A 56,860-nucleotide genomic window follows, 5' to 3' on the forward strand; every position below is an offset into this window, starting at 1 on the left:
GAGTTGCTCTCAGGCAACAGCCCACCCAGACATAGCCATTTTCAAGGTTCTTCACGGATTACCGGGATGGCGATTAACAGCGGATAGGCAAGATGGGGCGCAAGAGCCCTGCCGTTTGTTGGCCTTGAAGCTGTGCCCGAGCCTGTTATCGCGTGGGCGGATGCTTCTGGTTGCGCCCCCTCGGGCGCCTCACTTTTCTTTGAATTGCGCAAAGAAAAGTAAGCAAAAGAAAGCGCACCCCGGCATCCGGGTCTTCGCTGCGCTCAGACGTCCCTCCTTCCGGCGTGCCCCCGGAGCGACGATGGCGCGCGGGAACCCGCCGCAGGCGGGCCGGATGCAGGGGCAAGCGCTTTTGGTTACTTTTCGCGCGACTGCGAAAAGTGACTCGCCCAGTAGGGCGAAACCGGGCTGTCAGCCAGCACGGCAAGCGACCAATGACACCAAACGACAAGACAACACAATCTTGCCTATCCGCTGTTAACCTTCATGTCCCCCCGGTAATCCGTGAAGAACCTTTTTTAACGCAGCATCACCGATGCGCAGACAACTTCAAAACAGCCTCTCAGCGCCGAACCGGGCGCTTCTGCAACTTGCGCTGCAAGGTACGCCGGTGCATGCCCAGTGCGCGAGCCGTGGCGGAGATGTTGCCATCATGTTCGGCAAGCACGCGCTGAATATGTTCCCACTGCAGGCGATCGACCGACATCGGGTTTTCCGGCACCAGGCTGTCGAGGTCGGCATGCTCGGAGACCAAGGCGGTCAACACATCGTCGGCATCCGCCGGCTTGCACAGGTAGTTGGCCGCGCCGCGCTTGATCGCTTCCACCGCGGTGGCGATGCTCGAGTAGCCGGTGAGGATCACCACGCGCATTTCCGGGTCCAGCGCCAGCAGCTTCGGCAACAGCACCAACCCCGAGTCGCCTTCCATCTTCAGATCCAGCACCGCGTAGTCCGGCAGGTCCTGCTCGGCCAGGGCGAAGCCCTCTTCGGCGGAACCGGCGATCGACACGCGCAGGCCGCGGCGGCTCATCGCGCGGGCCATCACCCGGGTGAAGGTGGGGTCATCGTCGACCAGCAGCAGATGCGGCTGTTCTTCGCCTTCGATCAGGTTCTCTTCGCTCATAACATTCTCCATTACGCGGGCAGACGCGGCAGGCGCAACTCAGTGAGCGTGCCGCCGTCCTCATGGTTATAGAGTTTCACCGAACCGCCGGCCCGCGTCACGCTGGCCTGACTGAGGAACAGGCCGAGGCCGAAGCCTTTGCCCTTGGTGGTAAAGAAGGGTTTGCCGAGCTGCTCGGCAATCGCCAGCGGCACGCCGGCGCCATGGTCACGAATGCTGATGCACAACTCGGCGGCATTCCAATTCAGGCGGATCTCGAGCTGCTCGGGGCAGGCATCCGCCGCATTGTTCAGCAGATTGAGCAGCGCCTGGGTCAGCTCCGGTGGCGGCGACAAGCGCGGCACAGCGCCCGTGCCCAGCAGTTGGTAGCGATAACTGGCTTCCGGACGCATCAGGTGCCAACGATTCAGCGCGGTCTCCAGCCAGACACCCACCGCTTGTTCCTCGACCGTCAGACGGCGGTCGGCTTCGGCGGCGCGCACCAACTGTTGCAGGGTTTCCTTACAGAGTTTGACCTGTTCCTGCAGCACCGCCAGATCCTCCTGCAGCAGCGGGTCCGGGTGTTCGCGCCGAATCTCCTTGATCAGCACGCTCATGGTCGCCAGCGGCGTCCCCAGTTCATGGGCGGCGCCCGCGGCCTGGGTCGCCACGGCGAGCAATTGCTGGTCACGCATGCCTTCCTCGCGACGTTGTGCGCGCGACTGTTCCTGGCGGCGCAACTCCTCGGCCATCTTCGCCGCAAAGAAGGTGATCAGCGCCGCCGCCAGCGCAAAGCTCAGCCACATGCCATAGATCAGCAGCTTCTCGCGCTCCACCAGCTGCATATCCAGCGGGTGGTACCAGACCAGCAGCAGCGTGTAACTGGCCAGCGCCAGGCCGCTGAGGATCACCGAATAGAGCCACGGCAAAGTGGCCGCGGCGATGGTCAGCGGCACCAGGTAATAGGAGACGAAGGGGTTGGTCGAGCCGCCGGAAAAATACAGCAGCACGCTGTGGATGATCAGGTCACAGGCCAGCTGCCCGGCGTATTCCAGCTCGGTCACCGGCCACGGCCCGCGCAGGCGCAGGGCCGTCAGCACGCAGAGCAGGGCGGAAAGCCCGAGGGTGATGCCCAGCGCCAACCAGGGCAGCGGCAGGAAGTCCGACAGGTAGGCGAAGCCCACCGAGCCGGCCTGAGCGGCCAGCACCAGGATGCGGATCAGCGTCAGGCGCCAGAGATTCTGGTGGCTGGCCGATAACAATTGAACGGGCGCGAGCATGAGCTCTCCTGATGAGTGCTCCAGATGACCGGGGCGAGTATAACCATGCGGCGGGCCAGCCTGCCCAGCTGCGGCAACTCGCCGCAGTCAGCGCTTAAGGAACCCGGCCACGCGAGCCAGAGTCTGATACTCGTCGCCCACCCAAGGAAGCGCTATCGCGGTATCCGTCTAAATTGCCACGCAGTGCCGAAAAACCCTCACAAGGAGTTGTCATGCAGTCTCTTACCCGCCTTGCCGCCACCCTCGCCCTCACTTCTGCCGCCCTCATCAGCTTGCCGACCCTGGCCGACGAGGTGCGCTACAACCAAATCGCCCTGCGCGCCGAGGTCAGCCAGGACGTGGCCCACGACCTGATGCACGTCACCCTCTACAGCGAGGCGCAAAACAGCGACCCGGCCAAGCTCGCCGCCGAGACCACTCAGACCCTGAACAGCGCCGTGGAGCAGGCCCGCCAGGCGAAAAACGTCACCCTCAAACTCGGCAGCCGCAACAGCTACCCGGTCTACGACGACAAAGGTCAGCAGATCGCCGGCTGGCGCGAGCGTGCCGAACTACGCCTGGAAAGCGCCGACTTCGCCGCGCTCGCCAAGCTGACCGGCGAGCTGCTGAAGGACTTGAAGATGGGCAGCATGGACTTCGCCATCTCCACTCCTTCCCGCAAAAAGACCGAAGACCAGCTGCTGAAGGAAGCGGTCGCCGCCTTCAAGGCCCGCGCGCAGCTGGCCACCGAAGCCCTCGGCGGCAAGAGCTACAAGTTGGTCAACCTGAGCCTCAACAGCGCGGGCTTCCAGCCGATCCGGCCGATGCGCATGGATGCCCTGGCGAGCGGCATGTCGCTGTCCAAAGCCGCGCCGGTGCCGGAAATCGAGGCAGGCACCAGCGAGGTCACGGTCAACGCCGATGGCGTCATCGAAGTGCAGATGCCTTGAGCCACCCCATAGGCGCACCAAGGCGGTTCTGATCGACTCGCCACGAGTCGATCAGTGACCGTACAGTCACCAATTGAATTTCAATAAATATATATAAATCAATACATTACATTCTATCTCGGCAAGACCCGCAATTTTCCCGACTCGGCCCCTCTAGCCGGATCAAGAGCCCACAAACCCCTCTGCCCAACCCCATCTTTTTACAGAAATGCGACATCCACGGACGAACTCGCCACAGCTTCTACACTGTTTGGACCGCGTGACTTGCGCTGGGCATACGCCCTGCATAGTTTCACGCGGGTCGGCTCACGAGGCCGCACCTCAAACAATGACAACAAACCTGAGGCCATCATGCGTAAACACGTCGTCATTCCGTTCATGCTTACCGCTGGGCTGATCGCCAGCGCCCCCTTCGCCCATGCCGCCACTAGCCTGGTGTACTGCTCCGAAGGCAGTCCCGCCGGCTTCGACCCGGGCCAATACACCACCGGCACCGACTTCGACGCCTCGGCGGAAACCGTGTTCAACCGTCTGACCCAATTCGAGCGCGGCGGCACCGCGGTGATCCCCGGCCTGGCGACCAACTGGGAAGTCTCCGCCGATGGCCTGAGCTACAGCTTCCATCTGCGTGACGGCGTGAAGTTCCACACCACCGAGTACTTCAAGCCGAGCCGCGAATTCAACGCCGACGATGTGCTGTTCACCTTCCAGCGCATGCTCGACAAGAACCACCCGTTCCGCGTGGCCTACCCGACCGAGTTCCCCTACTTCACCGACATGGGCATGGACACCAATATCACCAAGCTGGAAAAGCTCGACGACAAGACCGTCAAGTTCACCCTGGCCAGTGTCGACGCGGCCTTTATCCAGAACCTGGCGATGAGCTTCGCCTCGATCCAGTCCGCCGAATACGCCGACCAGCTGTTGAAACAAGGCAAGGCCGCCGACATCAACCAGAAGCCGATCGGCACCGGCCCCTTCGTGTTCAAGCGTTACCAGAAGGACGCGCAGATTCGCTTCACCGGCAACAAGGACTACTGGGTGCCGGGCGATGTGAAGGTCGATAATCTGATCTTCTCCATCAGCACCGATGCCTCGGTGCGCATGCAGAAGCTCAAGGCCAACGAGTGCCAGATCACCCTCAATCCGCGCCCGGCCGACCTGGAGTCGCTGCAGAAAGACCCGAACATCCAGATGCCGTCGCAGCCGGGCTTCAACGATGGCTATATCGCCTACAACGTCCTGCACCAACCGCTGGACAAGCTGGAAGTGCGTCAGGCGCTGGACATGGCGGTGAACAAGCAAGCGATCATCGACGCGGTGTACCAGAGCGCCGGCCAGCTGGCCGTGAACGGCATGCCGCCGACCCAGTGGTCCTACGACGACACCATCAAGGACGCCGGCTACAACCCGGAGAAGGCCAAGGCGCTGCTGAAGGCCGCCGGCGTCAAGGAAGGCACCGAGATCACCCTCTGGGCCATGCCGGTGCAGCGCCCGTACAATCCCAACGCCAAGCTGATGGCCGAGATGCTGCAGAACGACTGGGGCAAAGTCGGGATCAAGGCGAAGATCGTCACCTACGAGTGGGGCGAGTACCTCAAGCGTTCCAAGGCCGGCGAGCACGACGCCATGCTGATCGGCTGGAGCGGCGACAACGGCGACCCGGACAACTGGCTGGGCACCCTGTACGGCTGCGACGCGGTGGAAGGCAACAACTTCTCCAAGTGGTGCCATGCCGACTACGACAAGCTGATCAAGGAGGCCAAACGCACCACCGACCAAGCCAAGCGCACCGAGCTGTACAAGCAGGCGCAGCACATCCTCAAGCGTGAAGTGCCGATCACCCCGATCGCCCACTCCACCGTGTACCAACCGATGCGCAAGAGCGTGCAGGACTTCAAGATCAGCCCGTTCGCCCTGAACTCCTTCTATGGTGTCAGCGTCGGTAAGTAACCCCAAAGAGCCTGTTCAAGAGCATCGCCAAAGCAGCAGATATTGAACAGGTTCTAAGCCTATTGCCGAGCCGGTTACCCACCGGCCCGGCAACCGTGCAGCGGCGGCCCACCCGGCCGCCATCTGCATGAACCGTCGTACCCTGGGGGAATATCCGATGCCCAGCCGCAATTTTCTGTTTTCCAGCCTGCTGTTGGCCGCGCTACTGGCCGGCACTGCGCAGGCCGCTTCCGACACCCTGGTGGTCTGCACCGAGGCCAGCCCCGAAGGCTTCGACATCGTTCAATACACCGCGGCAACTACCGCCGATGCTTCGGCGGAAACGGTGTTCGACCGGCTGGTGAGTTTCGTACCCGGCAGCACCGAGCTGCGCCCCGGCCTGGCCGAGCGCTGGGACATCTCCGCAGACGGCTTGAGCTACACCTTTCACCTGCGCCAAGGGGTGAAGTTTCATCACAGCAAAGCCTTCAACCCAAGCCGCAACTTGAATGCCGACGATGTGCTGTGGAGCTTCCAGCGCCAGCTCGACCCGCAGCACCCCTGGCACCAACTGGCCGGCCGGGGCTTTCCCTATGCCGAGTCGATGGGCATGGCGGCGCTGATCGAGCGCATCGACAAGCTCGACGACAGCACCCTGCGCTTCACCCTGAAGCATCCGGAGGCGCCGTTCCTGGCCGATCTGGCCATGGGTTTCGCCTCCATCTATTCCGCGGAATATGCCGAGCAGTTGCTCAGCCAGGGGCAGCCGGACCAGCTCAACAAGCAGCCGATCGGCACCGGGCCGTTTGTCTTCGAGCGCTACAGCAAAGATGCGCAAGTGCGCTTTACCGGCAACCCCGATTACTGGGACGGTGCGCCCAAACTGGCGCGGCTGATCTTCGCCATCAGCCCCGACCCCAACGTGCGCCAGCAACAACTCAAGGCCGGCGACTGCCAAGTCGCGCTCTACCCGCGGCCGACCGATATTCCGGCCCTGCGCGGCGATCCCGAGCTCAAGGTGTTGGAACTGGACTCGCTGCTGGTTGCCTATGTCGCCCTGAACACTCGGCATCCGCCCCTGGACGATGTGCGCGTGCGCCAGGCGCTCAATCTGGCCTTCGATAAAACCGTCTACCTGCGCGCCCAATTCGGCGCAGGCGGCGCCAGCCCCGCAGTGGCGCCCTACCCGCCGACGCTGTGGGGCCACGATGCGAGCCTCAAAGGCTGGCCACACGACCTGGAGCGCGCCCGCCAGTTGCTCAAGGCGGCCGGCCAGCAAGACGGCTTCCACCTGTCGATCTGGACCCGCCCCGGCGGCGGGCCGACCAACCCCAATCCCGGTATCGGTGCGCAAATGCTGCAGGCCGACCTGGCGAAAATCGGCATCCAAGCGGATATCCGCGTGTACGAATGGGGCGAACTGATCAAGCGGGCGAAGCACGGTGAACATGATCTGGTGTTTATGGGCTGGGCCGGCGACAACGGCGACCCGGACAACTTCCTCACGCCGAACCTGTCCTGCGCCGCCGCGGAAAGTGGCGAGAACCAGGCCGGCTGGTGCGATCCGCAGTTCGACGCGCTGATCACCAAGGCCCGCCAGGTGCCTGAGCAAGCGCAGCGCGCCGAACTGTACCGCCAGGCACTGGCGATTTTCCATAAGCAAGCGCCGTGGATTCCCCTGGCCCATCCCAAGCAATTCAGCGCACTGCGCCGCGACGTGGAGGGTTTCGTCCTGAGCCCGCTGGGCTCGAATAACTTTTCCAAGGTAGAACTTAAATGAACCTGTAAGAGCGGATTTATCCGCGATGCGCTTGGGCTACCGAGGCGCCCTCTTCGCGGATAAATCCGCTCCTACACAAGCATAACGAACCGACCGGCCTATGCAGCCAGTCGAGCAGATGAACCTGATGTGGAGTGCCGAAACACCATGCTGTCCTTTATCGCCCGCCGCCTGGGGCTGTTGATCCCCACCTTCTTCGGCATCACCTTGCTGACCTTCGCGCTGATCCGCCTGATCCCCGGCGACCCGGTGGAGGTGATGATGGGTGAACGCCGCGTCGACCCGGAAATGCACGCCCAGGCCCTGGAGCGCCTGGGCCTGAACAAGCCCCTGTATGAACAGTACCTGAACTACATCGGCGACCTCGCCCAGGGTAATTTGGGCGAATCGCTGCGCACCCGCGAGAGCGTCTGGCACGAGTTCCTCACCCTGTTTCCGGCGACCCTGGAGCTGTCCCTCGCCGCCCTGCTGTTCGCCGGCACGCTCGGCCTGCTGGCCGGGGTGATCGCGGCGTTGAAGCGCGGCTCATTGTTCGACCATGGGGTGATGGGCATCTCCCTGGCCGGCTACTCCATGCCGATTTTCTGGTGGGGCCTGCTGCTGATCATGTTCTTCTCCGTCGGCCTCGGCTGGACGCCGGTCTCCGGCCGCATCGACCTGCTCTACGACATCGAGCCGGTCACCGGCTTCATGCTCATCGACACCCTGCTCGGCGATGAGGAAGGGGCCTTTATCGACGCCCTCCGGCATCTGATCCTGCCGGCCATAGTGCTGGGCACCATCCCCTTGGCGGTGATAGCACGGATGACCCGCTCGGCGATGCTCGAAGTGCTGCGCGAAGACTACGTGCGCACCGCGCGCGCCAAGGGCCTGTCGCCGGCCCGCGTGATCTTCGTGCATGGCCTGCGCAATGCGCTGATCCCGGTGCTGACAGTGTTCGGCCTGCAGGTCGGCACGCTGCTGTCCGGCGCGGTGCTGACCGAGACCATCTTCTCCTGGCCGGGCATCGGTAAATGGCTGATCGAGTCGATCGGCGCCCGCGATTACCCGGTGGTGCAGAACGGCATCCTGTTGATCGCCTGCCTGGTGATCCTGGTCAATTTCAGCGTGGACATCCTCTATGGCCTGGTCAATCCACGCATCCGTCATCAACGCTAAGGAGGCTTGAGCATGCATACCACTACCACGCTGGCCGACCCGAGCGCCCTCTATCCCTCGCCGCTGAAAGAATTCTGGCAAGCCTTCGCGCGCAACAAGGGGGCGGTCGCCGGCCTGCTGTTCATGCTGCTGATCCTATTCTGCGCGCTGTTTGCGCCCTGGGTGGCGCCGCACGATCCCAGCGAGCAGTTTCGCGACTTCCTGCTGACCCCGCCGGTCTGGCTGGAGGGCGGCAATGCGCAGTTCCTGCTGGGCACCGACGAGCTCGGCCGGGACCTGCTGTCGCGCTTGATCCATGGTTCGCGCCTGTCGCTGCTGATCGGTTTGAGCTCGGTGCTGATGTCGCTGATTCCGGGGATTTTCCTCGGCCTGCTCGGCGGCTTCTTCCCGCGTGTCCTCGGCCCCGCGATCATGCGCGTGATGGACGTGATGCTGGCCCTGCCCTCGCTGCTGCTGGCGGTGGCGATTGTCGCCATCCTCGGCCCAGGACTGATCAATACGGTAATCGCGATCGCCGTCGTGTCGCTGCCGTCTTATGTGCGCCTGACCCGCGCCGCGGTGATGGGTGAACTGAACCGCGACTACGTCACCGCCGCGCGTCTGGCCGGCGCCGGCTTGCCGCGCCTGATGTTTATCACCGTGCTGCCCAACTGCATGGCCCCGCTGATCGTGCAGGCCAGCCTGAGCTTTTCCTCGGCGATTCTGGATGCCGCCGCGCTGGGCTTTCTCGGCCTCGGCGTCCAGCCGCCCACCCCGGAGTGGGGCACCATGCTGGCCTCGGCGCGCGACTACATCGAACGCGCCTGGTGGGTGGTCAGCCTGCCCGGCCTGACCATCCTGCTCAGCGTGTTGGCGATCAACCTGATGGGCGATGGATTGCGCGATGCACTGGACCCGAAACTCAAGAATGCAGTCTGAGGAGCCCGTCATGTCGCTTCTAGAAATCCGTAATCTCAGCGTGCGCTTCGGCGACGCGAATGCCGTGCCGGTGGTCGACGGCCTCGATCTGTCCGTCGAGAAGGGCGAAGTGCTGGCCATAGTCGGCGAGTCCGGCTCCGGCAAATCGGTGACCATGCTGGCGCTGATGGGGCTGATCGACGCCCCCGGCATAGTCCAGGCCGACGCACTCAGCTTCGATGGCACCGACATGCTCAAGCTGAAAGGCCGGCAACGCCGGCACATCATCGGTAAAGACCTGGCCATGGTCTTTCAGGACCCGATGACCGCCCTCAACCCCAGCTACACCGTGGGCTTCCAGATCGAGGAAGTGCTCCGCCAACACCTCGGCCTGTCCGCCAAGGCCGCCCGCCAACGGGCGCTGGAACTGCTGGAGCGGGTCGAGATTCCCGGCGCCGCCAGCCGCTTGAACGCTTATCCGCACCAGCTTTCCGGCGGCATGAGCCAGCGCGTGGCGATCGCCATGGCCATTGCCGGCGAGCCGAAACTGCTGATCGCCGACGAGCCGACCACCGCGCTGGACGTCACCATCCAGGCGCAAATCATGGACCTGCTGCTCGATCTGCAACGCGACCGGAATATGGCCCTGGTGCTGATCACCCACGACCTCGCGGTAGTGGCGGAAACCGCCGACCGCGTCTGCGTGATGTATGCCGGCCAGGCGGTGGAAGTCGGCAAGGTGCCGGAGCTGTTCGATGCGCCGGCGCACCCCTACACCGAAGCCCTGCTGGCGGCGATCCCCGAGCATTGCCAGGGTGCCGCGCGCCTGTCCACGCTGCCGGGCATAGTCCCCGGCCGTTACGACCGCCCGCACGGTTGCCTGCTTGCGCCGCGCTGCCCCTATGTCCAAGAGCGCTGCCGTGCCCAACGCCCGAGCCTCGACCCGAGCGCTCTGGGGGCCGTGCGTTGCTTCTTCCCACTGAACCAGCTGCCATCGAATCAGGAGGTGACGCGATGAGTGTCGTACTGACCGCCCGCGATCTCACCCGCCATTACGAGGTGTCCCGTGGTCTATTCAAGGGCCATGCCACCGTGCGCGCCTTGAACGGGGTGTCCTTCGAACTGGAGGCGGGCCAGACCCTGGCCGTGGTTGGCGAGTCCGGCTGCGGCAAGTCCACCCTGGCCCGTGCCCTGACCTTGATCGAGGAACCCTCGTCCGGCTCACTGCAGATTGGCGGCCAGGAAGTCACCGGTGCCAGCAAGGCCGAACGCAAGCAACTGCGCCGCGATGTGCAGATGGTCTTCCAAAGCCCCTACGCCTCGCTCAACCCGCGGCAGAAGATCGGCGATCAACTGGCCGAACCGCTGCTGATCAACACCTCGCTGTCGCGCAGCGAACGACGCGAGAAGGTTCAGGCGATGATGCAGCAGGTCGGCCTGCGCCCCGAGCATTACCAGCGCTACCCGCATATGTTCTCCGGCGGTCAGCGCCAGCGGATCGCCCTGGCGCGGGCGATGATGCTCCACCCCAAGGTGCTGGTGGCGGACGAACCGACTTCGGCACTCGACGTGTCGATCCAGGCCCAGGTGCTCAACCTGTTTATGGACCTGCAGGAAGAGTTCAACACCGCCTACGTGTTCATCTCGCACAACCTCTCGGTGGTGCGGCATGTCGCCGATCAGGTGCTGGTGATGTACCTCGGCCGCCCGGTGGAGATGGGCCCGAAGGCGCTGATCTACAGCCGCCCGCTGCACCCCTACACCCAGGCGCTGCTCTCGGCCACGCCGACCATCCACCCGGACCCGCTGAAACCGAAGATCAAGATAGTCGGCGAACTGCCCAACCCGCTCGACCCGCCTTCGGGCTGCGCGTTCCACAAGCGCTGTCCCTATGCCACCGAGCTGTGCAGCGTGGAGGAGCCGGCGCTACGTCTGCTGGATGCGCGGCAGGTGGCTTGCCACCATGCCGAGCGGATCAACGCGCTAGTCCTTCCGTAGAGTCGTAGGGCGGACTCAGGAGCGCAGCGAACAGTCCGCCGCTTATGCTGGCATACTGCTTCGCGAGTACGCCCTACCTGTTCACGATTTTGCGCAGCGCCTGGCGATGCGCAATCTAGCGCCCAAAGAAGCGGTAGAACGCGCGCAACTCGGCCTGCGCATCGCTCAAGCTGATCACGGTGAAGCGCAGGTTCTGCTGCGCCGGGCATTGCGCCAGTCGCCCCAGATCCAGCGGATGTAGCCAACCGAGCAGCGGATAACCGCCCATGGTCTGCCGGTCGGCCAGCAGCACGATCGGCTGACCATCCGGCGGCACCTGAATGGCGCCCGTCGCCACCCCCAACGACCATTGCCGCGCCGGCACGCTCAACGCCTGCCCCTGCAAGCGTGCGCCCATGCGGTCGGACTGCGGGCTGAGCTGCCAGTGTTGGGCGAAGAAGGCTTGCACCTGGTCTTCGCCGAAGCTGGCCGCATCGCCGCCCGTGATCACCCGCAGCAAGGGCAGCTGCCGATAGTCCGGGACATAGGGCCAGGGCACGCTGGCCGGACAGGGCAACTGCGCCGGCGCACAACCCAGGCAGTCGCCGGCCAGCAGCGCGCGCCCATCGGCGTGCACACCGCCCAACCCCTCGCGCACCTGACAGGCGACACTGCCCAGCACCGGCGGTGCGCTAAAGCCACCGACCGCCGCCAGATAACCGCGCTGGCCGCTGCGGGCAAACCCCAGGCTCAAGCGCTGGCCGGCCCGTAGCGGAAAACGCGACCAACCCGGCCGCACCTGCCCCGCCACCTGGATCGGCAGATCCGCGCCGCAGACGGCGACCCAGGTATCCACCTGGCTTTCCAGCTCCAGCCCGCCGAGCGCGACCTCCAACAGCGGCGTGCCCCACGCATTGCCCAGCAGCCGATTGGCCCAGGCCGCCGCCTGCTGATCCACTACCCCGGCTGGGGAGACGCCGAGATGCTGCCAGCCGAAACGCCCGGCATCCTGCAACAGGCTCAAGGGGCCCGGCTTGATGACCTTGAGCCCCCTCACAGCTCACCCCTCTCGGCGAGGTAGGTGTGCCGATCGATCGGTACGAAGCGCACTCGGTCGCCCAGCGCCAGCGGGCACACTGGCGTCGCCTGGGCATCGAACAGGCGCCACGGGCAACGGCCAATCAGGTGCCAGCCGCCTGGCGCGGCTTGTGGGTAGATCGCGGTTTGCCGTTCGGCAATCGCCAAGCTACCGGCCGGCACCCGCGTGCGCGGAGTGGCACGGCGCGGCAGCGCCAGACGGGCGTCCAGCTCGCCGAGGTAGGCGAAGCCCGGCGCGAAACCTATGGCGCCGACCCGGTATTCGCCCGCGCTGTGCAACTCGATCACCTCGGCCACGCTCAAACCGCAGGCGGCGGCCACGGCGGCGAGGTCTTCGGCGGCGTACCAGATAGGGATTTGCTGTAAGCGCCCGGCATTGCTTGGCGGCGGCTCGGCCTGCCAGGCTTCCAGCAGGGGCGCCAGCTGCGCCGCCAAGTGCAGGTGATCGGTGCGCATCAGGTCGTAGTGCAGCAGCAGGCTGGTCCAGCCGGGCACCAGGTCGATCAGCAGCGGGCCTAGACACTGACGGATACGCTCGGCCAGCCGCGCGATGCGCAGCGGCAGATCCGCGTCCGGGGCTTCGGCCAGCACCAGCAACAGCGCTTGCGCACCGGCCGGCTCGATTCGCATCATCGCCGGCTCATGCCGCGTCCAACAGCGCCCGCAGACGCCGCAGCACGGCCAGCGACTCGGCATTATCGCCATGCACGCAGAGGCTGTCGGCGCGCAGTTGCAGCGGCGCGCCATCCAGATCGGGGAAGGGGTCGGCGCGGGCAATCGCCAGGGCCTGCTGCAAGATCCGCTCGGGATCATGGTGCACCGCACCGGCCAGGCGGCGTGGCGCCAGTTGGCCATCGGCCAGATAAGCGCGGTCGGCGAAGGCCTCGAACAACAGCGGCACCCCGGCGGCCGCGGCCAGGCGCTGTTCGCGACGGTTGTCGGCCAGGGCCAGCACCATCAGCGGCAAGCCCGGGCGAAAGGCGGCACAGGCTTGCAGCACCGCGGTCAGTAAGCCGTCGTCGCGGACCAGGTCGTTGTACAGCGCGCCATGCGGTTTGACATAGGCCAGCTGGCTACCCGCGGCGCGGCAGAAGGCCTCCAGCGCGCCCAACTGATACAGCACCAAGGCCTGCACCTCCTCCGCCGAACAGGCCAGATGACGGCGGCCGAAGCCCAGCAGATCCGGATAAGCCGGATGGGCGCCAATCGCCACGCCGTGCTGCACCGCCAGGGCCACGGTGCGCTGCATGGTCAGCGGATCGGCGGCGTGGAAGCCACAGGCCAGGTTGGCCTGATCCACCAGCGGCATGGCGTGAGCATCGTCGCCCAGGCTCCAGACGCCGAAGCTTTCACCCATATCGCAGTTCAAGAGGATTCTATTCATGCCCTCAAGCTTAGAGCCGCGGCGGCGTGGCGGGAAGCGTGCAACAACAAAGCAGAGCAAAGCGCGGCTGTGTAGGGCGGTCTCGCCGCGCAGCGGCAGCCCGCCAACCCATGGCTCTTCGGCGTACTGCGCAGGGTGGCTCGTGCTCCTGGCGTACTGCCTGCGGCGAGTACACCCTACCTATGCGCTCGGCCGGCCACCACGTCAGTAAACGTCGCGGCGATAGCGGCCCTCTTCCGTCAGCGCCTGCACGGCCTCCGTGCCGAGCAGCTCGTGCAGCACCCGGTCAACGCCCTCGGCCATCCCCTGCAGGCTGCCGCAGACATAAATCGCCGCGCCCGCGGCCAGCCAGTTGCGCAGTTCATCCGCGGCCTCGCGCAGGCGATCCTGCACATAGATCCTCTGCGCCTGGTCGCGGGAGAAGGCCAGGTCCAGTCGCGCCAGCGCGCCCTCGGCCAACCAGCCGTGCAGTTCCGCGCGGCAGAAGAAGTCGTGGGCGGCGTTACGCTCGCCGAACAGCAGCCAGTTGCGCGTGCAGCCCTCGGCGATACGCGCCTTGAGCAGGCTGCGCAGACCCGCCAGACCGGTGCCGTTACCGAGCAGGATCAGCGGGCGCGGCTGTTGCGGCAGGTGGAAGCCGCTGTTGCGGCGCAGGCGCAGGCTGACCGCGGCGCCGACCGGCGCGTGCTCGGTCAGCCAGCCAGAACCCAGGCCCAAACTGCCGTCCGCGTGGCATTCCTGACGCACGATCAGCTCCAGCGCGCCATCACTCGGCAGCGAGGCTATCGAATACTCGCGCGCCGCCAGCGGAATCAGCGCATCGACCAAGGCTTGCGCATGCAGACCGACCAGATGCTCACGACTCTGTGGCAGTTGCCGGCTCGCCAGCGCCTGGGCCAGGGTTTCGCTCAGGCCGGCCCGTTGCACCGGTGTCTGCGCCGCCACGCCCAGGCCGGCGAGAAAGGCCTCGACCGCCGCGCTACTGTTACGCGGCAGCACCTCCACCAGATCGCCGGCGAGCCAGGCGGCCGCCGCGCTGTTGGGCGCAGCCAGGCGCAGCAGGAAGGTCGGCGCACCAGCGCTGCCAGCATTCAGCAACTCACGCCCGCTCAAGGTCCAGTTGGCGAAGTCTGCTGCCTGCCAGGACGCCAGCGCTTGGCTGCCGGTCCAGTGGCCGAGCTGCTGTTGCCAGTGTCGCAGTGCGCTGCCGTCGCCGTTATCCACCTCCACCGGCGCGAACAGACTCTGCGCGCCCTGCTGGCCGAGCCAGGCGTGCAAGCGCCGGGCAAAGCCGCAGAATTGCGCGTACTGCCGATCGCCCAGGGCCAGTACGGCGTACCTCAGGCTATCCAGCGTCACGGCTTGGCCGAGCAGCTTACGCTCGAAACCGCGGGCGCTGTCCGGTGCCTCGCCGTCACCGAAGGTGCTGACCACGAACAGCGCGTTCTGCGCCTGGCGCAGGCTCTGCTCGTCCAGCGTGGCCAGCGGCTGCACCCGCACCGGGTGGCCGGCGGCCTGCAGTTGCCCGGCCGTCTGCCAGGCCAGCTGTTCGGCGAAGCCGCTCTGGCTGGCGAAGCCGATCAGCCAACCCTCGGCGCCGCCGACACTGGCGGCCAAGCCACCACGGGCGGCACGCACCTGGCGCTGCTTGCGGCGGCGATCGAGGTAGAGCAACCAGCCGGTGATCGCAAACAGTGGCATTGTCAGGCTGGCGAGCATCATCAGGATGCGCCCGAGCAGGCCGAAGTAACTGCCGACATGCAACGCATAGACGCTGGCGAGCAGCTGACCGCCGAAGGGGTGTTCGGCATAACGCTGATGCCGGGCGATCTTGCCACTGGCCGGGTCCAGCTGGAGCTGGTTGAGCGCCCGTTCATGCGGCGAATTCTGCAATAGATAGAACACCGTCGCCGGCTGCCCGGCCACCGGTGGCAAGCGCAGGTTGTAAGCGCTCAGCTGCGGGCCGGCGGCGTTCTGGATACTGCGCCAGAGCGCCGGGTAATCCACCACCGGCGGCGGGCCGGATGGCGTCTGCATACCGGGTTTGCCACCGTCGCGGCGGCCCTCGCCCTTGCCGCGCTGCTCGCCGGCGGGGGCATCGCTCAGCAGGCGGGTCAGCCCGTCGCGATACCACTCGTAAGACCAATACAGCCCGGTCAGCGACGCCAACAGATAAAACGCCAGGCACCAGGTCCCGGCCACCGCGTGCAGATCCCAGTTGAAGCTCCGCCCCTTGCGCGCCCAGCCCAGGGTCAGCCAGGCGCGCCAGTTCAGCGCCTGGCGTGGCCAGCGCAGATAGAGGCCGGACAAACAAAAGAAGATCAGCATCAAGGTGCAGGCCGCGGTGATCTGCTGGCCGAACTCACCCAGGGCGAGGAAGCGGTGCAGCTGCAGCATCAGGCCAAAAAACTGCTGCCCCGTCGGCTCGTCTAGCAACTCGCCGCTGTAGGGGTCGAAATAGCGCATCGGCCCGCGCCGCTCGCCCGGCGGCGGGCTGAAGAACACCCGTGCGGCGTTATCGCCGCGGGTTTCCACCCACAGCCCGGAAACCGTCTGGCCTGCGGCGGCCTCGATCTTCTGCACCAGCTCGGCCGGCGCCAGCACGCCGGACTCACGCACCTGAACCCGCAAGGTCTCCGGGTTGAGCGCGCCCATGATCTCGCCCTCAAAGGCATACAGCGCACCGGTCACGCCCATCAACGCCAGCACCAAGCCGGCGCTGATGCCGAAGAACCAGTGCAACTGGAACAGAATTTTTTTCAACACGTGGATCACCTTGATGTCGCCCAGGCGGGACGACGGCTGTAGGAGCGAGCTCTGCTCGCGATTGCTTTGTGCGCGGTTAAGGTTCGCTACACATCGGCCCAGCGCCGTAGCAGGTTGTGGTACACGCCGGTCAACTGCACGCTGCTGGCGTGCCCGGCCCCTAGCTCCCGATTGAGTTGCTGGATGCTCGAATCCAGATCGAACAGCAGGCTGCGCTGGCCGTCATCGCGAACCATGCTTTGCAGCCAGAAGAACGAGCAGACTCGCGCACCACGGGTCACCGGGTTGACCCGGTGCAGGCTGGTGGACGGATAGAGGATCAAATCGCCGGCCGCCAGCTTGACGCTGTGCGCGCCGTAGGTGTCCTCCACCAGCAGCTCGCCGCCGTCGTACTCGTCCGGATTGGTGAAGAACAGCGTGGCGGACAGGTCGGTACGGATGCGCTCGCCCGTGCTACGCACTTCGCGCACGGCGTTATCCACATGCAGGCCGAAGGACTGGCCGCCCTGGTAGCAGTTGAACAGCGGCGGGAACACCTTGCTCGGCAGGGCTGCGGAGACGAACAACGGGTTGCGGCCAAGCGCCTGGAGAATCAACTCGCCCATCTGCCGGCCCTCGGGGCTGTCCTCGGGCAGTTGCAGGTTGTCCTTGGCCAATGCCGACTGGAAACCGGCCGTGGCCTTGCCATCGATCCACTGCGCCTGTTGCAGCAGGCGCCGGCAATCGGCGACCTGTTCGGGGGTCAACACCTTGGGGATATGCACCATCATCGCGACGATCTCCTGATACGCCAAAACCCCGCCGAATGGGCGGGGCTTTGATTGCAACGGTTTTAAGCTTTAGAACGAGTAGTTGGCGGTCAACACGGCGGAGCGACCGTCGCCGGGGACCATACCGCCCGTCGTGGCGTTAGTGCCAACGCTGGTACGCAGACGGTCGTAATACTCCTCGTCGAACAGGTTGTTAACGTTCAACTGCAGGCCCAGCTCTTTGCTGGCCTGGTAGCCCAGCATGGCGCCGTGCACCCAGTAGGAGTCGACCTTCGCAGTGCCGGCGTTGGCGACGTTGCGCTCATCGACGAACTGCACCCCATAACCCAGCTCGAAATCAGCCGGCAACTGGTAGGTGTTCCACAGGCTGAAGGAGCGCGGCGGGGTGTTGGCCAGTGCTTGACCTTCCTGCGCCTGATCGGCAACAGACGCACCCGCCTTGACGATCTCGCTGCTCAGCTGGGTGTAGGTGGCGAACGCCTGCCACTTGTCGGTGATCTTGCCGGACACCCCCAACTCTATACCGTCGACGCGCTGCACGCCCTCCAGTACGAACTGGGTGATATTGCTGTTACCCGTGACGTCGGCATCGATCCGGCCATTGGTCTTCTCGACTCGGAAGATCGCCGCGTTAAGCGACAGGCGCTGATCCAGCAGTTCCCACTTGGTACCCAACTCCCAGGTTTCGTTCTTCTCCGGATCGAGGTTCTCGTTGGCCGCGCTCAGGCCGGTGCCGGTGGTGGCCACACCTTGCGCCGAAGGGTTGAAGGAGTTGCCCCAGGCCACATAAACCGTGCCGTTCTCGACGGGCTTGTAAGCCAGCCCAACTCGACCGCTGACCACTTCATCCGAGGACTCGAACTGGGTACGCGGAGGGTTATTCGCGAACACCAGGCTATCGCTCTCGCCTTCGAATTTCTCATAGCGCACGCCGAGGCTCAGATCCCACTGATCGCTCAAGGCCAGAGTGTCGAACGCATAGAGCGCCTTGTCGGTCAGCTCGGAGTCCAGCGTCGAGGTCTTGGTCTTATTGGTCGGACCGCTGTAGTAACCCGGCGGGTTATGCAGGGCGTAGACCCGGCTGTGATCCAGGTTGTAGCTGAGACCGAAGCGGTCCAGGGTCTCGCGGGAGACTTCGGCGCCAGTCACCAGCGTATGGTCGATAAAACCAGTGGCGAAGTTCCAGGTCAGGTTGGTCTGGTTGATCGCCAGCTTGGTGGTGGTGTCGCGGCCCACGCCGGCGGTGTTAGCGCGATAGCGGTACTGATCGGTGCCGACCAGGGTGACGTAGCTGCGCGTGGTGATGGTGCGGTTATCGGTTTCGCTGTAACGCGCGAGGTTGCTCAGGCTGACCAGTTCGTTGAAGTCATGCTCGAACTTGACGGTGAGGGAGTCGACATCGACCTCTTCGGTATCGATATTTCTGAAGCCGAAATAAGTATCACGGTCCACATCCCCCACCACCTTGCCATTGATGGCCGGCAGGCCGTAGTCCGGCAGATTCTGGTCGGACTGGTGCAGGTAGCTCAGGGTCAGGCGGGTCGGGGTGCCGAGGCCGAAGCTGACCGAGGGCGCGATGCCCCAACGCTCGTAGTTGATCTGTTCGCGACCGGCCACGTCGTTCTCGTGGGCCATCAGGTTTAGGCGGAAGGCCGCGCCTTCGATGCCGTCCAGCGGCTGGTTGATATCCGCCGCCAGGCGATGGTAGCCGTCCGTGCCGAGGCCGGCTTGGAGATTATTCGAGGCGCGGAGTTTCGGCGTTTTGCTGACCATATTGATCGAGCCCGCCGTGGCGCCGGCACCGGCGTAGACCGAGCTCGGGCCCTTGACCACTTCCACCTGTTCCAGGTTGAAGGTGTCGGAACGGGTGATGTTGGCGCTGTCGCGCAGGCCATCGAGCATGATGTTGTTGGTGGCGCTGAAACCGCGGATGTTGATGCTGTCGCCATAGGCGCCGCCCTCGCCGGCCCCGAAGGTGATCCCGGAGACGTTGGACAGCACCTGGCGCAGGCTTAGCGCGTTCTGCTCCTTGATCACGGCCTCGGGCACTACGGTGATGGTCTGGGGCGTGTCCAGCAGCGGCGCGGTGTACTTCGGCGAGGAGGCCTGCTCGACCTTGTAGCTTTTCTCCTGGTCCTGCTTGCCTTGCACCTTGACCGCGCCCAGCTCGACGGCCTGGGTCTTGTCGTTCTGCGCGGCCAGGCCGGTGCAGGCATAGGAAGCCACGACCAGGCCGATGGCGGTAGCCAGTAGACGGCGTTGTGGCAGGCTTGAGGACAACAGTTTCTTGCTCATAAGAATCACTCCTCGTTCAAAATGAGGCGCGATTGTATTTGAGAAGAATTATCAATCAACGTTGACCGGCGATCTTTACGCTTTCTTTACACTTCTCCGCGGAACTCTCCTAAAGCCCGGTTGTTGGCGGCGCAAAAACAACAAACCCCGCCAGCGGCGGGGTTCGGGTCATTACCCAACTCTTACAAATAGAACGCCTTGAGCGGCGGAAAGCCGTTGAACTCCACCGCGCTGTAGCTGGTGGTATAGGCCCCGGTGGAGAGCCAGTAGAGGCGATCACCGATGGCCAGGTTCAGTGGCAGGCCGTACTTGTAGTTCTCGTACATGATGTCGGCGCTGTCGCAGGTCGGGCCGGCGATCACCACCTCCTCCATCTCGCCCTTCTTCTCGGTCCAGATCGGGAACTTGATCGACTCATCCATGGTTTCGATCAGGCCGGAGAACTTGCCGACATCGACATAGACCCAACGCTCGACGGCGGTGCGCGACTTGCGCGCCACCAGCACCACCTCGCTGACCAACATGCCGGCGTTGGCGATCAGGGAGCGGCCCGGCTCGAGGATGATTTCCGGCAGGTCATCGCCGAAGTCTTCCTTGAGGAAGCGGATGATCTCTTCGGCGTAGGTCTCCAGGCTGTTGGTCCGGGTGATGTAGTTGGCCGGGAAGCCGCCACCCATGTTGATCATCTTGAGCTCGATGCCGTCTTCTTCCTTCAGGCGCTCGAAGATCACCTTGACCTTGGCGATGGCCGCGTCCCACACGCTGATGTCGCGCTGCTGCGAGCCGACGTGGAAGGACACGCCGTAGGGCACCAGACCCAGCTCGCGGGCGAGAATCAGCAGGTCCATGGCCATGTCGGTCTGGCAGCCGAACTTGCGCGACAGCGGCCAATCCGCCGTGGTCGAGCCTTCTGTGAGGATGCGCACATAGACCTTCGAGCCCGGCGCGGCCTTGGCGACGTTGCGCAGGTCGGCTTCCGAGTCGGTGGCGTACATACGCACGCCCTTCTCGAAGAAGTAGCGGATGTCCTTGGATTTCTTGATGGTGTTGCCGTAGCTAATGCGCTCCGGGCCAACGCCCTGGCTCATCACCTTGTCCAGCTCGTAGATCGAGGCGATGTCGAAGTTCGAACCCTTGTCCTTGAGCAGATCGATGATCTCGACCGCCGGGTTGGCCTTCACCGCGTAGTAGACCTTGGCGAACTCGAAACCGGCGCGCAGGTCGTCGTAGGCCTGGCTGATGATCTGGGTGTCGATCACCACGAAGGGGGTTTCGTGCTGATCGGCGAACGCCTTCATTTTCTGGAAGGTTTCACGCGCGTAGTAGTCTTCGACCTGAATCGACATGCTAGGGACTCCATATGGCCAAACAAACAAAAGTGTTAAGGGGTGCCTTACTCAATAAACCGCAAAGCTCGAACGCCTAATCCGTTTCCCCACTTTGGTTCGCCTACTTCCCAAGGCATGTCGCCGAGGATTACCGGCCAGATGCGGCCAGCAACCTCTCGTCGTCAGTACTTGAGCCGGATGGATCGTTTCCAGCATGGACGTTCGGGCGCGAACTTTAGGAGCATGTGGGGCTGAGATCAATCAAAAATTGCCGCGCTATTACCTCAGTTTGTCGCCTCGGCAATTGACCGTTGCGGATTCAAAACAAGACGTCATGGAATGCTGCACAAGCCCCGCGCAACCTGACCGCCGGTCGGCCGCCGCCGAGGGCGCGCTTGCGTTATAATCGCCGCCTTTTTTGACAGACCGACTATCCGTCGAGGCGTTCCCCTCCTATGACCACTCAGGCCGCCGAAGTCGCGAAACGCCGCACCTTCGCCATCATTTCCCACCCGGACGCGGGTAAAACCACCATCACCGAGAAACTCCTGCTGATGGGCAAAGCCATTGCCATCGCCGGCACGGTGAAATCGCGTAAATCCGACCGCCACGCCACCTCCGACTGGATGGAGATGGAAAAGCAGCGCGGCATCTCCATCACCACCTCGGTGATGCAGTTCCCCTACCGCGAGCACATGATCAACCTGCTCGACACCCCCGGCCACGAGGACTTCTCCGAAGACACCTACCGCACCCTGACCGCGGTGGACTCGGCGCTGATGGTGCTGGACGGCGGTAAAGGCGTCGAACCGCGCACCATCGCCCTGATGGACGTCTGCCGCCTGCGCGACACGCCCATCGTCAGCTTTATCAACAAGCTCGACCGTGACATCCGCGACCCGATCGAGCTGCTCGACGAGATCGAGGCGGTGCTGAAGATCAAGGCCGCGCCGATCACCTGGCCGATTGGCTGCTACAAGGACTTCAAGGGCGTCTATCACCTGGCCGAAGACAAGATCATCGTGTACACCCCGGGCCACGGGCATGAGCGCACCGAGGTCAAAATCATCGAGCACCTCGACTCGGACGAAGCCCGCGCCCACCTGGGCGATGAGTACGAGCGCTTTATCGAGCAACTGGAGCTGGTGCAGGGCGCCTGCCACGAGTTCGACCAGGAAGCCTTCTACCAGGGCCAGATGACCCCGGTCTTCTTCGGCACCGCGCTGGGCAACTTCGGCGTCGATCACGTGCTGGACGCCGTGGTCGACTGGGCCCCGCGCCCGCTGCCGCGCGCCGCCCATGAACGTGTGGTGGAACCGACCGAGCACCGATTTACCGGCTTCGTGTTCAAGATCCAGGCAAACATGGACCCGAAACATAGGGATCGGATTGCCTTCATGCGCATCTGCTCGGGCAAATACGACAAGGGCATGAAACTGCGCCACGTGCGAATCGGCAAGGAGGTGCGAATCGGCGATGCGCTGACGTTCTTCTCCTCCGAGCGAGAGCAGTTGGAAGAGGCCTGGGCCGGCGACATCATCGGCCTGCACAACCACGGCACGATTCAGATCGGCGACACCTTCACCGAAGGCGAGAACCTCGGCTTCACCGGCATCCCGCACTTCGCCCCGGAGCTGTTTCGCCGCGTGCGCCTGAAGGACCCGCTCAAATCCAAGCAGCTGCGTCAGGGTCTGCAGGAGCTGGCCGAAGAAGGCGCCACCCAGGTGTTCTTCCCGCAGCGCAGCAACGACATCATCCTCGGCGCCGTCGGCGTGCTGCAGTTCGATGTGGTCGCCAGCCGCTTGAAGGAGGAATACAAGGTCGAGTGCGCCTACGAGCCGATCACCGTCTGGTCCGCGCGCTGGATCGAGTGTGACGACAAGAAAAAGCTCGAAGACTTCAAGGTCAAGGCCCTGGAAAACCTCGCCATCGACGGCGGCGGTCACCTCACCTACCTGGCGCCAACCCGGGTCAATCTGGCGCTGATGGAAGAGCGCTGGCCAGACATCAAGTTCCGCGCTACGCGTGAGCATCACTAAAAAGCCCCTCACCCCCACCCTCTCCCCAAAGGGGCGAGGGAGTTGGAGCAGCGGCGTCCTTGAGCCCTGCACAAAAATCCCCTCTCCCCTCCGGGGAGAGGGCTAGGGTGAGGGGAAACAGTCCCGCAACTTCACATGGAGGTGAAGTATGCCTAAAGGCTCACCGCGCCCAACAATCCGCCAGCGGGCTTTCGCCAAGCAATTGCGCCATGAGCTCACCGATTGCGAGCGCCTACTTTGGCAACAACTACGCAATCGCCAATTGGCCGGTATGAAGTTCCGCCGCCAATTCCCTCTGCCACCCTACGTTCTCGACTTTTACTGCGCAGAGTTCCACCTGGCCATTGAACTGGATGGAGGCCAACATTTCGGCGAAGCACAGCAACTCTACGACCAAAAGCGCAGCGCCTATGCAAGAGCCCAAGGACTCACGACCCTAAGGTTCAGCAACCTCGACATCCTGAACAACCTGGAAAGCGTACTCAGCACTATCCTCATGCAGGCTCAAAGCTCATCATTCTGCCCATGAACCTCATCGACACCCACACCCACCTGGACTTCCCCGGCTTCGATGCCGACCGCGGCGAAGTTCTCGCGAACTGTCGCGCGCTCGGAGTGGAACGCATGGTGGTACTCGGCGTCTATCAGGCCAATTGGCAACGGCTGTGGGAGCTGGTGAATCGCGAGGATGGCCTGCATGCCGCCTTCGGCCTGCATCCGGTCTATCTGGAGCAACACCAGCCGGAGCATCTGCACGAGCTGCGGCGCTGGCTGGAACGGCTCGCCGGGCAGCCCAAACTCTGCGCCGTCGGCGAGTTCGGCCTCGACTATTACCTGGAAACCCTCGACCGTGAGCGCCAGCAGGCGCTGTTCGAGGCGCAACTGGCACTGGCCGCCGAGTTTGCGCTACCGGCCCTGCTGCATGTGCGGCGCAGCCATGCGCAGGTGATCGCGACGCTGAAGCGCTTCAAGCTCAAGCGCGGCGGCATCATCCATGCGTTTGCCGGCAGCGCGGAAGAGGCCAAGGAATACCTCAAACTCGGCTTCAAACTGGGCCTCGGCGGGGCGCCGACCTGGCCGCAGGCCCAGCGCCTGCGCAAGGTGGTTGCCGCGCTGCCACTGGAGGCCCTGGTGCTGGAGACCGACGCCCCCGATATGGCCCCGGCCATGCACCCGAACCAGCGCAACAGCCCGGAATACCTGCCGCAGATCTGCGCGGCGCTGGCCGAGCTGAAGGGCATCAGCCCGGACGAACTGGCGGCGGCCAGCAGCCGCAACGCCTTCGAACTGTTCGGCTGGTAGGCGCAAGCGGAGCACGATCACAAAAACCATCCGAGCGCGGCGTCCTGCCTACCCGATATCGACTCAATCCTGCGTAACTTAAGGTTAAGAATGCGTCCATCACTGCGGTTCGGCATCGATCTGGGTGGCACAAAGATCGAAATAGTCGCCCTGGAAAATAACCAGCCGGTCCACCGTCGCCGACTAGCCACCCCGCAAGGCGACTACGCTGCCACCCTGGCGACTATTGCCGCTCTGGTGGCGCAGGCCGAGCGTGAACTGGGCGCCAGCGGCAGCCTTGGGGTCGGCATTCCGGGGACTCGCTCACCGGATCACGGGCGGATCAAGAACGCCAACTCGATCTGCCTGATCGACCAGGATCTGCAAGGCGACCTCGAGCGTTTGCTGCAACGCCCGGTGCGCCTGGCCAACGACGCCGACTGCTTCGCCCTCTCGGAGGCCAGCGACGGCGCCGGCGCCGGGGCGGCAACGGTATTCGGGGTCATCCTGGGAACCGGGGTCGGCGGCGGCGTGGTGGTTAATGGCCGCCTACTCAGCGGGCCGAACGCGATTGCTGGCGAATGGGGACACAACCCGCTGCCCTGGCACCGCCCCGAAGACGGCCCGGCCCGCCGCTGCTATTGCGGGCTGGAGGACTGCATCGAGACCTTCTTGTCCGGCCCCGGCTGGGCAGCCCGCAGCGGCCTGGCGCTGGACGCCGCCGCCTTGGCGCTGGCAGCCATGCGCGCCGACGCCGCCGCCCAGCAGGCGCTCGAGCGCTATTGCGACCAGTTGGCGCGCGGACTGGCCGCGGTCATCAACCTGCTCGACCCGCACGTGATCGTGCTGGGTGGCGGCCTGTCGAATATCGGCGCGCTGTATGAACAGGTGCCACGGCTATTGCCGCGCTACGTGTTTTCCGATCGGGTCAACACCCGGCTGCTGCCCGCCCAGCACGGCGATTCCAGCGGAGTCCGCGGCGCGGCCTGGTTGTGGGAGTGAAGCTTTCGCGCTCGCCGTAGGCTGGGTAGAGCGCAGCGAAACCCAGCTTGAGTGCAGCCACGTAGCTCAGATGCAATCCGGGCTACTCAGAGCAACAGCGTCCACACCGCAAGGCCGGCATACCACAGCACCGCGGCACGCACCAGCAACTGCCAGAGCCCGTCCAGGCTAGCGACGCCGGCCTCACCCAAAACCGGCTCGGACACCTCAGCCGCCGCGCGCCCGGCATGCACCACCAACTGCGCGGCGGAAACCTCCCAGTTCAGCAGTTCATGCAGCAACACTCGGCTGACCGCGACGAAGTTGCCCACCAACGCGAAGCTCGCCCCTAACAGCCGCACCGGCAGCCAGTCGAAGGCATGCCGCCACTGCACCGCGCGCTCGCGCACGATCGGCTGCTGGGCATGCTCAGTCATCAACGCCAAGAGCCGATAGGCCAACGCCGCCACCGGCCCGAGCAAGGCGTACCAGAAGATCACCGCAAAGAAACTCTGATAGGCCTGCCAGAGCAGATAGCTCTGCACCTGTTGCAGCAGGGCGCCGCCCTCCTCGGCCTGGAGCGCCAGATCGCGGCGAGCGACCAGATAGGCCGCCTCCGCATCGCCGCGCCGCCAACTGTCGCGGAAGGGGCCGAGCGCCGCCAGCGGATCGCCGCGCCCCAGGCTATAGACCAGCACCAGCAGATGCACCGGCAAGGCCAGCCAGCCATAAGCCAACGGCTCGAGCAGAGTCAGCAGCAAGGCCAGTGCCACCAGCGGCAGCAGCACCAGCAGCAGAACCGCCAGCCAGGGGCTCTCGATGAAGTCCGCCTGCCGCTCGACCCACGCCAGCAGACGCAGCCAGGGACCATCCTGCTGGATCTTGGCTCGCCAGGCCGAGAACTTCTCCACCCACAGCACCAACAGCAGCACCAGAAAGCTCATTGCCCATCCTCCTTAATCTGTTAACGCCACCCGCAGACGCAGCCAATCGAAAGCGGGCCCCGGGTCGGTTTTGCGCCCCGGCGCAATATCGCTGTGACCACAGATACGCTCTAAGGTGATCGCCGGATAGGCGTTCCGCAACACCCGGCTCAACTCCACCAACGCAGCATATTGAGCCTCAGTGAAAGGCAACTCGTCTGTCCCCTCCAACTCAATCCCGAGCGAGAAGTCATTGCAGTTCTCTCGCCCCTCGAACTGTGAAATCCCGGCATGCCAGGCACGCTCCAGGCAGGAGACAAACTGGGTCACCGCACCGTCACGCTCAATCAGAAAATGCGCCGACACCTGGAGCGCGGCAATTCCAGCAAAGTATGGGTGTTCATCCGCCGTCAGCCGATTTTGAAAGAACTCTTGCACCTTGCCGGTGCCGAATTGGCCTGGCGGCAGGCTAATGTTATGAAGCACCAGCAGGGAAATTTCCCCCTGCGGACGAACATTGCAATTGGGCGAGGGGCAGCGGCGCACACCCTCACACCAACCATTTGAACAATCCAACTGCATAGCGGCTCCTTGAACTGCCAACCACTCTAGTGCAGGCCGACGGCAGGGCCAAGCGCCACAAACAACAACGCCCGACAGGGTGCCGGGCGTTGTTGAGGGCTAGCGGTGGATCAGGTGTTTTTCAGACGACGCAGATTACCGATCACCGACTCCAGGGCACGGTCGAACAACAACGCATCATCGACCAGGCGGATGGCGCTGCGGCGAAATTCTACGGCCAAGCCCATCCGGGTCTTTTCCAAGACTTTCATGCCGGCACGGTTGACGAAGATGTACTTGCCCGTTGGCTTGATCACCGCCGCCAACTTGCAACGCAGCTTGTGCTCCTCGCCCTCCTGGAGTTCCACCCAACTGCCGACGCGCAGGTTGTCCACCTGGAGCAGCGCCTCATCGTCGTCGGCCAGGCTGGCCTCCTGCTCCGGCTCCCGACTTTCGCCCGGCGCCAACAGGACAATTTCCTCAATCACCTCGACCATCGCCGGCACATCAACCAGCTCGGGGACATCCGCCAGCGGCAGCTCCAGCAGCGGCAACTCGACTCCAGCATCCGCCGCCAATACCTCAGCAGCCCCGGCAACAGCCGGCTGTTCGGCTCCTGGAAGCTGCCGCTTGAAGCGTTGGAAGGCCTGAACATGCAGGGCCTCCAACTGGCTGAAAAACGCGCTGGTGGAGAATGGATCGAACGCGGCGCTGGCCATCCCTTCACGTAATGCCTTGAGCAGTCCCGGCACCAACTCCAACAAGCGCAGGCGCGCCTCCGGATCTTCGTGCGGCGCAACGCTCCAGACCAAGTCATCCATGGTCGCCAAGGCCGCCAGCCACTCTGGCGAGCCAACGCCGTGCTTGAGGCACGTCAGCATCAGCACCTTGCTCCAGGCCTCTTGCAGCAAGCGCACCACCACCTCCGGCAGAGTCCGGCCAAGCAGGCGCTCATTCAACGCCTGCTCCACCTGCCGACGGGCCAATGCGGCCTTGGCGCTCCCCTCTTCGGCATCACGAGTGCGCTGCTCGAGGAGCTCGCTACGTCGGCGCTCATCGCCGGTAAAGGCCAGGAAGTCCGCCAGCAGCTCGGAAAAAATCGCCGGGTCATCGACAAAGTCATTCAGCAGACGTTGCACCACCTGCTCGATCTTCTGATACAGGCTGTCACGCTGGGTATTGTCGTGCTCAGCCCAACCCAACGCAGCCGCAGCAATTTCGTTGAGCAGGCGGCGAGCCGGATGGCTACCGCGACTGAAAAAGGTCTTGTCCAACACCGCCACTTTCAGCATTGGAATCTGTAAACGCCCGATCAGCGCTTTCAGCGAGTCCGACAGCGTGCGGTCATCCAAGATGAACTCGAACAGCATGGAGACCAGGTTGATGACGTCCTCATCCACCTCGCCAACCACACGCGCCTTGCCAGTTTTAACGCTGGCGCGACTCAGCAGCTGCTCCAACTGCTGACGCAGATCGAGCTCATCCATGGCCGCTGGCGCAGGCGCGCGCTGCTGCAAGTGCGACAACAAGCGCAGCAGATCATTGCTGGAAATCGGTAGCCCATCCGCCGCCATCTCGCGCCGCGGCAAGCCTGTGCCGCGGACCTGCGCAAGCAGCTCCTGAAGTACGCCGAACACCTCCTGCACGCCTTCGGCAGCGTAGCTCCCACCCTCCGCGGGCAGAGCCGCCCCCTCCTCACGCCCAGAACGCGAGTCCGATGCCGGCGCCTGTCCAGGCTTGCGGCGAGTAGGCGCCGACTTCAGCTCCGGTAGCACACCCGCAGCCACCAACTGCTGGTTGGCCTCGGCGTAGAGTTGATCGAGATCACTCAGTACATACTTTTCGAATAACTTGAGAATGATCAGCTTGACCCTGATCTCCACTCCCAGACCGCTGCAGGCCTCGAGGAAAAACCCGCAAAGCACCGTAGGCCCCAGGGGGTTGGACTTGTTATCGAGCTTTTTGCTGACCACCGCATTCAGGCGAGTGGTCAGATGGCCTAGCGCGACACCGTCGCGACTCGTCACCTTGGCCACCATGGAGTCCAGCGCTACCGACTCTTCCAGTTCATCGTTCTGGATCAGCGCGAGCGTGTCGAAAGACACCGCATCCAACTGCGGCGCCTTGCCAATTTCGTATTGGTTGAGGGTGGCGAAAGACTCGAAGACTTTTTGCAGGAAGCCACGCTCAATGCTTTTGCGCTTCAAGCGCAAATCACGCATGGCTTCGAAGAAGGTGTTCTGCTCGGCATTGCTGGTCGCGCGATCGGCCATCTCGAAGAGCGTGTCGTCCGCGTTATCGAACAGCGCTTGCAGCGCCTGCTTAAGCTGCTGGGCAGCCTTATCGCGGACCTGGATCAGCGCCACGGGCAGCCTTCCCGCCGACGGAGTTGGCGAGTGCTCAGGGGCAACCTTGTTCAGCTGCACCACTTTCGCATCGGTCATTGCAAGTCTCCCGCAGACGGCCCCTCTCGGGCTTATTCGCCTGCACAACGATCAACTGGGCCTCACCCGCAACGTCAAAGGCCTGGCGCCAATATTAAGCAAGCAGAGAGTCATTATAGAGATCAATCCCGACCTTCAAGCCGACTTTTCCTCCAGGCATGACCCACGTCACAGATGTACCGCACCAGCCTCCCAGCGGCTACCCATGCACGACCAACGCACTATCGGTCTCGCAAAAAGGTCAGGTCTGCTATCAATCACGCTGCGCCCGCCGTCGACCCTCCCTATAATCGCCCGATCTAGACAGTGGAGCCAGCCATGCCGAACCTCATCCTCGCCGATCTGAGCGCAGAAATCGAAGCCAACGTCCGCCGCGCCTTACGCGAGGATATCGGCAGCGGCGACATTACCGCCCAGCTGATCCCCGCCGAACGCCTGGCCCAGGCCACTGTCATCACCCGTGAAGCGGCGGTGATCTGCGGCTCCGCCTGGGTCGATGCGGTGTTCCGCCAGCTCGACCCACGGGTCGCCGTGCATTGGCAGGTGCAGGACGGCGAACGCGTAGCGCCCAACCAAGCCCTGTTCCACCTGGAGGGCCCGGCTCGTGCGCTGCTCAGCGGCGAGCGCAGTGCCCTGAACTTCCTCCAGACTCTCTCCGGCGTCGCCACCCGCTGCCGCCACTATGCCGACCTGGTGGCAGGCACCGGGGTCAAATTGCTCGACACCCGCAAGACCCTGCCCGGCCTGCGCCTGGCACAGAAATACGCCGTCACCCGCGGCGGCTGCCACAACCACCGCATCGGCCTCTATGACGCCTTCCTGATCAAGGAAAACCATATCGCCGCCTGTGGCGGGATCGTTCAAGCCGTGCAAACCGCCCACAAAATCGCCCCCGGCAAGCCGGTGGAAGTGGAAGTGGAGAGTTTGGCAGAGCTGCAGGAAGCACTGGATGCCGGCGCGGACATCATCATGCTCGATGAGCTCAGCCTGGAGGAGATGCGCAGCGCCGTGCAACTCACCGCCGGCCGCGCCAAGCTGGAAGCCTCCGGCGGCATCAACGAAAGCAGCCTGAGGACTATTGCCGAGACAGGCGTGGACTATGTTTCGATTGGCGCACTGACCAAGGACGTCAAAGCCATCGACCTGTCGATGCGCCTCAGCCTCTGACGCATAGGGTGGATTAACCGCCCAGCGGCGTGGTCCACCGAACCAAGGGCAAGAGGATTGACGAAAAGCCCGGCAGCCAGAAACCACAAGCCCCACTTCGGGAGCAGGGCGTGTGACGCTTCAGGCTAGGCCTGAAGACTTTGACAAAGAGGGGTATCGCTAGCCCTTGCCGTCCGGAACAAAGTCCAAGACCTTGCGCGCGTCCGGATCAAAACATACCGAACCACTCTGGTAAGAGCTTTCGATATCGACCCGCAAACAGGCGTTCTCCCCACCCTCGCCAGCGCCACGCAGGATCTTCACTAGCGCCTGACGATCGGCAGGCATTTCACGGTACAGATCCACACGCCGCTGAAGAGGCGTTTCGCCATCGAGCAGGGCTTTCGTATGTTGGGCCAGAAACTCCGCAGCGTTCGACGGAACCTCGACATAAAAGAACTTCGGCGCCCATCCGCTGAGACCGTCCAGAACCTGCGGTTCGACATTCAACTGACGGTAATCCTCACGACTGACCACGTAGAACGTATCGAACACATGCACGACCGCCAGCGGCCGCGCATTGCTCACGACATAACAACCGGCAACCAGCGCCAGGGTCTGCACCAGGACAACCAGCGACAGATCCCTGACCAGCTCCAGCCTCGGCTTCAGCGGGTTGAACACTATCAGGGTCAGGCAAGGCCCCAGCACAAGATCGACAGCGAGGATGATTCTCAGCCCTTCCCAGCCTCCGGCGGCCAGAAACAACGCACCGGGGAAAAACAGGAACAGCGCAATCGACGCCAGCAGCACAAAGACCAGCAGGCCGAGCAGCAAATGCAGCGCAGAAGCGCGCCAGCGACTCATCGACTTCGTCATATCTCCATCCCAAGTAAAAAACCAGACGATCTGAAAGCTGTATATCCGACAACCACACAACAAAAAACCCCTTAGTTAAGGGGTCTTCTGCTTAGCTCAAGAGCGGCACCACGGGGCACTCAGCGCATCCCGGGCTGCCGCTTCCCGATTAGCGGCACTCGCCCGGCGCGAACTGGGCCGGCAGGGTTCCAAGACCGCCAAGTTGCGGCATGTTACGTGTAGCTGAAGTTCCAACGCTGTTGCTAGCAGAGGCACAGCCCCAGTCGATGGAGCCAGTCACCGGCGGAGCAGCCGCAAAATTAGTAGCCAAGTCAACCGGGGCGGCGCCGCCGCCGACCTGTATGTAGGGGGTAAAAACCAGAGTGGCAGAAGCCGGAATACTACCAACGTTTCTCTCGTCGAGAATAACGGTAATTTCGCCGCTAGCACCGTTAATAATCACCTGCCGCACATATTTACTGGTGGCACCCAAGTTCCCAGCCTGGGCATTGAAAGCAATCGCGGCTGCTGCCAGCTCAGCCACCGTATTGGAACTCTCGGCGACTATGGTCTTAGCACTGCTGGCCAGGCCCACACCCTCGGTTACCCGGGCGCGGATGGTGTAGTCCTGATAAGCCGGCAGCGCTACAGCAGCCAGGATGCCGATGATCGCCACCACGATCATCAATTCAATCAGGGTAAAACCCTTTTGCAGTTGAGCTTTCATTTGAATCTCCATGAGTTGTTAGGCCTTCCGCCTGTTAGAAACGCAGCAAATAGCGCGCCAACTCAAAAACCCCCGCAGAGCGCCTTAAATCCGTGCCGATCCGCCCATACGGCGACAACCATTAATCCGCACCTTGTGACACTTTTTGCCACCCGCTTGATCGCCGTTTGGCAGTCTCGGGCATCTGCGCTATAAGGCAGGGCATTGTGTCTATGAGTTCCTTGTCATGAATGACGCCGTATCCCTCTCGGGCCTGGCCAGGCAGATGGTGCTGGCCGAACTGCTGGATGAAAAAAGCGCCCAGCAGGCGCAGCAACAGGCCCAGCGCAACAAGCTGTCGCTGGTCACCTACCTGGTGCAGAACAAGCTGGTGAAAAGCCGCGCCCTAGCCGAGCTGGCGGCCGAGCAGTTCGGCGTGGCCTTTCTCGACCTCGGCAGCCTCGACAAGGAGGGCCAACCCAAGGATCTGGTCAGCGAGAAGCTGATTCGCCAACACCGCGCCCTCCCCCTGTGGCGCCGTGGCAACAAGCTGTTCGTCGGTGTTTCCGACCCCAGCAACCACCAAGCCATCACCGACATCCAGTTCAGCACCGGGTTGAATACCGAAGCCATCCTGGTCGAAGACGACAAGCTTGGCGATGCCATCGAAAAGTTTTTCGATAACGCCGCCAACGGCATGGAAGATCTCGGCGATGTCGACCTGGACGGCGTAGACATTCAAGCCGTTGATGAGGACAAGCAAGATACTGCCGAGGGCAATTCGGCGGACGATGCGCCGGTGGTGCGTTTCGTGAACAAAATGCTGCTGGATGCGATCAAGGCCGGCTCGTCCGACCTGCACTTTGAGCCCTACGAGAAGAGCTACCGGGTGCGTTTTCGTACCGACGGCATCTTGCATGAGATCGCCCGGCCACCCATCCAACTGGCGCCCCGTATTTCCGCGCGACTCAAAGTCATGGCCAGCCTGGATATCTCCGAACGGCGCAAGCCGCAGGATGGGCGCATCAAGATGCGCATCTCGAAAAGCAAGTCGATCGATTTCCGGGTCAGCAGCTGCCCGACCTTGTGGGGCGAGAAGATCGTGATGCGGATTCTCGACCCTTCAAGCGCGCAGATGGGCATCGATGCCCTCGGCTATGAGGAGTCGCAAAAAGACCTGTATATGGCCGCGCTGAAACAGCCACAAGGCATGATCCTGGTCACCGGCCCAACCGGTTCCGGCAAGACCGTTTCGCTGTATACCGGCCTGAATATTCTGAACACCGTTGACGTCAACATTTCTACCGCCGAAGACCCGGTCGAGATCAACCTGGAAGGGATCAATCAGGTCAACGTCAACCCCAAGCAGGGCATGGACTTTGCTCAGGCATTGCGCTCATTTTTGCGCCAGGACCCCGACATCATCATGGTCGGCGAGATCCGCGACCTGGAAACCGCCTCCATCGCCATCAAGGCCGCTCAGACCGGCCATATGGTGATGTCTACCCTGCACACCAACAGCGCCGCGGAAACCCTGACCCGCCTACGCAATATGGGTGTGCCCTCGTTCAACATTGCCACCTCGGTCAATCTGATCATCGCCCAGCGGTTAGCCCGCAAGCTCTGCACCAGCTGCAAGAAAGAGCTACAGATTCCGCGCGAGGCGCTGCTGGAAGAAGGCTTTCCGGAAGACAAGATCGGCACCTTCAAGGTTTATGGCCCTGTCGGCTGCGAAAACTGTAATGGCGGCTACAAGGGCAGACTCGGTATTTATGAAGTAGTTAAAAACACGCCCTCCCTGCAGCGGATTATCATGGAAGAAGGCAACTCCATTGATATTTCAGTACAAATGCGCAAAGACGGCTTTAATGACCTGCGCACCTCGGCTCTGCTGAAGGCCATGCAGGGCGTTACCAGCCTCGAAGAAGTAAACCGCGTGACTAAGGACTAAGCCATGGCCGTGAAAGCGATAAAAACCAGCACCTTCAGCTGGGAAGGCACTGATAAGAAAGGCTCCAAGATCAAAGGCGAAACAAGCGGCCAAAACCCAGCCCTGGTCAAAGCACAGTTGCGCAAGCAAGGCATCAACCCGACCAAGGTGCGAAAAAAATCAGTCTCACTGTTCAGCGCCGGCAAAAAAATCAAGCCTATAGACATCGCCCTGTTTGCGCGGCAGATGGCCACCATGATGAAGGCCGGCGTACCACTGCTGCAGTCGTTCGACATCATCGGTGAGGGGCTCGACAACCCGAACATGCGCAAATTGGTGGACGACATCAAACAGCACGTTGCGGCGGGCAATAGCTTTGCGGCGGCCCTGCGTACACGCCCCCTCTACTTCGATGATCTGTTCTGCAACCTGGTGGATGCCGGTGAGCAAGCCGGTGCCTTGGAAGACTTGCTGGATCGTGTCGCAACTTATAAAGAAAAGACCGAGGCCCTGAAGGCCAAGATCAAGAAGGCGATGAACTACCCAATGGCAGTAGTAGGCATTGCGATCATTGTTTCTTGCATCCTGCTGATCAAAGTAGTTCCGCAATTCAAACAGGTATTTACCAGCTTCGGCGCAGACCTCCCCGCCTTCACCTTGTTTGTGGTCGGGCTGTCGGAGTCATTACAAGCAAACTGGTATATGTTCATTTTAGGCATAGTTGCGTTCGTTTTTGCTTTTCAAACAGCCAATAAACGCTCGGAAAAGTTCCGCAACTGGCTTGACCGCACAATACTCAAGGCGCCGATTGTTGGCGACATCATCTACAAAGCGGCGGTAGCACGTTATGCTCGAACATTGTCCACTACCTTTGCTGCAGGCGTTCCACTGGTAGAGGCCCTGGACTCCGTTGCAGGGGCAACAGGTAATATCGTATTTAAAAACGCGGTACATAAAATAAAGCAGGACGTTACCAGCGGCATGCAGCTGAACTTTTCAATGCGTACAACTAACGCATTCCCATCAATGGCGATTCAGATGACCGCCATCGGCGAGGAGTCCGGTGCACTGGATATGATGCTCGATAAAGTCGCCAGCTATTATGAGGCCGAGGTCGATAACGCCGTCGATGGTTTAACCGCGTTGATGGAACCCTTGATCATGTCTGTACTGGGCGTACTGATTGGCGGCCTAGTTATTGCCATGTACCTGCCTATATTCCAACTGGGTGCCGTGGTTTAACTCATGTCCTTGCTCGATTTTTTGGCCAGCCATGTGCTGGCCTTTGTTTTATGTGCGCTGCTATTGGGCCTGCTTATCGGCAGCTTCTTGAATGTCGTGGTCTATCGACTACCCAAGATGCTGGAGCTCGACTGGAAAGCCCAGGCGCGCGAGATTTTGGGCATGCCGATTGAGGCGAGCGGCGAAACTTTCAACTTAATCCTCCCTAACTCCCGCTGCCCGCACTGCGGCCACGAAATAAAGCCGTGGGAAAACATTCCGGTCATCAGCTACCTGTTCTTGCGCGGTAAATGTTCGAGCTGCAAAACTCTGATCAGCAAGCGCTACCCGCTGGTGGAGCTAGCCTGTGGGCTGCTATCCGCCTATGTAGCCTGGCACTTCGGTTTTAACTGGCAGACCGGCGCCATGCTGCTGCTGACCTGGGGCCTACTGGCGATGAGCCTGATCGATGCCGACCACCAGTTGCTGCCGGATGTACTGGTGCTGCCGCTGCTGTGGTTGGGCCTGGCCCTCAACTACTTCGGCCTGTTTACCAGCCTGGAGGATGCACTCTGGGGCGCGATTGCGGGCTACCTGAGCCTGTGGTCGGTGTATTGGCTGTTCAAGCTGGTGACCGGCAAGGAGGGCATGGGCTTCGGCGACTTCAAGCTGCTGGCCATGCTCGGCGCTTGGGGTGGCTGGCAGATTTTGCCGCTGACCATTCTGCTCTCGTCGCTGGTCGGCGCTGTGCTTGGCGTGATCATGCTGCGCCTGCGCAATGCCGAAACCAGCACCCCTATCCCCTTTGGCCCTTATCTGGCGCTTGCCGGCTGGATTGCGCTGCTCTGGGGTGATCAAATAACCGGGACTTATCTTCAATTCGCCGGTTTTAAATGACTAAACCCTGGATTCTTGGCCTGACGGGCGGCATCGGCAGCGGCAAAAGCGCGGCTGCTCAGCACTTTATCGAGCTTGGTGTACATACCGTAGACGCCGACCACGCCGCGCGCTGGGTCGTGGAGCCCGGCCGGCCGGCCCTGGCACAGATAGTTGCGCACTTCGGTGAAGCGGTGCTGCAAGCGGATGGCCAGTTGGATCGTGCGGCTTTGCGTGCACGCATTTTCCAGCACCCGGAAGAACGGCGCTGGCTGGAAGCACTGCTGCACCCGCTGATCGGGCAGGAGATCCTCAGCCATCTGGCCCGCGCCGAATCCCCCTACGCCATCCTGGTCTCGCCACTGCTGGTGGAATCCGGCCAACACCAGCTGACTCAGCGGGTGCTGGTAGTGGATGCCCCTGAGCAGTTGCAACTGCAACGCACCATGCAGCGCGATCAAGCGCCCGAAGCACAAGTGCAGGCCATTCTCAAGGCCCAGGCCAGCCGCGAAGAACGCTTACGCCACGCCGACGATGTACTGCTCAATGACCGCGATCTAAACTGGTTGCAGACTGAAGTCGAACGCCTGCACCACTTTTACCTGACACTGCGCGGAGGCCAGTCATGAGCCAAGCCCCAACCGTTACCTGCCCCACCTGCGGCGCCCCAGTCGAATGGGGCCCGCAAAGCCCGAGCCGGCCCTTCTGCTCCGAGCGCTGCAAACTGATCGACCTGGGCGCCTGGGCGGCGGAAGAGCACGCGATTCCCGGCGACCCGCTGGAAGACGACATCTTCTCTGGCGATCTACCGCCACGGCAGCATTGATCAGCCCCGCCCCATAGCTGCCCAGCAGCAAGCGGATCAAGGGCGCATAAAGCTGTAATCGCGCCCGTCATCCAGGTTTTCCGCCAAGAACTGCAGCTCTTGCGCCAGGTCAGCTGCGCTGCGCCCCTGCTTGCTCCGCTCCACCACGGCGCTGAGCAAGGCGCGCAAGCACAGCTGCTCGTCATACCCCGCCTCCCGTGCAGCAGCCAGACTGCGCTGCAGCTCCTGTTTCGCCCATGCATGAACACCCATCGCCCATCCTCCCGCAGTGATTCGCCTCAGAATGGCGGCTATGCCGTGACGGGACTTGATGCAGATCAACTGGCACGCTGCCATCCAGAGGCTGAATCAGTGGGAATCAGCGCGGCGGCTCGTCATCCTTCCAAGGCGCCTGCAGGTAACGGCTACGATTAAAGGTTTCCAGCCAGTCCGGCTGAAACACTACCAATGCGGTCACCAGCATGCCGTTGATAAAGGCCTCGGGGAACATCACCAACCAGAGATAACCGACAAAATCCTCCAGCCAGACCGGCATGGGAAAACGGCCATCGATCCAGAGCACGCCCAGCCCAACCAGCACACAGAGCAGCGCCGCCAACGCCGCAGGAAAGAAGCCCGAGCAGAAGATATAAACAAACAGGTTACGCGGCTGCGCACGCTCCACCAGCAGCGCGCAGACCTCGGTGACCAGCACCGGGATCAGCACCAGCAACACCCCATTCAGTCCCAACGCGGCGAGGTCTTGGCGACCGATGGCGAGCAGGCCGAGCTGCGCCGCCAGACCGCCGAGCACCGCCAGCGGCCAGTCGAGCAGCAAGGTCACGGCCGTCATGCCAATGAAATGGAAGGACACCCCAACGTCGAAGTCACGCCGCACCAGCCACAACAGGAACAACCCCAGCACGGTGCCAAACAGCAGGTGCTGGCGTCGAGCGTCACTGAATAACTCCAGCCACGGCGTACGCCAGGCGGCCCAGAACAGCGCGGGCAGATAAAGCGCCCAGCCTATGGATAGGCTTGTCGGTGAAAGCAGCTCAGCGGCAATTATGGGATCACCCGTCCCAGCACCCACCGCCACAACGACAGCAACCCCAACAGCAATCCAGCCCAGAGCCTCACACCGATGCCCCTCGAGTGGAATACAGCTGAATATCTTCGCGCGGCCCCCAGCCCGGCTGCGCCTCCCAAAAAGCCAGGGCCTCAGGCGAATCACGGAGAACAAACACGTGGGATTTTTGCACCCCCAGCGCCGCCAGCCGCGCGAGCGCTTCAACCAACAGGGCTTGCGCCAGCCCCTGACCGCGGTACGCCTGATCGACCACCAGATGCTGCAGATAACCACGGCGCCCGTCATGCCCGACCAACACACAACCGGCCAGCTGACCCTCAATTTCACTCAGCAGGCTCAAGCCTGGATTTCGCAACAAGTAGGCGCAGAACGGCTCGAAAGCATCCTCCGGGCGAATACAGATGCCCGGCGTACGCCGCCACAGCGCCAGTAACGCCGTGTGATCGGCAGACCTGATGGGGCGAATCGACATGGGCACCTCCAAACCGACTAATGGCTCAGTCTACACCGCGGCAAAGCTCGCCACAGAGCCACCCGCTGCCGCTGCAAGGATTGTGGGAATCAGCTAAAGTCGCGCCCCCTTTGGCAGCCACGTATTCGCCATGCAACCGCTTTTGCCCCGCCTTGCTTTAGTTTTCACCCTCCTCTGCGCGTCACCGCTACAGGCCACCGAAGGCCCTTACGGCAGAGTCCAGATCGATGAGGTCACTAGCATCTATGATGGCGACACCTTCCGCGTGACTATCCGTGGCTGGCCCGCAGTCGTCGGCCAACGGGTGCCGGTACGGCTCTACGGCATCGACACACCAGAAATGCGCGACCAGCGCCCCAAGGTGCGCGATCTGGCCCGCCGCGCCAAGCAGTTCAGCGTCGAACGCCTGCGCCGCGGCAAACGCATCGAGCTGCGTGAGATTCGTCGCGACAAATACTTCCGCCTGCTCGCCGAAGTCTGGATCGACGGGCAAAGCCTCGGCGGCCTGCTACTCAAAGCCGGCCTGGCCAAGCCCTACGACGGGGGTACCAAGAACACTTGGTAGGGGGCTAAGCTTGCAGACATGGATGACTCCGACTATCTACGCCTGCTGACCCATCAGGCCGAACAAGCCAACGCCTTCCTCTCCAATGCGCGCAAGTGGGAGCGCGAGCGTTGGGTCTGCCAACGCCTGTTACAGGCGCTGAATGTCCCGCACCGGCTCGAGGAGTTCGGCGCTGCCAGCCAGGAACCCCCGGACGTGCTGTTTCGCGAAGCCAGCTTCGAGGTGTTTTTTGTCCTCGACGAAGGCCGCCGCCTGAATGACGAATGGCGCGCCGAGCTGGAGCGGCGCCGCAGTGCCTTCTCCCTCAGTCAACTGGTGCGCCGCGAAACCCGCCCACGGCGAATTCCCGCAGCCGAACTGCAGGCCCGCCTGGCGCCGACTTTGCGCAAGAAGGCCCACAACTACCGCGAACGCGGCCTCGATCTCGGCGAGCTGGACCTGCTCGCCTGCGTCAATCTGAAACGCGCCATCGCCGACTTCAACAGCTCCTTTCCACCTCCCACCGAGTTTCTGCGCCAAGGTTGGCGCTCACTCTCGCTAGTCGGCCCGAACTTCGCGCGCGTGCTGTTCGCCCACTCGGGCGCGCCAGACTTTCTGCGCAACAACCTCGGCCGCAGTGTGCTGCTGGATGTCGGGATCAGCCTATGAGCCCGCTGCAGGAGCTGCTCGCTGACGTCCCGCAACAGGGCCGCGTGCGCTGGCTTGGCATACGCCCGAGCGCACGCGCACAGATGCTCGAACTGGAGGTGGTGGAGGCCCGACGTGAAGCCGGCCTGACCGGCGACCATGCCCGCCCTGGCCCGCGCAACGCCCGCCAGGTGACGCTGATTCAGTGGGAACATCTGGCCGTGATCAGCGCACTGCTCGGCCGCACCCCAGACCAGCCAATCACCCCAGAGGATTTGCGCCGCAATATCGCCATCAGCGGGATCAATCTGTTCAGTCTGAAAAATCGGCGCTTCCGGATTGGTCAGGCCGTGCTAGAAACCACCGGCTGGTGTCAGCCCTGCGCGCGACTGGAACAGCGCCTGGGTCGTGGCACCTTCCAAGCCACGCGCGGCCATGGCGGAATTACCGCCCGCGTACTACGAAGCGGCATTATTCATCTGAATGACGACCTCTGCGTTGAGCCCTTGTGAAGTGCGCAGCTAGAGCAGCTAGAATGGATCACCCCCTATCGAGGCATCTATGTCCAGCCGACTGAGTCCTGACGACCAACAACGCGTCGAGCAGTACCTGAGTGCCCCCCAGCACCAAGTCGAACGCCGGCCCTTTCGGCCCTGGTTTCTGCTGATCATTGTATTGGCCGTGGTCATCGGCCTTGGCCTGTTAAGCCGCCTGCTGAGCCGTTTAGTGCTATGAGCTGCTTCGCGCTCGCCTATCCGGCCACCTCCCGAATCCCTGAAAGCCTTATGAGATATCAACATGTCCCATCGCATTGTGATTGTCGGCGGCGGCGCCGGCGGCCTGGAACTTGCCACCCGCCTGGGTAGCACCCTGGGCAAACGCGGCCAAGCCAAAGTCATACTGGTCGACGCCAACCTGACACATATCTGGAAGCCTCTGCTGCACGAGGTGGCCGCGGGCTCGCTGAACTCCTCGGAAGACGAGCTGAACTACGTCGCGCAGGCCAAATGGAACCACTTCGAGTTTCAGCTCGGGCGTATGGCCGGGCTTAATCGTGCAAATAAGCAGATCCACCTGGCGGCTGCCCTCGATGAACAGGGCGAAGAACTGATGCCCGAGCGCGCGCTGAGCTACGACAGCTTGGTCATCGCCGTCGGCAGCACCACCAATGATTTCGGCACCCCCGGCGCCGCCGAGCATTGCCTGTTTCTCGATACCCGCGAACAGGCTGAACGCTTCCACCGCCAGCTGCTCAGCCACTACCTGCGCGCCCACGCCAGCCAAAGCGACGCGGACGAACACATCAGCGTGGCGATCGTCGGCGCCGGTGCCACTGGCGTCGAGTTGGCCGCCGAACTGCACCACGCCGCCCACGAACTGGCCGCCTATGGCCTGGATCGCATCCAACCGGAAAACATGCGCATCACCCTGATCGAGGCCGGCCCGCGTGTGCTGCCAGCACTCCCCGAGCGCATTGGTCAGCCCGTACACAAGACCTTAGAGAAGCTCGGCGTCACCGTGCTGACCAATGCCGCCGTTAGCGAAGTGACCCGCGAAAGCCTGAAGACCGCTCAGGGCCAGACCATCTCCGCCAGCCTCAAAGTCTGGGCCGCCGGCATTCGCGCCCCGGGGTTTCTGCAGGATCTGGATGGCCTGGAGAGCAACCGCATCAACCAACTGCAAGTGCGCCCGACCCTGCAAACCACACGCGACGACAACATCTTCGCCTTCGGTGATTGCGCCGCCTGCCCGCAACCGGACAGCGATGGCCGCAACGTCCCGCCACGCGCGCAAGCGGCGCACCAGCAAGCCTCGCTGCTGGCGAAGTCGCTCAAGTTACGGATTGAAGGGCAGGCGCTGCCGGAGTATCGCTACCGCGATTACGGCTCGCTGATCTCCCTGGCGAGCTTTTCCGCGGTGGGCAACCTCATGGGCAACCTAACCGGTAGCGTGATGCTCGAAGGCTGGCTGGCGCGGATGTTCTATGTCTCGCTGTACCGCATGCACCAAATGGCGCTGTACGGCATCTTCCGCACCCTGATGCTGATGCTCGGCGACCGTATTGGCCGCAGCACCGAGCCGCGCCTGAAGCTGCATTAAAGCGCCTGTAGGGGCGAATTCATTTCGCCCCTTGGGCTGTAGGAGTGAACAAATCCACTTATACAACACGTACCGCGAAAACAAAAAAAGCGCCCAGAGGGCGCTTTTTTTGTCGGCTACAATGCTTTTAACATCTCGCCTTAAGATTCAACCCTTTACTGAAACAAGGGCAGAAAATGGTGGGTCGTGTGGGATTCGAACCTACGACCAATTGGTTAAAAGCCAACTGCTCTACCAACTGAGCTAACGACCCAAAAATGGTCGGGGTAAGGGGATTTGAACTCCTGACATCCTGCTCCCAAAGCAGGCGCGCTACCGGACTGCGCTATACCCCGGTCGAAAGATTGGCTCCGCGACCAGGACTCGAACCTGGGACCCAATGATTAACAGTCATTTGCTCTACCGACTGAGCTATCGCGGAACTACTAGCCTTCATCTCTTTTTACGGCTTAGGTGTTATCCGTTTCCCGTATCAGAGGCGCGCCATTTTACGGTTCTAGGCGACGCTGTCAACCCCTTAAATAGCTTTTAAGACAATGCTTTGCAGCTGCGTGATGGACTGCTATACGTTTCCTTAAGATTCGCAGCAGGACGCACCAGCCACCAGGCTTAAACCAGGACAGTCCATGAGTAACCAGGACACACCACCCACCCCCCCCAAAGTGTTCCAGACATTGGCCAGCCGTGGCATTCAGCCACGCTTTGGTGAATTAGTGCAGGGGTGCCGCAAGCTCGCCATGAACCGCCTGGCCGAGCACATCTCCGGGGTCTTTGGCCAGGTCGATGACACGCTCTTCGAGTGTGCGGAGAAGGCCGAAAACAATCAGGTGCAGACGCTGTTTTTCGACAACATGCGCGAAATCCGCAAGCAGCGTCCACAAATCGAGCGCGCCTACCACCAACGCGTGGCGCAAAATTTCTCGAACTTTCTCGACGGCACGCTAAAAGCCCAGGCCCCACCAGAAGAACTGACGGCCGAACAACTGTCGCTGGTACAGAACGAGGATTACGAGGAAAGCCTGCAAGTCACCAATATGGTCAGCCGAGTCAAAGCGCGCTGCGCTCAACCGCTATTTGCCTTGGAGCAGCGCCTGGCAGTGCTGAACAACGGGCAGAAACTCGGCGAAGACAGCAATCCTTTCGGCCCCCAGGCCATCGCCCAGGCCTTCCGTGAAGCACTGGCGCCCTTCCCCTTCCCGGCGCAGATCAAAACCATCCTCTACATGCTGTTCGACCGCCACGTCATGCAGAGCCTCGACCGGCTCTATGACGCGATGAATCAGCGGCTGATCGACGCCGGCGTGCTGCCCAACCTGAAATACAGCGCGCAACGTGCGACCAGCAGCACGCGACCGTCACCCTCAGCCGCCCCTGAGCCTAATGTCGCGGCGTCGACTGACGGCATCCGCCCGAGCAGCCAGCCTCCTGCCGCCACCAGCAGTGGGGCGGCTCCCGTGGCGGCGCCACTCGACCTTAGCCCCCCGAACGATCCTGGCGCCCTGTTCAGCGGCTTGGCGGCCCTGCTCGGCGAGCACCGCGAGCGCCGCCAGCACGATGTGGACGCCCCACTGCTTGGCGGCACCCGCAGCATCGCCAGCTTCGCCCCGCGCGGTGCAACTCGCACCTATAGTGCCAATGAGCTGCTGGATGCCCTCAATCGCCTGCAACAACAGTCGGCCCACGACCTTTCGCAGCGCCTACAACACCCACAACAGGTAGAAGAACTCAAGGTCGATCTGCAGCAACAATTGGAGACCCACAGCAGCCTGCCCGGCCAACAGAAACTCTCCGATCAGGAAGCCGATGTCATTGACCTGGTGGGGATGCTGTTCGACTTCATCCTCGACGACGACAGCCTGCCGGACAACTGCAAGACCGCCCTCTCCCATCTGCACACCCCTTACCTGAAGGTCGCGCTACAGGACAAAGCCCTGTTCACCCAACATCACCACCCGGCCCGCCGCCTGCTCAACGCCATGGCCCAAGCCTGTGTGCTGTATGGCGGCGAGGGCGACGAACGCGGCCTGCTGGCGAAAGTGCAGTGGGTGGTCGAGCGGGTAATTCAGGGTTTCAGCGGTGATCTGCTGCTGTTCGAAAGCCTGCTCGAAGAGTTCAACGAATACGCCAGCAACCTCCAGCACAAGGTCGAACTGCGTGAGCGCCGCGCCGTGGACGCGGCCAAAGGCCGCGACAAACTACTCGGTGCCCGCCAACAGGCGGTCGAGGTAATCGACCGCACCCTGGCCGGTCGCGAGCCCCCCGCCCTCATCCGCAACTTCCTTGAGCTGACCTGGGCCGACACGCTGGTGTTCGTGCTGCTCCGGCACGGCGAACGCAGCGCCGAATGGCAGCGCGCGGGCGAAGTAGCCGAACAGCTGGCCTGGAGTAGTACCCCGCTGAATGCCGCTGGCCGTGAGCGCTTGCAAGGGTTGCGCGTGGCCCTGCTGGACGACCTGCGTAAAGGTCTGGAGCTACTCGGCGGTTATCATGAAGACGGCATCCGCCGTCTGCTGCAAGATATCGTCGCCTGCCAGCATGCGGTGCAGGCGAAACAGCCGCAGGTCGCCGCCCAACTCAAGCCCATCCTGTCGGAAAGCCCGCTGGGCGCCATGCTCGGTGAGGATGCCGCGCTCGCCAGCACAGCGCCACGCGCCTCTGGCCTGTCGCCACGGGCACAGATGCTGGCCAAGGAACTGACGCAGATCGAGTTCGGCACCTGGTTTGAGTTTACAGAGGGAGAACAGGTTCGCACGCTCAAGCTGTCCTGGTTCAGTCCAACCACGCACAACTATATGTTCGTCGATCACAGCGGCCAACGTGTGGCGATCAAACCCCTTACGCTGCTGGCCAGTGAGATGGAGCAGGGCTTGGCGCGCATCGTCCCCCATGAACGCGGCGCGCCCCTGGTGGATCGCGCTCTCACAGCCATCTACCGCGTGCTGCAGCGTTTTTCCGGCCGCACAGCAGACCCCACTTAAGGAGCCGCAATGGAAGATCGTCGTCAGCACAGCCGCCACAGACCCGAGCTGCAGCTGGAAGTCTTCGACCTGCATACCGAAAAACGCCTCGGCCGCGTGGTCGACCTCTCCGCCGATGGCTTCATGTTGTTCAGTGACCGCCCGCAGGTGGCCGACGCCCTGCTCGAATGCCGCCTGGTAGCGGCGCAGGCGGTAGAGGGGGTCAGCGAGGTTAAGCTCGGCGTTGACTGCCTGTGGAGCCGCCCCGGCGCGGACGGCCAGCACTCCTGGGCCGGTTTTCATATCATCGACCTGGCGGAAGATCAGGTCGCCGCGCTGGAGGTGCTGCTTCGACACCTCTGAGCGTCGACAAAAAAGCCCTGCACTGCAGGGCTTTTGATCGCTTGCACAGCGGTCTTAGGCGAAGACGATCTCGTCACCCTCAACCGTACCCGTGACGCTCGCCCCAGGGGCGAACTTGCCGGCCAGAATCAGCTGCGCCAGCGGGTTCTCGATCCAGCGCTGGATCGCGCGCTTCAACGGCCGCGCGCCATATACCGGGTCGTAGCCAATGGCGATCAGCTTATCCAGCGCCTCGCTACTCAGCTGCAGATTCAGCTCGCGCTCAACCAGGCGCTTACGCAGGCGCCCCAGCTGGATCTCGGCAATACCGGCGATCTGCTCCCGCGCCAGTGGCTCGAACACCACCAGCTCATCGATCCGATTGACGAACTCCGGGCGGAAATGCGTACTCACCGCATCCATCACTGCGGCACGCTGCGCCTCACGATCACCGACCAACTCCTGAATCTGCACCGAACCCAGATTGGACGTCATCACGATCACCGTGTTGCGAAAATCCACGGTACGCCCATGGCTGTCGGTCAGGCGGCCATCTTCCAGCACCTGCAAGAGCACGTTGAACACATCCGGGTGCGCCTTCTCCACCTCATCCAGCAGCACTACGGAGTACGGCTTACGGCGCACCGCCTCGGTCAGGTAGCCACCTTCCTCATAACCCACATAGCCCGGCGGCGCACCGATCAAGCGCGCCACCGAGTGTTTCTCCATAAACTCGGACATGTCGATCCGCACCAGCGCCTCTTCGGTATCGAAGAGGAACTCGGCCAGCGCCTTGCACAACTCGGTCTTACCGACCCCAGTGGGGCCAAGGAAGAGGAACGAACCACTCGGCCGATTCGGGTCGGACAGCCCGGCACGCGAGCGGCGCACGGCGTTAGCCACCGCGGTCACGGCTTCGTTCTGTCCGATCACCCGCTGATGCAGCAAGCCTTCCATTTTCAGCAGTTTGTCGCGCTCGCCTTCTAGCATCTTCGACACCGGAATACCGGTCCATTTGGAGACAACCTCGGCGACCTCCTCCTCGGTGACCTTGCTGCGCAGCAACTGGTTTTCCGCCTTAGCGTGCTGACCGACCATCTGCAGGCTGCGTTCGAGGTCGGGGATGATGCTGTACTGCAACTTAGCCATCCGCTCCAGGTCGCTCTTGCGCCGGGCAGTTTCTAGCTCTTGGCGCGCCTGTTCGATCTTCTGCTGGATCTGCGCCGTGCCCTGGACTTCGGCCTTCTCCGACTTCCAGATGTCTTCCAGATCGGCATACTCACGCTCCAGCCGAGCGATTTCCTCCTTCAGCTTTTCCAAGCGTTTGAGCGCCGCCTCATCGTCCTCCTTCTTCAACGCTTCACGCTCGACCTTCAGCTGAATCAGCCGGCGCTCGAGGCGGTCCAGCACCTCCGGCTTGGAGTCGATCTCCATGCGAATCCGACTGGCAGCCTCGTCGATCAGATCGATGGCCTTGTCCGGCAGTTGGCGGTCGGTGATGTAGCGGTGGCTCAACTTCGCCGCCGCGATGATCGCCCCGTCGGTAATCGCCACCCGGTGGTGCACCTCGTAGCGCTCCTTGAGACCGCGCAGGATGGCGATGGTGTCCTCCTCGCTGGGCTCATCCACCAGCACCTTCTGGAAGCGCCGCTCCAGGGCCGCATCCTTTTCGATGAACTGGCGGTACTCATCCAGCGTGGTGGCGCCGACGCAGTGCAGCTCGCCACGCGCCAACGAGGGTTTGAGCATGTTACCGGCGTCCATCGCCCCCTCGGCCTTGCCCGCGCCGACCATGGTGTGCAGCTCGTCGATAAACAGAATGATCCGCCCTTCCTGCTTAGACAGTTCATTGAGCACCGCCTTCAGGCGCTCCTCGAATTCACCGCGGTACTTGGCGCCGGCGATCAGCGCGCCCATGTCGAGCGAGAGCAGGCGCTTGTCTTTCAGACCATCCGGCACTTCACCGTTGACGATGCGTTGCGCCAGCCCCTCGGCGATCGCGGTTTTGCCGACGCCTGGCTCACCGATCAACACCGGGTTGTTCTTGGTCCGCCGCTGCAGCACCTGAATGGTCCGGCGAATTTCGTCATCGCGGCCGATCACCGGGTCGAGCTTGCCCTCTTCGGCCCGTTTGGTCAGATCGATGGTGTATTTATCCAGCGCCTGACGCGCTTCCTCGACGTTCGGGTCATTCACCGCATCGCCGCCGCGCAGGTTGTTTACCGCGTTCTCCAGGGCCTTCTTGCTCACGCCCTGGCCGAGCAGCAGCTTGCCGAGCTTGGTGTTCTCGTCCAGCGCGGCGAGCAGCACCAGCTCGCTGGAGATAAATTGATCGCCTTTCTGCTGCGACAGGCGATCCGCCTGATTGAGCAGGCGGACCAAGTCCTGCGACAGGTTCACATCGCCGGTCGGACTCTGGATTTTCGGCAGTTGGTCGAGCGACTGGGTCAGCGCCTGGCGCAGGCTGTTCACATCGAAGCCAACCTGCATTAGCAGCGGCTTGATCGAACCACCCTGCTGTTCGAGCAAGGCCTGCATCAGGTGCAGCGGCTCGATCGCCGCGTGATCGAGGCCGACCGCGCCGGACTGGGCATCGGACAGCGCCAGTTGCAGCTTGCTGGTTAAACGGTCAATTCGCATAGCGTCATCCTTCCTTTAAGAGCAGGCCGGCGCGATGAGCGTGCCTCTGACGAAAGCCTGCCGAGATACCAGTCTAGATGAGGTCGATTGTGCGAGATTCAAGCCAGGCGGCGTTGATCCAGATCAGTCGGCCAGCCAGATCAGGCTGGCGAAACGGCCGGTGCGCGCGCTGCGCCGGTAGGAATAGAAGCGTGGATCGCTGTGGGTACAGAAGCCGCCGCCATACACCGCGGTGACGCCACGCGCCGCCAGCCGCAGACGCGCCAAGGCATAGATGTCCGCCATAAAGCGCCCGGAATTCCGACTCGGGAGGAACGCTGCCGCGGTTTGCGGATGAACCGCGACAAAAGCCTCACGGACTTCCGCGCCGACTTCGAAGGCCTGCGGGCCAATCGCCGGGCCAAGCCAAACCAACACCTCTTCGGCCGGCAGCGCCAACCTATCCAGCGTCGCCTCCAGCACCCCGCCGACCAACCCACGCCAGCCGGCATGCGCTGCCGCCACACGACTGCCGGCTCGGTCGCAAAATAGCACCGGCAGACAATCGGCAGTCATTGCAGTACAGGCGACGCCAGGTGTGGCCGTCCAACTGGCATCGGCTTCAGCGACCAAACGCGGATCGGCCTTCGCCACGCCAATCCCATGCACCTGACGCAACCAGGCGGGCTGGCAACCCAGTCGCGCAGCCAGACGCTGACGGTTTTCTGCCACGGCGGCGGGATCGTCCTCGACGTGATCGCCGAGGTTGAAGGTATCGAAAGGGGCCGCGCTGACACCACCCGTGCGGGTGGTGACGCAGGCCTTGACCCGGGCTGGCGCAGGCCAGTCCGGTGTCAGCCAGTCGCTCGCCCAGGCGCTCACTCAGCAGCACTCAGCCGACAAAGGCTTCGCGGTCCTGACGCAGCAGCGTCAGCAGCCAGACGAAGTCATCCGGCAAGGGTGACTCCCACTTCATGCGCTGGCCGGTGACCGGGTGATCCAGCTCCAGGAAGCGCGCGTGCAGGGCCTGGCGTGGGAAGTCCTTCAGCGCCTGAACCATGGTCGGGCTCGCGGCCGGCGGAATGCGAAAACGCCCGCCGTAGGCCGGATCGCCGACCAGGGGGAAGTTCACATGGGCCATGTGCACACGAATCTGATGGGTCCGCCCGGTTTCCAGCTTGACCCGGGTGTGGGTATGCGAGCGGAAGCGCTCTAGCACACGGTAATGACTGATGGCTTGCTTGCCGCCCTCCATCACCGCCATGCGCTGGCGCTGCTGACCGTGCCGCCCGATCGGCGCGTCAATCTTGCCACCCGCGGTGATCACCCCGATCACGATGCATTCGTAGATCCGACTGACCGAACGTTTCTGCAGCTGATCGACCAGATTGGTCTGCGCTTGCAGCGTCTTCGCCACGACCATCAGACCGGTGGTGTCCTTGTCCAATCGATGGACGATGCCGGCGCGCGGCACGTTGATCAGCTCGGGGATGTGGTGCAGCAACGCGTTCAGCAGCGTGCCGTCCTGATGCCCGGCCGCCGGGTGTACGACCAGGCCCGCCGGCTTGTTCAGCACCAGCAACTGGTCGTCTTCGTAGACGATATCCAGCTCAATGTCCTGGGCGATCCATTCACCTTGGGCTTCCTGCTCAGCTTCCAGCTCCAGCACGCTGCCGCCATGCACGATATCCCGCGGGCGCAACACGGCACCGTCGACCGTCAGGCAGCCGTCTTTGATCCAGGCGGAAAGGCGCGAACGAGAGTGCTCGGCGAAGAGTTGTGCGGCGACTTGATCGAGACGTTGCCCGCCCAGTTCGGACGGCACCTCGGCGCGCAGTTGAATCGCTTGTTTAATAATTGGAGGCATGCTCGGTAACGGCGCGGCGCAGCCTTTGGTTTCGGCTACGCGCTTGTGGTTAAATACGGCGTCTTTGTCCCGGGGAACCGGGGCGCCCATCATAACAGGACGGCTCTGCCCAAGACAGCCAGCCGTCACAGGGACGCAAGCCGCCATGCAAGTGAAACACCTGCTGCTGATCGCCATTCTCGCACTCAACGTCGCTTGTTCTTCCAATGATGTAGTCGATGAGAACCTGAGTGAGGCCGAGCTGTACCAGCAGGCACAGGCCGATCTGGACAATAAAAGCTACACCAGCGCAGTCAGCAAGCTGAAGGCACTTGAGTCGCGCTATCCGTTCGGTCGCTATGCCGAGCAGGCACAGTTGGAACTGATCTACGCCTACTACAAAAACATAGAGCCGGAGGCCGCCAAGTCCGCCGCCGAGCGCTTTATCCGCCTGCACCCGCAGCATGCCAACGTCGATTACGCCTATTACCTGAAAGGCCTGGCCGCCTTCGACCAGGATCGTGGCCTGCTGGCGCGCTTTCTACCGCTGGACATGACCAAGCGTGATCCGGGCGCGGCCCGTGACTCCTTCAACGAGTTCGCCCAGCTCACCAGCCGCTACCCGAATAGCCGCTACGCGCCAGACGCCAAGCAGCGCATGATTTACCTGCGCAACCTGCTAGCCGCCTACGAAATACACGTTGGCCACTACTACCTGACACGTCAGGCCTATGTCGCCGCCGCCAACCGTGGCCGCTATGTGGTCGAGAACTTCCAGGAAACTCCCGCCGTCGGCGATGGCCTGGCAATCATGACCGAGGCCTACCAGCGCCTGGCCCTGAACGAGCTCGCCGCGACCAGCCTGGAAACCCTGAAGCTGAATTACCCGGATCACCCAAGCCTGGTCGACGGCCAGTTCGTAGCGCAGGAAGAGGAAGCCGACAATCGCTCCTGGCTGAGCAAAGCCACCCTCGGCCTGATCGAAAGCGACGCTCCGCTACCACCGGGCGAAACCCGCGCCAGCCAGGACGTGATCAAGCAGTACGAAGATGCCCAGGAAGAGATCCCGGACGAGCTGCAACCGGAAAACCAGGGCGAGGCGCAGGAAGAAGAACACCAGGCGGAAGGCAACAATGACGACCGCTCCTGGTTCAGCTATATGACCTTCGGCCTGTTCGATTGAGATAGGCGAAGAACAAAAAAGGGAGGCCATCGGCCTCCCTTTTTTGTTTTGCTTTATTCGTAGGGTGGGTTAGCCGGTACGTGGCGCTGCCTGCGGCAGCGTTGGCGGGTTACGCCGCTGCGCGGCTAACCCGCCCTACAAAGCAGCTCCAAGCTCAGTCGCCCAGCCGCCAGCCCGAGGTGATCGGATAACGCCGGTCGCGGCCGAAGCCGCGCTGAGTCACCCGCACGCCCACTGCCGCCTGCCGGCGCTTGTACTCGTTCAGATCGACCAAGCGCAGCACGCGGTTGACCGTGTCCTCGTCGAAGCCCTCGGCGATGATGGCATTGGCCGACAGGTCGTACTCGACATACAGCTTCAAGATCTCGTCGAGCACCGGATAGGCCGGTAGCGAGTCCTCATCCTTCTGATCGGGCGCCAGCTCGGCAGACGGCGGACGGTCGATGACCCGCTGCGGGATCACCGCACCGAGCGTGTTGCGGTATTCGCAGAGGCGGAACACCAGGGTCTTCGGCACATCCTTGAGCACATCGAAGCCGCCGGCCATGTCGCCATAGAGGGTCGCATAGCCCACCGCCATCTCGCTCTTGTTACCGGTGGTCAGCACCAGATAGCCCTTCTTGTTAGAGATCGCCATCAGCAGGGTGCCGCGGCAACGGGCCTGTAGATTCTCTTCGGTGGTGTCGCGCGCCAGCCCTTCAAAGACCGGCGCCAGCGTGCCCATAAAGGCCTCGACCATTGGGGCTATCGGCAAGACGCGATAAGTTACCGCCAGTGCTTTCGCCTCGGCTTCGGCATCTTCCAGGCTGATTTGCGCGGTGTAGCGATACGGCATCATCACCGCCTCGACCCGTTCGGCCCCGAGGGCGTCGACCGCCACCGCCAGGGTCAGAGCCGAGTCGATACCGCCGGACAAGCCCAGGATGACACCCTTGAAGCCGTTTTTCTGCACATAGTCGCGCACGCCCATGACCAGCGCCCGATAGACGCTGGCCTCCAGTTCCGGCAGCGGCGCACAACTGGCAGGCCGTGGCGTCACTTGCTCGCCATCGAAGCTGAGGTCGACCGGATACAGCCCCTCACTGAAGGCCGGCGCGCGCTGACTGATTCGCCCCTCGGCAGTCATGACGCAGCTGCCGCCGTCGAACACCAGCTCATCCTGACCGCCAACCTGGTTGACATAGACAATCGGCATGCCGCCCTCGCCAACCCGCTCAGCCAACACTTCCTCACGCTCGCGCTGCTTGTCCAGGTGGAAGGGTGAGGCATTCAGGCTGAGCATCAGCTTGGCGCCGGCAGCCCGCGCCTGCACCACCGGTTCGGCAAACCAAATGTCCTCACAGATCGTCAGCGCCAGCGGAATGCCTTTGATCTCCAACACGCAGACCTCGTTACCGGGGGCGAAATAGCGTTTCTCGTCGAACACCCGATAATTCGGCAGCTTCTGTTTGTAGTAAGTCGCCAGCAACTCGCCGTCGGCGATCGCGGCGCAGGCGTTGTAGCGCTGCTCGCCATCCAGCCAGGGGTAGCCCACCACCAGATAAATACCGCGCACCTCGTCTTTCAGGCGCTGCAGGCCCTGCTCGATCCGTCGCTGCATGCTCGAGCGCAGCAACAAATCTTCCGGCGGATAGCCGCACAGGGCCAATTCCGGAAACACGATGACATCCGCTTGCCACTGATCGCGGGCGCTACAGGCGGCCTCGATGATGCGCTCAACATTGCCGTGTACATCGCCAACTCGCAGATTCAGCTGGGCCATTACGACCCGCAGGGTTTGGCTCATCACCGCCTCCACAGATAAAGTTGCACGCACCCCTCATCCCTTGGACAAGTGCACGCTACAGTCTGTCATTCTCCCGCATCGGCCCTAGCGGAAACAACGCACAGCATGCGACTTGACGACTGTGCTGGCGCGGCGTCCTTGGCTAAACTGCCAGCCTCTATAAAAGAAGAGCACATTATGGGCCGCCTGCTGTTCTGGATCGCATTGATCTCTGTCGCCTTCTGGCTATGGCGCCGCTTCAATCGCCCCGCCCGCCCCAGCCCGAAAGCGGATGAGGCTACGCCCATGGTTCGCTGCGCCCATTGCGGCGTGCATGTGCCGCGCGGGCACGCCCTCCAGCAGAACCAGCAGTGGTTCTGCTGCCAGGCCCACCTCGAGCAAGGTGCCCAGCATGGTGAGCGCTGAAGCACTGGCACTGAGCGGCCAGCAGGGCCTACGGATTCTGCGGCTCTACCACCTCTACCGACTGGTCATTGGCCTGGCTCTGGTACTGTTGATTTCCAGCAACCTGGACGATCAGCTGCTCGACCTCACCAATGACCGGCTGTTCCGCTATGGCAGCTGGCTCTATCTGGGCCTGAATAGCCTGTTCGCGCTGCTGGTGCGCCGGCCCCAACACCTGCTGCAAGTCTTCAGCCTGGCCCTGGTCGATGTCATCCTGCTCGCGGGGCTGTTCTACGCGGCCGGCGGCACGCCCAGCGGGATTGGCAACCTGCTGATAGTCGCGGTCGCCATCGCCAACATCCTGCTGCGCGGGCGGATCGGCCTGCTGATCGCCGCAGTCGCGGCCATTGGCCTGATCTATCTGACCTTCTATCTCAGCCTGCACAATCCGGCCGCCGCCGCGCAATATGTGCAAGCGGGCGCGCTCGGCGCGCTGTGCTTTGCCGCCGCACTCTTTGTTCAGGGGCTGACCCGTCGCCTGCATGTCAGCGAAAGCCTGGCCGAACAGCGCGCCGCCGATGTCGCCAATCTGGAAGCACTCAACGCGCAGATTCTGCAACGTATGCGCACCGGCATCCTGGTACTGAATACCCAGCATCACGTGCTGCTGGCCAACCAGGGCGCGTTGAGCCTGCTGGGGCGCAACGAACTGGCCGGGGAAATTCTCGATCCGCTTTGCCCCGAACTGGTTAAACGCCTGCAACAGTGGCTGCATAACCCGACTCTGCGCCCCGCTAGCCTACAAGCGCTCCCCGACGGCCCGGTCTTGCAACCCAGCTTCGTCCCCCTGCAGCGCGGCGAGCAACGTCACACGCTGGTGTTTCTCGATGACCTCTCGCAAATCGCCCAACAAGCGCAACAGCTCAAGCTCGCCTCGCTCGGCCGCCTGACTGCCGGCATCGCCCACGAGATCCGCAACCCACTCGGCGCCATCAGCCACGCCGCGCAACTGCTGCAAGAATCCGAAGCCCTGAAAGGACCAGACCAGCGACTGGCGCAGATCATCCAGGATCACTCGCGGCGCATGAATCTGGTCATCGAAAACGTCCTACAGCTCTCGCGCCGCCGCCAAGCCGAGCCCCAGCTGCTGGACTTGAAATACTGGCTGCACCGTTTTGCCAGCGAATTTCGCGGCTCTACCACCGCGAATCAGCTCCTGCATCTGGAAACCACCGGCAGCACCATCCAGACCCGCATGGATCCGCATCAACTGACCCAAGTCCTGACTAACCTGGTACAAAACGGCTTGCGCTACAGCGCGCTACAGCACAAACAGGGCCAGGTCTGGCTCAGGCTATTTCGCGACGAAGCCAGCGACCTGCCCGTGCTCGAGGTGCTGGATAATGGCCTCGGCGTGCCGCCCGAGCAGCTGCAACATATCTTCGAGCCCTTCTACACCACGGAAAACAAAGGCACCGGACTGGGCCTGTATATTTCCCGTGAGCTGTGCGAAAGCAACCAAGCCCGCCTCGACTACAAAACCCGTGAAGTCGGCGGCAGCTGCTTCCGCATCACCTTCGCCCACCCGCGCAAACTGAGCTAACCATGACCGCACGGCAGAGAGCCCTGATCGTCGACGACGAGCCCGATATCCGCGAACTCCTGGAAATCACCCTAGGCCGGATGAAGCTCGACACCCGTAGCGCGCGCAACGTCAAGGAGGCCCGCGAGTGGCTGGCCCGCGAACCCTTCGACCTATGCCTGACCGACATGCGTCTGCCGGATGGCACCGGCCTGGAGCTGGTGCAACATATCCTCCAGCGCCATCCGCAGGTGCCGGTGGCGATGATCACCGCCTACGGCAGCCTGGACACCGCGATCAACGCCCTCAAAGCCGGCGCTTTCGATTTCCTGACCAAGCCGGTAGACCTTGGCCGCCTGCGCGAACTGGTGGCCACGGCCCTGCGCCTGCGCGCCCCGGCCGGCGAAGAGCTGCCGGTAGACAGCCGCCTGCTCGGTGACTCGCCACCCATGCGCGCCCTGCGCAAACAGATCCACAAACTCGCCCGCAGCCAGGCACCGGTGTATATCAGTGGCGAATCCGGTAGCGGCAAGGAACTGGTCGCGCGCCTGATCCACGAACAGGGGCCACGCATCGAGCAACCGTTCGTGCCGGTGAACTGCGGCGCGATCCCCTCGGAACTGATGGAAAGCGAGTTCTTCGGCCACAAGAAAGGCAGCTTCAGCGGCGCCATCGAGGACAAACAAGGGTTGTTCCAAGCCGCCAACGGCGGCACCCTGTTTCTCGACGAAGTCGCCGATCTGCCACTGCCGATGCAGGTCAAGTTGCTGCGCGCCATTCAGGAGAAGGCCGTGCGCGCAGTCGGCGGTCAACAAGAGCTGGTGGTGGACGTACGCATTCTCTGCGCCACCCACAAGGATCTCGCCGCCGAAGTCGCCGCCGGACGCTTCCGCCAGGATCTCTACTACCGTCTGAACGTGATCGAGTTGCGCGTACCGCCACTGCGCGAGCGCCGCGAAGATATCGCCCAGTTGACCGAAGCCATGCTCAAACGCCTGGCCGAAGGCACTGGCCTGGCCGCCGCCAAGCTCGACGCCGACGCCTTAGAAAAGCTGAAGAACTACCGCTTCCCCGGTAACGTCCGCGAGCTTGAGAACATGCTGGAGCGTGCCTACACCCTCTGCGAAGATGACCAGATCCAGGTCAGCGATCTACGCCTGGCGGACACCGCCGGCCCCGCCGATGCCGGCGAAGCCAGCCTGGCGCAAATCGACAACCTCGAAGACTACCTGGAAAACCTCGAACGCAAGCTGATCATGCAGGCCCTGGAAGAAACCCGCTGGAACCGCACGGCCGCGGCGCAACGCCTGGGCCTGACGTTTCGCTCACTACGCTACCGGCTGAAGAAGCTGGGCGTCGATTGAGCCCTTCACCTGTAGATACCGTCTTCCCCCTCAGTGAGCAAGAGCCAGTCGGGCATCAAAGGGTTGGCCTGATTTCAGTAAGCCATTTTCGAACTCGGCTTCGCGGATAAATCCGCTCCTACACAAGCCCCGCAGCCATTTCGCAGGCCGGACACGCCCCCCTGTAGGAGCGGATTTATCCGCGATGAGGCCTTCCGACCAGCGCGGCTGTAGCGGCTGAAGCCCTCCCACAAAAGCTACGCAGGCTTTCTTCCGTGAGATCGGCGCCATTTTCGAACTCGGCTTCGCGGATAAATCCGCTCCTACAAAAAACCCTCAGAGCGAGGCTGGGCAGGAGGGTAAAGCAATCCGTTTCTCCGGCGCATAAGGTGCAGGGTCGACAATCGGCTCCCGCCCCAGCATCAAGTCCGCCAACAACTGGCAGGATGCCGGAGCCAAGACCAACCCATTGCGGTAATGCCCGCAATTCAACCAAAGCCCGGCAAAACCAGGCACCGGCCCGATAAAGGGAATGCCCTCCGGTGAGCCAGGGCGCAAACCGGCCCAATGCCCAACCGGCTCAGCCTCAGCCAAGGCTGGCAGCAACTCGACGGCCGACGCCTTGAGGCTTTCCAGAGCCTGCTCGGTGGGCGTCTTATCAAATCCGGCATGCTCCAAGGTGCTGCCAATCAGGATGTGCCCATCCTTGCGCGGAATGGCATAACGCCCTTTGGCCAGCACCATGCAGGGCAGAAAGTCCTCGGCACACTTGTAGAGGATCATCTGCCCCTTCACCGGCTCGACCGGTAACTCGATACCCAGACTGGCCAGCAGCTCACCACTCCAGGCCCCAGCTGCGACCACCACCCGATCCGCGCGAAAATCACCCTGCGCCGTGTGCACGCCACAGACTCGCTCACCCTCACGAATAAAGCCGCTAACCGCACACTGCTCATGCAGGGTTACGTTCGACATACGCAACAACGACTCGCGCAACGCCTTGGTCAACCGCGGGTTGCGCACATTGGCCACCCCCGGCATATGCAGCGCGCGGGAGAAGCCCGGCCCCAGTGGCGGCACCGCCTCATGCACCGAGTCGATATCCACCGAATGTAGCGGCCGCCCCTCTCGTACGGCCCAGGCCAGCGCCTCGGCCTCGTCATCCAGATCCAGCCAATACAGGCCGGTAACATACACCTCGGGATCGATACCCGTGTCACCCAGCAGTCGCGCCCCCAATTGCGGGTAAAAATCCTGCGACCAATGCGCCAGCGCCGTCACCGCCGAGCCGTAACGCCAGGGATAAAGTGGCGAAACGATGCCGCCACCGGCCCAGGAGGACTCCCCCCCTAACGCCCCCTGATCCAGTAGGCACACCTCGGCACCGGCCTCGGCCAATAACTGCGCCGACAACAAGCCGATGGCGCCGCCGCCAACCATCAAGATCCGCATACATCCTCCAAAACAAACGGGCCGCAAAGGCGGCCCGTTATACGT

Annotated in this window: 50 protein-coding genes and 3 tRNA genes; 28 read left to right on the forward strand and 25 right to left on the reverse strand. The window is 62.7% G+C overall.

Features of this window, described 5'->3' with window-relative positions; all coding sequences use genetic code 11:
• Window positions 1-562 precede the first annotated feature (562 nt).
• Window positions 563-1,123 (reverse strand): response regulator transcription factor, encoded by a 561-nt coding sequence (locus FFS12_RS13310; RefSeq protein ID WP_137818187.1) that lies wholly within the window; start codon window positions 1,121-1,123, stop codon window positions 563-565.
• Between the two features lie 11 nt (window positions 1,124-1,134).
• Complete coding sequence (locus FFS12_RS13315; protein WP_137818188.1) at window positions 1,135-2,382, reverse strand: ATP-binding protein; 1,248 nt, start codon at window positions 2,380-2,382, stop codon at window positions 1,135-1,137.
• A 212-nt stretch (window positions 2,383-2,594) separates the two neighbouring features.
• Between FFS12_RS13315 and FFS12_RS13320 the strand changes: the two genes are divergently transcribed.
• From FFS12_RS13320 to FFS12_RS13350, 7 genes are all read left to right on the forward strand, one after another.
• Window positions 2,595-3,311: an SIMPL domain-containing protein gene (locus FFS12_RS13320; protein WP_137887264.1), complete on the forward strand. Its 717-nt coding sequence runs from the start codon at window positions 2,595-2,597 to the stop codon at window positions 3,309-3,311.
• 351 nt (window positions 3,312-3,662) lie between these two features.
• Window positions 3,663-5,264, forward strand: a complete 1,602-nt coding sequence (locus tag FFS12_RS13325; RefSeq protein ID WP_137887265.1) for an ABC transporter substrate-binding protein — start codon at window positions 3,663-3,665, stop codon at window positions 5,262-5,264.
• A 157-nt stretch (window positions 5,265-5,421) separates the two neighbouring features.
• On the forward strand, window positions 5,422-7,023 hold the full coding sequence (locus FFS12_RS13330; RefSeq protein ID WP_137887266.1) for an ABC transporter substrate-binding protein: 1,602 nt from the start codon (window positions 5,422-5,424) through the stop codon (window positions 7,021-7,023).
• A gap of 147 nt (window positions 7,024-7,170) precedes the next feature.
• Window positions 7,171-8,181 (forward strand): ABC transporter permease subunit, encoded by a 1,011-nt coding sequence (locus tag FFS12_RS13335; RefSeq protein ID WP_137887267.1) that lies wholly within the window; start codon window positions 7,171-7,173, stop codon window positions 8,179-8,181.
• A 12-nt stretch (window positions 8,182-8,193) separates the two neighbouring features.
• On the forward strand, window positions 8,194-9,099 hold the full coding sequence (locus FFS12_RS13340; protein ID WP_137887268.1) for an ABC transporter permease subunit: 906 nt from the start codon (window positions 8,194-8,196) through the stop codon (window positions 9,097-9,099).
• 10 nt (window positions 9,100-9,109) lie between these two features.
• On the forward strand, window positions 9,110-10,096 hold the full coding sequence (locus tag FFS12_RS13345; protein ID WP_137887269.1) for an ABC transporter ATP-binding protein: 987 nt from the start codon (window positions 9,110-9,112) through the stop codon (window positions 10,094-10,096).
• The gene (locus tag FFS12_RS13350) at window positions 10,093-11,076 is read left to right on the forward strand and encodes a peptide ABC transporter ATP-binding protein (protein ID WP_137887270.1); all 984 of its coding nucleotides are present in this window, start codon (window positions 10,093-10,095) and stop codon (window positions 11,074-11,076) included. The genes FFS12_RS13345 and FFS12_RS13350 overlap by 4 nt, the downstream gene beginning before the upstream one ends.
• 115 nt (window positions 11,077-11,191) lie before the next feature.
• Here the strand turns inward: FFS12_RS13350 and FFS12_RS13355 are convergent, their stop codons facing one another.
• The 7 genes from FFS12_RS13355 to FFS12_RS13385 all read right to left on the reverse strand — a co-directional run bounded on the left by FFS12_RS13355 (window position 11,192) and on the right by FFS12_RS13385 (window position 20,714).
• Window positions 11,192-12,112 (reverse strand): biotin-dependent carboxyltransferase family protein, encoded by a 921-nt coding sequence (locus FFS12_RS13355; protein WP_137887271.1) that lies wholly within the window; start codon window positions 12,110-12,112, stop codon window positions 11,192-11,194.
• On the reverse strand, window positions 12,109-12,786 hold the full coding sequence (gene pxpB, locus FFS12_RS13360; protein WP_171006428.1) for a 5-oxoprolinase subunit PxpB: 678 nt from the start codon (window positions 12,784-12,786) through the stop codon (window positions 12,109-12,111). Before pxpB ends, FFS12_RS13355 begins: the two co-directional genes overlap by 4 nt.
• Before the next feature lie 7 nt (window positions 12,787-12,793).
• Window positions 12,794-13,537 (reverse strand): 5-oxoprolinase subunit PxpA, encoded by a 744-nt coding sequence (locus tag FFS12_RS13365; protein ID WP_137887272.1) that lies wholly within the window; start codon window positions 13,535-13,537, stop codon window positions 12,794-12,796.
• A gap of 204 nt (window positions 13,538-13,741) precedes the next feature.
• Window positions 13,742-16,303 carry a sulfite reductase flavoprotein subunit alpha gene (locus tag FFS12_RS13370; protein WP_137887273.1) on the reverse strand — a complete coding sequence of 854 codons (2,562 nt, stop codon included), beginning with the start codon at window positions 16,301-16,303 and terminating at the stop codon, window positions 13,742-13,744.
• 86 nt (window positions 16,304-16,389) lie between these two features.
• Window positions 16,390-17,073, reverse strand: coding sequence for a Fe2+-dependent dioxygenase (locus FFS12_RS13375; protein ID WP_137887274.1), 684 nt, complete (start codon window positions 17,071-17,073; stop codon window positions 16,390-16,392).
• 69 nt (window positions 17,074-17,142) lie between these two features.
• The gene (locus FFS12_RS13380) at window positions 17,143-19,368 is read right to left on the reverse strand and encodes a TonB-dependent siderophore receptor (protein ID WP_137887275.1); all 2,226 of its coding nucleotides are present in this window, start codon (window positions 19,366-19,368) and stop codon (window positions 17,143-17,145) included.
• Between the two features lie 182 nt (window positions 19,369-19,550).
• On the reverse strand, window positions 19,551-20,714 hold the full coding sequence (locus tag FFS12_RS13385; protein WP_137887276.1) for a type III PLP-dependent enzyme: 1,164 nt from the start codon (window positions 20,712-20,714) through the stop codon (window positions 19,551-19,553).
• Between the two features lie 437 nt (window positions 20,715-21,151).
• Between FFS12_RS13385 and FFS12_RS13390 the strand changes: the two genes are divergently transcribed.
• The 4 genes from FFS12_RS13390 (at window position 21,152) to FFS12_RS13405 (ending at window position 25,018) form a co-directional block, all read left to right on the forward strand.
• Entirely contained in the window at window positions 21,152-22,735 is a 1,584-nt protein-coding gene (locus tag FFS12_RS13390; protein ID WP_137887277.1) for a peptide chain release factor 3, read from the forward strand.
• A gap of 148 nt (window positions 22,736-22,883) precedes the next feature.
• On the forward strand, window positions 22,884-23,264 hold the full coding sequence (locus tag FFS12_RS13395; protein WP_137887278.1) for an endonuclease domain-containing protein: 381 nt from the start codon (window positions 22,884-22,886) through the stop codon (window positions 23,262-23,264).
• A complete protein-coding gene (locus FFS12_RS13400) occupies window positions 23,261-24,037 on the forward strand; it encodes a TatD family hydrolase (RefSeq protein WP_137887279.1) in 777 nt (258 codons plus the stop codon). Before FFS12_RS13395 ends, FFS12_RS13400 begins: the two co-directional genes overlap by 4 nt.
• A gap of 90 nt (window positions 24,038-24,127) precedes the next feature.
• Window positions 24,128-25,018, forward strand: a complete 891-nt coding sequence (locus FFS12_RS13405) for an ROK family protein (RefSeq protein ID WP_137887280.1) — start codon at window positions 24,128-24,130, stop codon at window positions 25,016-25,018.
• Window positions 25,019-25,104: 86 nt separating this feature from the next.
• On the opposite strand, the gene ampE is transcribed toward FFS12_RS13405, so the two are convergent.
• From ampE to FFS12_RS13420, 3 genes are all read right to left on the reverse strand, one after another.
• Entirely contained in the window at window positions 25,105-25,941 is an 837-nt protein-coding gene (gene ampE / locus FFS12_RS13410) for a regulatory signaling modulator protein AmpE (RefSeq protein ID WP_137887281.1), read from the reverse strand.
• A 12-nt stretch (window positions 25,942-25,953) separates the two neighbouring features.
• A complete protein-coding gene (gene ampD / locus FFS12_RS13415) occupies window positions 25,954-26,502 on the reverse strand; it encodes a 1,6-anhydro-N-acetylmuramyl-L-alanine amidase AmpD (protein WP_137887282.1) in 549 nt (182 codons plus the stop codon).
• A gap of 110 nt (window positions 26,503-26,612) precedes the next feature.
• On the reverse strand, window positions 26,613-28,925 hold the full coding sequence (locus tag FFS12_RS13420) for a DUF1631 domain-containing protein (RefSeq protein ID WP_137887283.1): 2,313 nt from the start codon (window positions 28,923-28,925) through the stop codon (window positions 26,613-26,615).
• Between the two features lie 318 nt (window positions 28,926-29,243).
• Here FFS12_RS13420 and nadC point away from each other — a divergent pair, with 318 nt between their 5' ends.
• A complete protein-coding gene (gene nadC / locus FFS12_RS13425; protein ID WP_137887284.1) occupies window positions 29,244-30,092 on the forward strand; it encodes a carboxylating nicotinate-nucleotide diphosphorylase in 849 nt (282 codons plus the stop codon).
• A gap of 159 nt (window positions 30,093-30,251) precedes the next feature.
• On the opposite strand, the gene FFS12_RS13430 is transcribed toward nadC, so the two are convergent.
• Both FFS12_RS13430 and FFS12_RS13435 read right to left on the reverse strand, forming a co-directional pair.
• Window positions 30,252-30,938, reverse strand: coding sequence for a hypothetical protein (locus FFS12_RS13430; protein ID WP_218568981.1), 687 nt, complete (start codon window positions 30,936-30,938; stop codon window positions 30,252-30,254).
• A gap of 160 nt (window positions 30,939-31,098) precedes the next feature.
• On the reverse strand, window positions 31,099-31,656 hold the full coding sequence (locus FFS12_RS13435) for a pilin (protein ID WP_137887286.1): 558 nt from the start codon (window positions 31,654-31,656) through the stop codon (window positions 31,099-31,101).
• 226 nt (window positions 31,657-31,882) lie between these two features.
• Here FFS12_RS13435 and pilB point away from each other — a divergent pair, with 226 nt between their 5' ends.
• From pilB to yacG, 5 genes are read left to right on the forward strand one after another with little or no spacing between them, the layout of a single operon-like run.
• Window positions 31,883-33,586, forward strand: a complete 1,704-nt coding sequence (gene pilB, locus FFS12_RS13440) for a type IV-A pilus assembly ATPase PilB (RefSeq protein WP_137887287.1) — start codon at window positions 31,883-31,885, stop codon at window positions 33,584-33,586.
• Between the two features lie 3 nt (window positions 33,587-33,589).
• Window positions 33,590-34,807: a type II secretion system F family protein gene (locus FFS12_RS13445; protein ID WP_137887288.1), complete on the forward strand. Its 1,218-nt coding sequence runs from the start codon at window positions 33,590-33,592 to the stop codon at window positions 34,805-34,807.
• A gap of 3 nt (window positions 34,808-34,810) precedes the next feature.
• The gene (locus FFS12_RS13450) at window positions 34,811-35,683 is read left to right on the forward strand and encodes an A24 family peptidase (protein WP_137887289.1); all 873 of its coding nucleotides are present in this window, start codon (window positions 34,811-34,813) and stop codon (window positions 35,681-35,683) included.
• Complete coding sequence (gene coaE, locus FFS12_RS13455) at window positions 35,680-36,291, forward strand: dephospho-CoA kinase (RefSeq protein WP_137887290.1); 612 nt, start codon at window positions 35,680-35,682, stop codon at window positions 36,289-36,291. The genes FFS12_RS13450 and coaE overlap by 4 nt, the downstream gene beginning before the upstream one ends.
• Window positions 36,288-36,488 carry a DNA gyrase inhibitor YacG gene (gene yacG, locus FFS12_RS13460; RefSeq protein WP_119952301.1) on the forward strand — a complete coding sequence of 67 codons (201 nt, stop codon included), beginning with the start codon at window positions 36,288-36,290 and terminating at the stop codon, window positions 36,486-36,488. The genes coaE and yacG overlap by 4 nt, the downstream gene beginning before the upstream one ends.
• Before the next feature lie 36 nt (window positions 36,489-36,524).
• Here yacG and FFS12_RS13465 read toward each other — a convergent pair whose 3' ends face one another.
• The 3 genes from FFS12_RS13465 to FFS12_RS13475 form a co-directional block, all read right to left on the reverse strand.
• Complete coding sequence (locus FFS12_RS13465; protein ID WP_137818215.1) at window positions 36,525-36,740, reverse strand: hypothetical protein; 216 nt, start codon at window positions 36,738-36,740, stop codon at window positions 36,525-36,527.
• A gap of 106 nt (window positions 36,741-36,846) precedes the next feature.
• Complete coding sequence (locus tag FFS12_RS13470; RefSeq protein ID WP_137887429.1) at window positions 36,847-37,536, reverse strand: energy-coupling factor ABC transporter permease; 690 nt, start codon at window positions 37,534-37,536, stop codon at window positions 36,847-36,849.
• A gap of 67 nt (window positions 37,537-37,603) precedes the next feature.
• Window positions 37,604-38,029 carry a GNAT family N-acetyltransferase gene (locus FFS12_RS13475; RefSeq protein WP_137887291.1) on the reverse strand — a complete coding sequence of 142 codons (426 nt, stop codon included), beginning with the start codon at window positions 38,027-38,029 and terminating at the stop codon, window positions 37,604-37,606.
• A 130-nt stretch (window positions 38,030-38,159) separates the two neighbouring features.
• Here FFS12_RS13475 and FFS12_RS13480 point away from each other — a divergent pair, with 130 nt between their 5' ends.
• The 5 genes from FFS12_RS13480 to FFS12_RS13500 all read left to right on the forward strand — a co-directional run bounded on the left by FFS12_RS13480 (window position 38,160) and on the right by FFS12_RS13500 (window position 41,321).
• Window positions 38,160-38,594 (forward strand): thermonuclease family protein, encoded by a 435-nt coding sequence (locus tag FFS12_RS13480; protein ID WP_137887292.1) that lies wholly within the window; start codon window positions 38,160-38,162, stop codon window positions 38,592-38,594.
• An 18-nt stretch (window positions 38,595-38,612) separates the two neighbouring features.
• A complete protein-coding gene (locus FFS12_RS13485; protein WP_137887293.1) occupies window positions 38,613-39,242 on the forward strand; it encodes a DUF1780 domain-containing protein in 630 nt (209 codons plus the stop codon).
• Window positions 39,239-39,733 carry an MOSC domain-containing protein gene (locus tag FFS12_RS13490; protein ID WP_137887294.1) on the forward strand — a complete coding sequence of 165 codons (495 nt, stop codon included), beginning with the start codon at window positions 39,239-39,241 and terminating at the stop codon, window positions 39,731-39,733. The genes FFS12_RS13485 and FFS12_RS13490 overlap by 4 nt, the downstream gene beginning before the upstream one ends.
• A gap of 49 nt (window positions 39,734-39,782) precedes the next feature.
• Window positions 39,783-39,956 carry a DUF3094 family protein gene (locus FFS12_RS13495; RefSeq protein WP_137887295.1) on the forward strand — a complete coding sequence of 58 codons (174 nt, stop codon included), beginning with the start codon at window positions 39,783-39,785 and terminating at the stop codon, window positions 39,954-39,956.
• 63 nt (window positions 39,957-40,019) lie between these two features.
• Window positions 40,020-41,321: an NAD(P)/FAD-dependent oxidoreductase gene (locus FFS12_RS13500; RefSeq protein ID WP_137887296.1), complete on the forward strand. Its 1,302-nt coding sequence runs from the start codon at window positions 40,020-40,022 to the stop codon at window positions 41,319-41,321.
• Window positions 41,322-41,498: 177 nt separating this feature from the next.
• On the opposite strand, the gene FFS12_RS13505 is transcribed toward FFS12_RS13500, so the two are convergent.
• The 3 genes from FFS12_RS13505 to FFS12_RS13515 all read right to left on the reverse strand — a co-directional run bounded on the left by FFS12_RS13505 (window position 41,499) and on the right by FFS12_RS13515 (window position 41,742).
• Window positions 41,499-41,574: transfer RNA gene (locus FFS12_RS13505), tRNA-Lys, on the reverse strand.
• 5 nt (window positions 41,575-41,579) lie between these two features.
• Window positions 41,580-41,656, reverse strand: a tRNA-Pro gene (locus FFS12_RS13510).
• 10 nt (window positions 41,657-41,666) lie between these two features.
• Window positions 41,667-41,742: transfer RNA gene (locus FFS12_RS13515), tRNA-Asn, on the reverse strand.
• Window positions 41,743-41,947: 205 nt separating this feature from the next.
• Here FFS12_RS13515 and FFS12_RS13520 point away from each other — a divergent pair.
• Together FFS12_RS13520 and FFS12_RS13525 are read left to right on the forward strand one after the other, a co-directional pair.
• On the forward strand, window positions 41,948-44,299 hold the full coding sequence (locus tag FFS12_RS13520) for a DUF1631 domain-containing protein (RefSeq protein WP_137887297.1): 2,352 nt from the start codon (window positions 41,948-41,950) through the stop codon (window positions 44,297-44,299).
• A 9-nt stretch (window positions 44,300-44,308) separates the two neighbouring features.
• Window positions 44,309-44,641 (forward strand): PilZ domain-containing protein, encoded by a 333-nt coding sequence (locus FFS12_RS13525; RefSeq protein ID WP_137887298.1) that lies wholly within the window; start codon window positions 44,309-44,311, stop codon window positions 44,639-44,641.
• A 54-nt stretch (window positions 44,642-44,695) separates the two neighbouring features.
• On the opposite strand, the gene clpB is transcribed toward FFS12_RS13525, so the two are convergent.
• From clpB to rluD, 3 genes are all read right to left on the reverse strand, one after another.
• Window positions 44,696-47,260: an ATP-dependent chaperone ClpB gene (gene clpB, locus FFS12_RS13530; protein WP_137887299.1), complete on the reverse strand. Its 2,565-nt coding sequence runs from the start codon at window positions 47,258-47,260 to the stop codon at window positions 44,696-44,698.
• A gap of 123 nt (window positions 47,261-47,383) precedes the next feature.
• A complete protein-coding gene (pgeF, locus tag FFS12_RS13535) occupies window positions 47,384-48,121 on the reverse strand; it encodes a peptidoglycan editing factor PgeF (protein ID WP_137887300.1) in 738 nt (245 codons plus the stop codon).
• Between the two features lie 10 nt (window positions 48,122-48,131).
• Window positions 48,132-49,106, reverse strand: a complete 975-nt coding sequence (gene rluD, locus FFS12_RS13540; protein WP_171006429.1) for a 23S rRNA pseudouridine(1911/1915/1917) synthase RluD — start codon at window positions 49,104-49,106, stop codon at window positions 48,132-48,134.
• Window positions 49,107-49,251: 145 nt separating this feature from the next.
• On the opposite strand from rluD, the gene FFS12_RS13545 reads away from it, so the two are divergent.
• Window positions 49,252-50,268, forward strand: a complete 1,017-nt coding sequence (locus tag FFS12_RS13545) for an outer membrane protein assembly factor BamD (protein WP_137887301.1) — start codon at window positions 49,252-49,254, stop codon at window positions 50,266-50,268.
• A 154-nt stretch (window positions 50,269-50,422) separates the two neighbouring features.
• On the opposite strand, the gene FFS12_RS13550 is transcribed toward FFS12_RS13545, so the two are convergent.
• Window positions 50,423-52,054 carry an NAD+ synthase gene (locus FFS12_RS13550; RefSeq protein ID WP_137887302.1) on the reverse strand — a complete coding sequence of 544 codons (1,632 nt, stop codon included), beginning with the start codon at window positions 52,052-52,054 and terminating at the stop codon, window positions 50,423-50,425.
• Between the two features lie 177 nt (window positions 52,055-52,231).
• On the opposite strand from FFS12_RS13550, the gene FFS12_RS13555 reads away from it, so the two are divergent.
• From FFS12_RS13555 to FFS12_RS13565, 3 genes are read left to right on the forward strand one after another with little or no spacing between them, the layout of a single operon-like run.
• Entirely contained in the window at window positions 52,232-52,459 is a 228-nt protein-coding gene (locus FFS12_RS13555) for a PP0621 family protein (protein WP_137887303.1), read from the forward strand.
• The gene (locus tag FFS12_RS13560; RefSeq protein WP_137887304.1) at window positions 52,446-54,041 is read left to right on the forward strand and encodes a PAS domain-containing sensor histidine kinase; all 1,596 of its coding nucleotides are present in this window, start codon (window positions 52,446-52,448) and stop codon (window positions 54,039-54,041) included. Before FFS12_RS13555 ends, FFS12_RS13560 begins: the two co-directional genes overlap by 14 nt.
• A 2-nt stretch (window positions 54,042-54,043) precedes the next feature.
• The gene (locus FFS12_RS13565) at window positions 54,044-55,384 is read left to right on the forward strand and encodes a sigma-54 dependent transcriptional regulator (protein ID WP_137887305.1); all 1,341 of its coding nucleotides are present in this window, start codon (window positions 54,044-54,046) and stop codon (window positions 55,382-55,384) included.
• A 315-nt stretch (window positions 55,385-55,699) separates the two neighbouring features.
• Here FFS12_RS13565 and thiO read toward each other — a convergent pair whose 3' ends face one another.
• Window positions 55,700-56,815 carry a glycine oxidase ThiO gene (gene thiO / locus FFS12_RS13570; RefSeq protein ID WP_137887306.1) on the reverse strand — a complete coding sequence of 372 codons (1,116 nt, stop codon included), beginning with the start codon at window positions 56,813-56,815 and terminating at the stop codon, window positions 55,700-55,702.
• Between the last annotated feature and the right edge of the window lie 45 nt (window positions 56,816-56,860).

The organism is Pseudomonas sp. 2FE, assembly GCF_005503735.1.
In the GTDB taxonomy this organism is placed as follows: domain Bacteria; phylum Pseudomonadota; class Gammaproteobacteria; order Pseudomonadales; family Pseudomonadaceae; genus Aquipseudomonas.

Bases quoted from the DNA above. Each gene is read 5' to 3' on its own strand.
- FFS12_RS13495 (WP_137887295.1), top strand. From the start codon at position 39,783: ATGTCCAGCCGACTGAGTCCTGACGACCAACAACGCGTCGAGCAGTAC.
- FFS12_RS13435 (WP_137887286.1), bottom strand. From the start codon at position 31,656: ATGAAAGCTCAACTGCAAAAGGGTTTTACCCTGATTGAATTGATGATC.
- FFS12_RS13375 (WP_137887274.1), bottom strand. From the start codon at position 17,073: ATGATGGTGCATATCCCCAAGGTGTTGACCCCCGAACAGGTCGCCGAT.
- FFS12_RS13385 (WP_137887276.1), bottom strand. From the start codon at position 20,714: ATGTCGATTCAGGTCGAAGACTACTACGCGCGTGAAACCTTCCAGAAA.
- yacG (WP_119952301.1), top strand. From the start codon at position 36,288: ATGAGCCAAGCCCCAACCGTTACCTGCCCCACCTGCGGCGCCCCAGTC.
- nadC (WP_137887284.1), top strand. From the start codon at position 29,244: ATGCCGAACCTCATCCTCGCCGATCTGAGCGCAGAAATCGAAGCCAAC.
- clpB (WP_137887299.1), bottom strand. From the start codon at position 47,260: ATGCGAATTGACCGTTTAACCAGCAAGCTGCAACTGGCGCTGTCCGAT.
- FFS12_RS13395 (WP_137887278.1), top strand. From the start codon at position 22,884: ATGCCTAAAGGCTCACCGCGCCCAACAATCCGCCAGCGGGCTTTCGCC.
- ampE (WP_137887281.1), bottom strand. From the start codon at position 25,941: ATGAGCTTTCTGGTGCTGCTGTTGGTGCTGTGGGTGGAGAAGTTCTCG.
- pilB (WP_137887287.1), top strand. From the start codon at position 31,883: ATGAATGACGCCGTATCCCTCTCGGGCCTGGCCAGGCAGATGGTGCTG.
- FFS12_RS13550 (WP_137887302.1), bottom strand. From the start codon at position 52,054: ATGAGCCAAACCCTGCGGGTCGTAATGGCCCAGCTGAATCTGCGAGTT.
- FFS12_RS13430 (WP_218568981.1), bottom strand. From the start codon at position 30,938: ATGAGTCGCTGGCGCGCTTCTGCGCTGCATTTGCTGCTCGGCCTGCTG.
- FFS12_RS13365 (WP_137887272.1), bottom strand. From the start codon at position 13,537: ATGAATAGAATCCTCTTGAACTGCGATATGGGTGAAAGCTTCGGCGTC.
- pxpB (WP_171006428.1), bottom strand. From the start codon at position 12,786: ATGATGCGAATCGAGCCGGCCGGTGCGCAAGCGCTGTTGCTGGTGCTG.
- rluD (WP_171006429.1), bottom strand. From the start codon at position 49,106: ATGCCTCCAATTATTAAACAAGCGATTCAACTGCGCGCCGAGGTGCCG.
- FFS12_RS13350 (WP_137887270.1), top strand. From the start codon at position 10,093: ATGAGTGTCGTACTGACCGCCCGCGATCTCACCCGCCATTACGAGGTG.
- FFS12_RS13390 (WP_137887277.1), top strand. From the start codon at position 21,152: ATGACCACTCAGGCCGCCGAAGTCGCGAAACGCCGCACCTTCGCCATC.
- ampD (WP_137887282.1), bottom strand. From the start codon at position 26,502: ATGCAGTTGGATTGTTCAAATGGTTGGTGTGAGGGTGTGCGCCGCTGC.
- FFS12_RS13565 (WP_137887305.1), top strand. From the start codon at position 54,044: ATGACCGCACGGCAGAGAGCCCTGATCGTCGACGACGAGCCCGATATC.
- FFS12_RS13545 (WP_137887301.1), top strand. From the start codon at position 49,252: ATGCAAGTGAAACACCTGCTGCTGATCGCCATTCTCGCACTCAACGTC.
- FFS12_RS13445 (WP_137887288.1), top strand. From the start codon at position 33,590: ATGGCCGTGAAAGCGATAAAAACCAGCACCTTCAGCTGGGAAGGCACT.
- FFS12_RS13335 (WP_137887267.1), top strand. From the start codon at position 7,171: ATGCTGTCCTTTATCGCCCGCCGCCTGGGGCTGTTGATCCCCACCTTC.
- FFS12_RS13520 (WP_137887297.1), top strand. From the start codon at position 41,948: ATGAGTAACCAGGACACACCACCCACCCCCCCCAAAGTGTTCCAGACA.
- FFS12_RS13480 (WP_137887292.1), top strand. From the start codon at position 38,160: ATGCAACCGCTTTTGCCCCGCCTTGCTTTAGTTTTCACCCTCCTCTGC.
- FFS12_RS13485 (WP_137887293.1), top strand. From the start codon at position 38,613: ATGGATGACTCCGACTATCTACGCCTGCTGACCCATCAGGCCGAACAA.
- FFS12_RS13405 (WP_137887280.1), top strand. From the start codon at position 24,128: ATGCGTCCATCACTGCGGTTCGGCATCGATCTGGGTGGCACAAAGATC.
- FFS12_RS13325 (WP_137887265.1), top strand. From the start codon at position 3,663: ATGCGTAAACACGTCGTCATTCCGTTCATGCTTACCGCTGGGCTGATC.
- FFS12_RS13330 (WP_137887266.1), top strand. From the start codon at position 5,422: ATGCCCAGCCGCAATTTTCTGTTTTCCAGCCTGCTGTTGGCCGCGCTA.
- FFS12_RS13400 (WP_137887279.1), top strand. From the start codon at position 23,261: ATGAACCTCATCGACACCCACACCCACCTGGACTTCCCCGGCTTCGAT.
- thiO (WP_137887306.1), bottom strand. From the start codon at position 56,815: ATGCGGATCTTGATGGTTGGCGGCGGCGCCATCGGCTTGTTGTCGGCG.
- FFS12_RS13380 (WP_137887275.1), bottom strand. From the start codon at position 19,368: ATGAGCAAGAAACTGTTGTCCTCAAGCCTGCCACAACGCCGTCTACTG.
- FFS12_RS13450 (WP_137887289.1), top strand. From the start codon at position 34,811: ATGTCCTTGCTCGATTTTTTGGCCAGCCATGTGCTGGCCTTTGTTTTA.
- FFS12_RS13525 (WP_137887298.1), top strand. From the start codon at position 44,309: ATGGAAGATCGTCGTCAGCACAGCCGCCACAGACCCGAGCTGCAGCTG.
- FFS12_RS13310 (WP_137818187.1), bottom strand. From the start codon at position 1,123: ATGAGCGAAGAGAACCTGATCGAAGGCGAAGAACAGCCGCATCTGCTG.
- coaE (WP_137887290.1), top strand. From the start codon at position 35,680: ATGACTAAACCCTGGATTCTTGGCCTGACGGGCGGCATCGGCAGCGGC.
- FFS12_RS13500 (WP_137887296.1), top strand. From the start codon at position 40,020: ATGTCCCATCGCATTGTGATTGTCGGCGGCGGCGCCGGCGGCCTGGAA.
- FFS12_RS13555 (WP_137887303.1), top strand. From the start codon at position 52,232: ATGGGCCGCCTGCTGTTCTGGATCGCATTGATCTCTGTCGCCTTCTGG.
- FFS12_RS13475 (WP_137887291.1), bottom strand. From the start codon at position 38,029: ATGTCGATTCGCCCCATCAGGTCTGCCGATCACACGGCGTTACTGGCG.
- FFS12_RS13420 (WP_137887283.1), bottom strand. From the start codon at position 28,925: ATGACCGATGCGAAAGTGGTGCAGCTGAACAAGGTTGCCCCTGAGCAC.
- FFS12_RS13315 (WP_137818188.1), bottom strand. From the start codon at position 2,382: ATGCTCGCGCCCGTTCAATTGTTATCGGCCAGCCACCAGAATCTCTGG.
- FFS12_RS13560 (WP_137887304.1), top strand. From the start codon at position 52,446: ATGGTGAGCGCTGAAGCACTGGCACTGAGCGGCCAGCAGGGCCTACGG.
- FFS12_RS13465 (WP_137818215.1), bottom strand. From the start codon at position 36,740: ATGGGTGTTCATGCATGGGCGAAACAGGAGCTGCAGCGCAGTCTGGCT.
- FFS12_RS13320 (WP_137887264.1), top strand. From the start codon at position 2,595: ATGCAGTCTCTTACCCGCCTTGCCGCCACCCTCGCCCTCACTTCTGCC.
- FFS12_RS13490 (WP_137887294.1), top strand. From the start codon at position 39,239: ATGAGCCCGCTGCAGGAGCTGCTCGCTGACGTCCCGCAACAGGGCCGC.
- FFS12_RS13345 (WP_137887269.1), top strand. From the start codon at position 9,110: ATGTCGCTTCTAGAAATCCGTAATCTCAGCGTGCGCTTCGGCGACGCG.
- FFS12_RS13340 (WP_137887268.1), top strand. From the start codon at position 8,194: ATGCATACCACTACCACGCTGGCCGACCCGAGCGCCCTCTATCCCTCG.